At 73.1% G+C, this 56440-nt stretch carries 55 protein-coding genes (1 of these 55 running past the window's edge); 32 read left to right on the top strand and 23 right to left on the bottom strand.

Annotation, left to right across the window (positions count from 1 at the left end; translation table 11 throughout):
* On the top strand, positions 1–435 hold the end of the coding sequence (locus ACZ4W5_RS06035; protein WP_465653187.1) for a cobalamin biosynthesis protein. 924 nt of this gene lie to the left of the window's left edge; the window shows 435 of its 1359 coding nt (coding positions 925–1359); the start codon falls outside the window, past its left edge; it ends in the stop codon at positions 433–435.
* Complete coding sequence (gene cobC, locus ACZ4W5_RS06030) at positions 432–1598, top strand: Rv2231c family pyridoxal phosphate-dependent protein CobC (protein WP_465653185.1); 1167 nt, start codon at positions 432–434, stop codon at positions 1596–1598. Before ACZ4W5_RS06035 ends, cobC begins: the two co-directional genes overlap by 4 nt.
* Here cobC and ACZ4W5_RS06025 read toward each other — a convergent pair.
* The 8 genes from ACZ4W5_RS06025 to ACZ4W5_RS05990 all read right to left on the bottom strand — a co-directional run bounded on the left by ACZ4W5_RS06025 (position 1564) and on the right by ACZ4W5_RS05990 (position 9231).
* On the bottom strand, positions 1564–2403 hold the full coding sequence (locus ACZ4W5_RS06025) for an MOSC domain-containing protein (protein WP_465653183.1): 840 nt from the start codon (positions 2401–2403) through the stop codon (positions 1564–1566). The genes cobC and ACZ4W5_RS06025 overlap by 35 nt on opposite strands.
* The gene (locus ACZ4W5_RS06020) at positions 2397–2936 is read right to left on the bottom strand and encodes a hypothetical protein (RefSeq protein ID WP_360236322.1); all 540 of its coding nucleotides are present in this window, start codon (positions 2934–2936) and stop codon (positions 2397–2399) included. Before ACZ4W5_RS06020 ends, ACZ4W5_RS06025 begins: the two co-directional genes overlap by 7 nt.
* Positions 2933–3469 carry a hypothetical protein gene (locus tag ACZ4W5_RS06015; protein ID WP_402484670.1) on the bottom strand — a complete coding sequence of 179 codons (537 nt, stop codon included), beginning with the start codon at positions 3467–3469 and terminating at the stop codon, positions 2933–2935. The genes ACZ4W5_RS06020 and ACZ4W5_RS06015 overlap by 4 nt, the downstream gene beginning before the upstream one ends.
* Positions 3470–3607: 138 nt before the next feature.
* Positions 3608–4705: an LLM class flavin-dependent oxidoreductase gene (locus ACZ4W5_RS06010; protein ID WP_465653181.1), complete on the bottom strand. Its 1098-nt coding sequence runs from the start codon at positions 4703–4705 to the stop codon at positions 3608–3610.
* 271 nt (positions 4706–4976) lie between these two features.
* Positions 4977–5999: a glutamine synthetase gene (glnII, locus tag ACZ4W5_RS06005; RefSeq protein ID WP_360236313.1), complete on the bottom strand. Its 1023-nt coding sequence runs from the start codon at positions 5997–5999 to the stop codon at positions 4977–4979.
* 162 nt (positions 6000–6161) lie between these two features.
* Positions 6162–7094 carry an SCO1860 family LAETG-anchored protein gene (locus tag ACZ4W5_RS06000; RefSeq protein ID WP_465653179.1) on the bottom strand — a complete coding sequence of 311 codons (933 nt, stop codon included), beginning with the start codon at positions 7092–7094 and terminating at the stop codon, positions 6162–6164.
* A gap of 251 nt (positions 7095–7345) precedes the next feature.
* Complete coding sequence (locus ACZ4W5_RS05995; RefSeq protein ID WP_465653177.1) at positions 7346–8023, bottom strand: uracil-DNA glycosylase; 678 nt, start codon at positions 8021–8023, stop codon at positions 7346–7348.
* Positions 8024–8139: 116 nt separating this feature from the next.
* A complete protein-coding gene (locus ACZ4W5_RS05990) occupies positions 8140–9231 on the bottom strand; it encodes an amidohydrolase family protein (RefSeq protein ID WP_465653175.1) in 1092 nt (363 codons plus the stop codon).
* Positions 9232–9329: 98 nt separating this feature from the next.
* Between ACZ4W5_RS05990 and ACZ4W5_RS05985 the strand changes: the two genes are divergently transcribed.
* Positions 9330–10409: a pyridoxal-phosphate-dependent aminotransferase family protein gene (locus tag ACZ4W5_RS05985; protein WP_465653173.1), complete on the top strand. Its 1080-nt coding sequence runs from the start codon at positions 9330–9332 to the stop codon at positions 10407–10409.
* A 194-nt stretch (positions 10410–10603) separates the two neighbouring features.
* Here ACZ4W5_RS05985 and ACZ4W5_RS05980 read toward each other — a convergent pair whose 3' ends face one another.
* Positions 10604–12244 carry an APC family permease gene (locus ACZ4W5_RS05980; protein WP_465653171.1) on the bottom strand — a complete coding sequence of 547 codons (1641 nt, stop codon included), beginning with the start codon at positions 12242–12244 and terminating at the stop codon, positions 10604–10606.
* A 356-nt stretch (positions 12245–12600) separates the two neighbouring features.
* On the opposite strand from ACZ4W5_RS05980, the gene tmpA reads away from it, so the two are divergent.
* Positions 12601–14199 carry a 2-trimethylaminoethylphosphonate dioxygenase gene (gene tmpA / locus ACZ4W5_RS05975; RefSeq protein WP_465653169.1) on the top strand — a complete coding sequence of 533 codons (1599 nt, stop codon included), beginning with the start codon at positions 12601–12603 and terminating at the stop codon, positions 14197–14199.
* 45 nt (positions 14200–14244) lie between these two features.
* On the opposite strand, the gene ACZ4W5_RS05970 is transcribed toward tmpA, so the two are convergent.
* The gene (locus ACZ4W5_RS05970) at positions 14245–15024 is read right to left on the bottom strand and encodes a GntR family transcriptional regulator (RefSeq protein WP_375894522.1); all 780 of its coding nucleotides are present in this window, start codon (positions 15022–15024) and stop codon (positions 14245–14247) included.
* Positions 15025–15350: 326 nt separating this feature from the next.
* On the opposite strand from ACZ4W5_RS05970, the gene ACZ4W5_RS05965 reads away from it, so the two are divergent.
* From ACZ4W5_RS05965 to ACZ4W5_RS05935, 7 genes are all read left to right on the top strand, one after another.
* The gene (locus ACZ4W5_RS05965) at positions 15351–16520 is read left to right on the top strand and encodes an ABC transporter substrate-binding protein (RefSeq protein ID WP_360236288.1); all 1170 of its coding nucleotides are present in this window, start codon (positions 15351–15353) and stop codon (positions 16518–16520) included.
* Positions 16521–16528: 8 nt separating this feature from the next.
* A complete protein-coding gene (locus ACZ4W5_RS05960) occupies positions 16529–17542 on the top strand; it encodes an ABC transporter permease (RefSeq protein WP_465653167.1) in 1014 nt (337 codons plus the stop codon).
* A complete protein-coding gene (locus ACZ4W5_RS05955; RefSeq protein WP_402484752.1) occupies positions 17542–18351 on the top strand; it encodes an ABC transporter permease in 810 nt (269 codons plus the stop codon). The genes ACZ4W5_RS05960 and ACZ4W5_RS05955 overlap by 1 nt, the downstream gene beginning before the upstream one ends.
* A 31-nt stretch (positions 18352–18382) precedes the next feature.
* Positions 18383–19468 (top strand): ABC transporter ATP-binding protein, encoded by a 1086-nt coding sequence (locus tag ACZ4W5_RS05950; protein ID WP_465653165.1) that lies wholly within the window; start codon positions 18383–18385, stop codon positions 19466–19468.
* 64 nt (positions 19469–19532) lie between these two features.
* Positions 19533–20231: an HAD family hydrolase gene (locus tag ACZ4W5_RS05945; protein WP_465653163.1), complete on the top strand. Its 699-nt coding sequence runs from the start codon at positions 19533–19535 to the stop codon at positions 20229–20231.
* A gap of 7 nt (positions 20232–20238) precedes the next feature.
* Positions 20239–20559 (top strand): DMT family transporter, encoded by a 321-nt coding sequence (locus ACZ4W5_RS05940; RefSeq protein ID WP_350506695.1) that lies wholly within the window; start codon positions 20239–20241, stop codon positions 20557–20559.
* Between the two features lie 80 nt (positions 20560–20639).
* On the top strand, positions 20640–21266 hold the full coding sequence (locus ACZ4W5_RS05935) for a hypothetical protein (RefSeq protein ID WP_465653161.1): 627 nt from the start codon (positions 20640–20642) through the stop codon (positions 21264–21266).
* Positions 21267–21321: 55 nt separating this feature from the next.
* Here the strand turns inward: ACZ4W5_RS05935 and ACZ4W5_RS05930 are convergent, their stop codons facing one another.
* From ACZ4W5_RS05930 to ACZ4W5_RS05920, 3 genes are all read right to left on the bottom strand, one after another.
* Positions 21322–21837, bottom strand: coding sequence for a pyridoxamine 5'-phosphate oxidase family protein (locus ACZ4W5_RS05930; RefSeq protein WP_465653159.1), 516 nt, complete (start codon positions 21835–21837; stop codon positions 21322–21324).
* 153 nt (positions 21838–21990) lie between these two features.
* A complete protein-coding gene (locus ACZ4W5_RS05925; RefSeq protein ID WP_465653157.1) occupies positions 21991–22653 on the bottom strand; it encodes a phosphatase PAP2 family protein in 663 nt (220 codons plus the stop codon).
* The gene (locus ACZ4W5_RS05920; RefSeq protein ID WP_360236421.1) at positions 22653–23300 is read right to left on the bottom strand and encodes a DedA family protein; all 648 of its coding nucleotides are present in this window, start codon (positions 23298–23300) and stop codon (positions 22653–22655) included. The genes ACZ4W5_RS05925 and ACZ4W5_RS05920 overlap by 1 nt, the downstream gene beginning before the upstream one ends.
* Positions 23301–23463: 163 nt before the next feature.
* On the opposite strand from ACZ4W5_RS05920, the gene ACZ4W5_RS05915 reads away from it, so the two are divergent.
* The 3 genes from ACZ4W5_RS05915 to ACZ4W5_RS05905 all read left to right on the top strand — a co-directional run bounded on the left by ACZ4W5_RS05915 (position 23464) and on the right by ACZ4W5_RS05905 (position 26937).
* Entirely contained in the window at positions 23464–23925 is a 462-nt protein-coding gene (locus ACZ4W5_RS05915; protein ID WP_465653155.1) for a BlaI/MecI/CopY family transcriptional regulator, read from the top strand.
* Entirely contained in the window at positions 23925–25136 is a 1212-nt protein-coding gene (locus ACZ4W5_RS05910; protein ID WP_465653153.1) for a M56 family metallopeptidase, read from the top strand. The genes ACZ4W5_RS05915 and ACZ4W5_RS05910 overlap by 1 nt, the downstream gene beginning before the upstream one ends.
* 193 nt (positions 25137–25329) lie before the next feature.
* Entirely contained in the window at positions 25330–26937 is a 1608-nt protein-coding gene (locus ACZ4W5_RS05905; RefSeq protein WP_465653151.1) for a GAF domain-containing protein, read from the top strand.
* Here ACZ4W5_RS05905 and ACZ4W5_RS05900 read toward each other — a convergent pair.
* The gene (locus ACZ4W5_RS05900) at positions 26889–27389 is read right to left on the bottom strand and encodes an SsgA family sporulation/cell division regulator (RefSeq protein WP_360236258.1); all 501 of its coding nucleotides are present in this window, start codon (positions 27387–27389) and stop codon (positions 26889–26891) included. The two genes, ACZ4W5_RS05905 and ACZ4W5_RS05900, sit on opposite strands and share 49 nt — an antisense overlap.
* A 330-nt stretch (positions 27390–27719) precedes the next feature.
* Here ACZ4W5_RS05900 and ACZ4W5_RS05895 point away from each other — a divergent pair, with 330 nt between their 5' ends.
* The 4 genes from ACZ4W5_RS05895 (at position 27720) to ACZ4W5_RS05880 (ending at position 32227) form a co-directional block, all read left to right on the top strand.
* Positions 27720–29093, top strand: coding sequence for a hypothetical protein (locus tag ACZ4W5_RS05895; protein ID WP_465653149.1), 1374 nt, complete (start codon positions 27720–27722; stop codon positions 29091–29093).
* A 158-nt stretch (positions 29094–29251) separates the two neighbouring features.
* Positions 29252–30580 carry a TerD family protein gene (locus tag ACZ4W5_RS05890; protein WP_465653247.1) on the top strand — a complete coding sequence of 443 codons (1329 nt, stop codon included), beginning with the start codon at positions 29252–29254 and terminating at the stop codon, positions 30578–30580.
* Positions 30581–30723: 143 nt separating this feature from the next.
* The gene (locus ACZ4W5_RS05885; protein WP_465653147.1) at positions 30724–31692 is read left to right on the top strand and encodes an SGNH/GDSL hydrolase family protein; all 969 of its coding nucleotides are present in this window, start codon (positions 30724–30726) and stop codon (positions 31690–31692) included.
* A 46-nt stretch (positions 31693–31738) separates the two neighbouring features.
* Complete coding sequence (locus ACZ4W5_RS05880) at positions 31739–32227, top strand: GNAT family N-acetyltransferase (protein WP_465653145.1); 489 nt, start codon at positions 31739–31741, stop codon at positions 32225–32227.
* A gap of 10 nt (positions 32228–32237) precedes the next feature.
* Here ACZ4W5_RS05880 and ACZ4W5_RS05875 read toward each other — a convergent pair whose 3' ends face one another.
* A complete protein-coding gene (locus ACZ4W5_RS05875) occupies positions 32238–32930 on the bottom strand; it encodes an RraA family protein (RefSeq protein ID WP_465653143.1) in 693 nt (230 codons plus the stop codon).
* A gap of 149 nt (positions 32931–33079) precedes the next feature.
* Here ACZ4W5_RS05875 and ACZ4W5_RS05870 point away from each other — a divergent pair, with 149 nt between their 5' ends.
* Positions 33080–33679 (top strand): Uma2 family endonuclease, encoded by a 600-nt coding sequence (locus ACZ4W5_RS05870; RefSeq protein ID WP_465653141.1) that lies wholly within the window; start codon positions 33080–33082, stop codon positions 33677–33679.
* Positions 33680–33739: 60 nt separating this feature from the next.
* On the opposite strand, the gene ACZ4W5_RS05865 is transcribed toward ACZ4W5_RS05870, so the two are convergent.
* From ACZ4W5_RS05865 to ACZ4W5_RS05850, 4 genes are all read right to left on the bottom strand, one after another.
* On the bottom strand, positions 33740–34669 hold the full coding sequence (locus ACZ4W5_RS05865; RefSeq protein WP_360236243.1) for a proline dehydrogenase family protein: 930 nt from the start codon (positions 34667–34669) through the stop codon (positions 33740–33742).
* Between the two features lie 159 nt (positions 34670–34828).
* A complete protein-coding gene (gene pruA / locus ACZ4W5_RS05860) occupies positions 34829–36457 on the bottom strand; it encodes an L-glutamate gamma-semialdehyde dehydrogenase (protein ID WP_360236240.1) in 1629 nt (542 codons plus the stop codon).
* 176 nt (positions 36458–36633) lie between these two features.
* Complete coding sequence (locus ACZ4W5_RS05855; protein WP_402484621.1) at positions 36634–37902, bottom strand: FAD-dependent oxidoreductase; 1269 nt, start codon at positions 37900–37902, stop codon at positions 36634–36636.
* A complete protein-coding gene (locus ACZ4W5_RS05850) occupies positions 37899–38495 on the bottom strand; it encodes a PadR family transcriptional regulator (RefSeq protein ID WP_465653138.1) in 597 nt (198 codons plus the stop codon). The genes ACZ4W5_RS05855 and ACZ4W5_RS05850 overlap by 4 nt, the downstream gene beginning before the upstream one ends.
* A gap of 144 nt (positions 38496–38639) precedes the next feature.
* Between ACZ4W5_RS05850 and ACZ4W5_RS05845 the strand changes: the two genes are divergently transcribed.
* Positions 38640–40241 carry a PucR family transcriptional regulator gene (locus ACZ4W5_RS05845; RefSeq protein WP_360236231.1) on the top strand — a complete coding sequence of 534 codons (1602 nt, stop codon included), beginning with the start codon at positions 38640–38642 and terminating at the stop codon, positions 40239–40241.
* Between the two features lie 99 nt (positions 40242–40340).
* Here the strand turns inward: ACZ4W5_RS05845 and ACZ4W5_RS05840 are convergent, their stop codons facing one another.
* Both ACZ4W5_RS05840 and ACZ4W5_RS05835 read right to left on the bottom strand, forming a co-directional pair.
* Positions 40341–41840, bottom strand: a complete 1500-nt coding sequence (locus tag ACZ4W5_RS05840) for an alkaline phosphatase PhoX (RefSeq protein ID WP_465653135.1) — start codon at positions 41838–41840, stop codon at positions 40341–40343.
* Positions 41841–41998: 158 nt separating this feature from the next.
* On the bottom strand, positions 41999–43183 hold the full coding sequence (locus ACZ4W5_RS05835) for a hypothetical protein (protein WP_465653133.1): 1185 nt from the start codon (positions 43181–43183) through the stop codon (positions 41999–42001).
* Positions 43184–43319: 136 nt separating this feature from the next.
* Here ACZ4W5_RS05835 and ACZ4W5_RS05830 point away from each other — a divergent pair, with 136 nt between their 5' ends.
* The gene (locus ACZ4W5_RS05830; RefSeq protein WP_360236222.1) at positions 43320–43778 is read left to right on the top strand and encodes a VOC family protein; all 459 of its coding nucleotides are present in this window, start codon (positions 43320–43322) and stop codon (positions 43776–43778) included.
* Positions 43779–43851: 73 nt separating this feature from the next.
* Here ACZ4W5_RS05830 and ACZ4W5_RS05825 read toward each other — a convergent pair whose 3' ends face one another.
* Positions 43852–45489, bottom strand: a complete 1638-nt coding sequence (locus ACZ4W5_RS05825; protein ID WP_465653131.1) for a hypothetical protein — start codon at positions 45487–45489, stop codon at positions 43852–43854.
* Between the two features lie 328 nt (positions 45490–45817).
* Between ACZ4W5_RS05825 and ACZ4W5_RS05820 the strand changes: the two genes are divergently transcribed.
* On the top strand, positions 45818–47149 hold the full coding sequence (locus ACZ4W5_RS05820; RefSeq protein ID WP_402484608.1) for an MFS transporter: 1332 nt from the start codon (positions 45818–45820) through the stop codon (positions 47147–47149).
* 218 nt (positions 47150–47367) lie between these two features.
* Here the strand turns inward: ACZ4W5_RS05820 and ACZ4W5_RS05815 are convergent, their stop codons facing one another.
* Complete coding sequence (locus ACZ4W5_RS05815; RefSeq protein WP_465653128.1) at positions 47368–47781, bottom strand: NUDIX hydrolase; 414 nt, start codon at positions 47779–47781, stop codon at positions 47368–47370.
* Between the two features lie 312 nt (positions 47782–48093).
* Here ACZ4W5_RS05815 and ACZ4W5_RS05810 point away from each other — a divergent pair, with 312 nt between their 5' ends.
* The 10 genes from ACZ4W5_RS05810 (at position 48094) to ACZ4W5_RS05765 (ending at position 56154) form a co-directional block, all read left to right on the top strand.
* Positions 48094–49299: a helix-turn-helix domain-containing protein gene (locus tag ACZ4W5_RS05810; RefSeq protein WP_465653126.1), complete on the top strand. Its 1206-nt coding sequence runs from the start codon at positions 48094–48096 to the stop codon at positions 49297–49299.
* A 199-nt stretch (positions 49300–49498) separates the two neighbouring features.
* Positions 49499–49972, top strand: a complete 474-nt coding sequence (locus tag ACZ4W5_RS05805) for an ATP-binding protein (RefSeq protein ID WP_465653124.1) — start codon at positions 49499–49501, stop codon at positions 49970–49972.
* A 73-nt stretch (positions 49973–50045) separates the two neighbouring features.
* Complete coding sequence (gene amcB, locus ACZ4W5_RS05800; RefSeq protein ID WP_465653122.1) at positions 50046–51191, top strand: cyclophane-forming radical SAM peptide maturase AmcB; 1146 nt, start codon at positions 50046–50048, stop codon at positions 51189–51191.
* Complete coding sequence (amcA, locus tag ACZ4W5_RS05795; RefSeq protein ID WP_360236206.1) at positions 51188–51379, top strand: multiple cyclophane-containing RiPP AmcA; 192 nt, start codon at positions 51188–51190, stop codon at positions 51377–51379. The genes amcB and amcA overlap by 4 nt, the downstream gene beginning before the upstream one ends.
* Before the next feature lie 69 nt (positions 51380–51448).
* Positions 51449–52135 (top strand): pentapeptide repeat-containing protein, encoded by a 687-nt coding sequence (locus ACZ4W5_RS05790; RefSeq protein WP_360236203.1) that lies wholly within the window; start codon positions 51449–51451, stop codon positions 52133–52135.
* A gap of 21 nt (positions 52136–52156) precedes the next feature.
* Positions 52157–52870 carry a hypothetical protein gene (locus tag ACZ4W5_RS05785; RefSeq protein ID WP_465653119.1) on the top strand — a complete coding sequence of 238 codons (714 nt, stop codon included), beginning with the start codon at positions 52157–52159 and terminating at the stop codon, positions 52868–52870.
* Between the two features lie 348 nt (positions 52871–53218).
* A complete protein-coding gene (locus ACZ4W5_RS05780) occupies positions 53219–53650 on the top strand; it encodes an NUDIX hydrolase (RefSeq protein ID WP_360236197.1) in 432 nt (143 codons plus the stop codon).
* A 393-nt stretch (positions 53651–54043) separates the two neighbouring features.
* Entirely contained in the window at positions 54044–54451 is a 408-nt protein-coding gene (locus tag ACZ4W5_RS05775) for a DegT/DnrJ/EryC1/StrS family aminotransferase (protein WP_465653117.1), read from the top strand.
* A gap of 66 nt (positions 54452–54517) precedes the next feature.
* Complete coding sequence (locus ACZ4W5_RS05770; protein ID WP_465653115.1) at positions 54518–55132, top strand: hypothetical protein; 615 nt, start codon at positions 54518–54520, stop codon at positions 55130–55132.
* Positions 55133–55269: 137 nt separating this feature from the next.
* The gene (locus ACZ4W5_RS05765) at positions 55270–56154 is read left to right on the top strand and encodes a hypothetical protein (RefSeq protein ID WP_465653113.1); all 885 of its coding nucleotides are present in this window, start codon (positions 55270–55272) and stop codon (positions 56152–56154) included.
* Positions 56155–56440 lie beyond the last annotated feature (286 nt).

Here is a 56440-nt window from a genome sequence, read left to right as displayed (position 1 = left end):
CGGAAGTCGGCGACGGCCACGGTGGCGATCGCCCGGGCGGCGGTGCGCGGGCGGCTGGCGCTGGTCGGCCTCGGGCCGGGCGCCCACGACCTGCTGGTGCCCCGGGCGCTGACCGAACTGCGGCGCGCCTCGGTGGTGGTGGGCCGGCCGGAGGCGGTCGAGGCGGTGGCCGCCCTGCTCCGGCCGGGGACCAGGCGGGTCGCGGTGCCCGAGCAGCCCGGGCCGGGCGACTCCGGGGTGGCTGACCGGGTGCCGAGGGACGGCGCCGGGGAGGCGCTGGACCCGACCGGGGCGGCGGTCACCCTCGCCGCGCACGGGCACGCCGTCGCCCTGGTCGCCCTGGGCGACGGCGCCGGGCTCACCGTGCCGCCCGGGGCGTACGAGCTGCTGCGGGTGCCCGGCCTCCCCGCCGACACCGACGGGATCCCCGCATGACCGCCACCGACCGAACCAGCACTGACCGGGGCGACACCGACCGGGGCGGTACCGACCGAGGTGATATCGGCCGGACCAGCACTGACCGGGGCGACACCGACCGGGGCAGCGCCGTCGCCACCGGCACCGAACCCGACCTGCGCCACCACGGCGACGCCGAACTGCGCGCCGACGGCAGCGGCCTGGTCGACCTCGCCGTCAACGTCCGCACCGGCACGCCGCCGGCCTGGCTGCGCGAGCACCTGGCCGCCACCCTCGGCACCCTCGCCGCCTACCCCGACCAGGGCGCCGCCCGCGCGGCGGTGGCCGCCCGGCACGGGCGCCCGGTCGAGGAGGTGCTGCTCACCTCGGGGGCGGCGGAGGCCTTCGTGCTGATCGCCCGCGTCCTGACGGCACGTCACATCGTCGTGGTGCACCCCCAGTTCACCGAGCCGGAGGCCGCCCTGCGGGACGCCGGGCACCGGGTGCACCGGGTGCTGCTCTCCCCCGAGGACGGGTTCCGACTGGGCGCCGTCCCCGAGCAGGCGGACCTGGTCGTCCTCGGCAACCCGACCAACCCGACCTCCGTCCTGCACCCCGCCGAGGCCGTCGCCGCGCTCGCCCGCCCCGGGCGCACCCTGGTGGTGGACGAGGCGTTCATGGACACCGTGCCGGGGGAGCGCGAGTCCCTCGCCGCCGCCCGGGACCTCCCCGGCCGGGTCGTCGTCCTGCGCAGCCTCACCAAGACCTGGGGCCTGGCCGGACTGCGGATCGGCTACGCACTCGGACCGGCGCCGCTGATCGCCGCCCTCGGCGCCGCCCAGCCGCTCTGGCCGGTCTCCACCCCGGCGCTGGCCGCCGCCGAGGCCTGCAGCGGCCCGGCGGCGCTCGCCGAGGCGGACCGGGCGGCCGTCGAACTCGCGCTGTGGCGCGACTACTTGGTGAAGGGGCTGGCCGCCTTCCCGGCCGTACGGCTGCACGGCGAGCCGGCCGCCTCCTTCGTCCTGGTCCGGCTGCCGGGCGCGGCGGTGGTCCGGGCGCGGCTGCGCGAGCTCGGCTTCGCCGTCCGGCGCGGAGACACCTTCCCCGGCCTGGGCGAGGACTGGCTGCGGATCGCCGTCCGGGACGAGGAGACCACCGACCGCTTCCTCAACGCCCTGGAGACGGCGCTCCGTCCAGCCTGACCGGGTCGCCGGTGCGGATCGATCCCGGCGCCAGCACCTGGGCGTACACCCCCGCGCAGGGCAGCGCCGGCATGCCCGCCAGTGGGACCAGCCGGTTGCGTTCGGCCGGGCCCCGTAGTGCCTCCGTCCGGCGGGGCAGCGGGCCGTGCCGCAGGGTGGGGACGGCGCATCGCGGGGTGGGTGCCACGATCCGCAGCCGCAGGCTCTCCCCGACGGTCAACTCCCGCCCCACCCAGGCGTTCTCGACGAAGCCCTCGCCCTCGGTGCGGAGCACCAGGTTCGGCCGGTAGCGCTCCGCCTCGACGCCGACGGCGAGCAGGGTGGAGCTGGTGATCAGGTGCAGCGGAGCGAAGTCGAAGAACCCGCCGTCCGGCGCGGCCCGCCCCAACTCGTTGACGGTCACCGGGACTTCCGCCTCGATCCCGCGCGCCAGTACCTCCTCCGGCACGGCCCGCTCGACCTCCGCACCGGGCGGGCGCTCGGCGATCAGGGCCAGCTTGCGGCCGAAGGCCTCGGACAGCTCCGCCTCCCCCGCGGCGCGCCCGTCCGGGCCGGTCACGGCCACCCGGCCGTCCGCCGTGGCCGTCGCCGAGTAGTCGAGCAGTGCGGCCCACCGGTGGGGGTTCTTGGCGCTGGCCACCCGTCCGGTCTCCAGGTCCAGCAGGGCGCGCGCCCGGTCCCCGGCCAGGCCCCGCGTGGACACCTCGGCCGCCGGGAGGTCCTCCCCCAGCAGCGACTTGACCGGGTGGCGCCGCAACCGCTCGACCCGGCCGACCAGTTCACCCACGGACCCGCCGGTCAGCACGCCGCGTCCTCCGCCCACTCCCGCAGCGCCGCGAAGTGCAGCTCCCGCAGCCCCGCCCGGGGGTCGACCCAGAGCGGCAGCGCCTCGGCCGGATGGTGTGCCGCTATCCACTCGATGTCCTGCGGCCCGAGTTCGTCGTCCAGCCAGACGAACGGCCGGCCGGCGGCCCAGGCCACCACGTCCCTGGTCTTCCAGTGCAGCCCGTCCGGATCCTCGCCGAACAGGTTGGTCCAGCGGACGTACGGGAGTTCGGGCAGTCCGAGGCGCGGGCCGATGAAGGTGTTCGCCTCGTCCATCCAGGTGGTCGCCCACGCCAACTCGTACGGCAGCGACAGCAGTTCCGGCCCGTGTGCCGGGTTCAGCCACACCCGCAGCGGCTCGACCTGCTCCCGCGGCTGCGGCGCGTGCCGCGCGACCCAGGACTCGGGCAGCAGCCGGTGGGTGCCGTAGCCCTCGGGGCAGCGGGAGTCCGGTGCGGCGTAGGGGTTGAGCGGCCCGTCCACGTCGATCAGGAGCAACGGCGACCCGGTCATGCGGCGGCCGCCCAGTCCCGCAGGGCCGCGAAGTCGTCGGCGAGCATGCCGACCCGGGGGTTGACGTGCAGGGTGAGCGCCGGGCCCGGGTGGTGGGCCGCGATCCATTCGGCGTCCTGCGGCCCGAGTTCGTCGTCGACCCAGACGAACGGCCGACCAGCGGCCCAGGCCACCACGTCCCTGGTCTTCCAGTGCAGCCCGTCCGGATCCTCGCCGAACAGCTCCGTCCAGCGCACGTACGGGAGTTCGGGCAGTCCGAGGCGCGGGCCGATCAGGGCGTTCGCCTCGTCCATCCAGGTGGTCGCCCACACCAGCTCGTACGGCAGCGACAGCAGCTCGGGCCCGTGCGCCGGGTTCAGCCACACCCGCAGCGGTTTCGCCACGCCGTCGGCGGCCCGCCGGGTCTGCCGCTCGGCCCACCAGGTGGGCATCAGCTCGTGCGTCCGGTAGCCGTCCGGCCGCCGCAGCCTCGGCGCGGCGTAGGGGTTGAGGGGTCCGTCCACGTCGAGGAGGAGCAGCGGCTGTCGAGTCATGCCGTGAATTCTCCGGTGGTGGCACGGGATTGACCAGTGATTTGCCCCGACCCGACGGCCGCTGCAACCGATGCCGCCACGGCGGCCGCTGCGACCGTTGCCGCGACGGACGCCGCCGCTGCTGGCCGCCGCGACCGTTCACGGCCGGCGCCACAGCCCGCGGGCGGCCAGCAGCGGCAGGACCCCCTCGCCGAACCAGTAGACCTCCTCCAGGTGCGGCATGCCCGACAGCACGAACTCGTCGATCCCCAGCTCGTGGTACTCGGTGATCAGGTCGGCGACCTCCCGGTGGCTGCCCACCAGCGCGGTGCCCGCCCCGCCGCGGAGCAGCCCGATACCGGCCCACAGCCCCGGGTGCACCTCCAGCCGTTCCGCCGAGCCGCCGTGCAGCGCGAGCATCCGCCGCTGCCCCTCCGACTCGCTCTCGGCGAGGGCCCGCTGGGTCTCCCGGACGCGCTGCGGGTCCATCCCGGCGAGCAGCCGCTCGGTCTCCGCCCAGGCCTGCGCCGAGGTGTCCCGGCTGATCACGTGCAGCCGGATGCCGAACCGCACCGTCCGGCCCCGGGCGGCGGCCAGTTCGCGGATCCAGCGGAGCTTCTCCCGTACCTGGGCGGGCGGTTCGCCCCAGGTCAGGTAGACGTCGGCGGACCGGGCGGCGACATCCCCGGCCGCCGGGGAGGAGCCGCCGAAGTACACCGGCGGCACCGGGTCGGGCAGCCGGTTCAACTTCGCGCGCTCGACCCGCAGATGGGGGCCGTGGTGGTCGACGGTCTCCCCCGCCCAGAGCCGCCGGGTGATGTCCAGGAACTCCCCGGTGCGGGCGTAGCGGGCGTTCTTGTCCAGGAAGTCCCCGTAGGCCCGCTGCTCGGCGGACTCGCCGCCGGTCACCACGTTGAGCAACAGCCTTCCGCCGGACTGCCGTTGGTAGGTCGCGGCCATCTGCGCCGCCAGGGTGGGGCTGATCTGGCCGGGCCGGAACGCCACCAGGTACTTCAACCGCTCGGTCACCTGGGTCAGCATCGCGGTGGTCAGCCAGGCGTCCTCGCACCAGGCGCCGGTCGGGGTGAGCGCCCCCTCGAAGCCCAACTGCTCGGCGCTGCGGGCGATCTGGCCCAGGTACGCGATGCTCGGCGGCCGGTCGGACCCGGCCGTCCCGGGCGTCGAGCCGTGCCCGCCGCCGACGATCTGCCGGCTGTCGCCGTTGGTGGGGAGGAACCAGTGGAAGGTGAGAGCCATGGAACGGACACACTCCTGCGGCCGGTGTGCTGTCGGGGGTCGGTCGGTCCTACTTCGGACCCGCTTCGGACCTGCTGCTGGGAACTCACCGACGACGACAGCCGGCCGCCCACACCCGCGCCAGGTCCACGTGCAGACGGCGCACGAGGCAGGGGCGGGTCGGAGCGGTCATGCGCCCGATTATGCCCGACACACCACAACGCCCGCAGGCCCTCCCCCGGGTGGGGAAGGGCCTGCGGGCGTTGCGTACCTTGCGTACGTCAGGCGGGGATCAGACCTGGCCGGCCTTCTCCAGGGCCGCGCAGCAGGTGTTGATCAGCAGGCGGGTGACGACGTACGGGTCGACGTTGGCGTTCGGGCGACGGTCCTCGATGTAGCCCTTCTGCTCCACCTCGACCTGCCACGGGATGCGGACGGACGCGCCGCGGTTGGAGACGCCGTAGCTGTAGACGTTCCACGGGGCGGTCTCGTGCTTGCCGGTCAGGCGGGACTCGATGTCGGCGCCGTACTGGGTGACGTGCTCCAGCACCTTCTCCTGGGAGGCGCCGAGCGACTCGCAGGCGGTGATGATGGCGTCGTAGCCCTCGCGCATCGCCTTGGTGGAGAAGTTGGTGTGGGCGCCCGCGCCGTTCCAGTCGCCCCGGGCCGGCTTGGCGTCCAGGGTGGCGTCGATGCCGAACTCCTCGGCGGTGCGGTAGAGCAGGTAGCGGGCGATCCACAGGTCGTCCGAGACGGTCAGGGCGTCGACCGGGCCGATCTGGAACTCCCACTGGCCGGGCATGACCTCGGCGTTGATGCCGCAGATCGCCAGGCCGGCGTCGATGCAGCGGTCCAGGTGCAGCTCGACGATCTCGCGGCCGAAGACCTCCTCGGCGCCGACGCCGCAGTAGTAGCCGCCCTGCGGGGCCGGAAAGCCGCCCTCGGGGAAGCCCAGCGGGCGGGAGCCCTTGAAGAAGGTGTACTCCTGCTCGATGCCGAAGATCGACTCCTGCGCGGTGTACTTCTCCTCGACCTCGCGCAGCAGGGCGCGGGTGTTGGACTCGTGCGGGGTGCCGTCCGTCTCCAGGACCTCGCACAGGACGAGGATGTTGTCGCCACCGCGGATCGGGTCCTTGACAACCTTCACCGGCTCCAGCACGCGGTCCGAGGCGTGGCCCTCGGCCTGGTTGGTCGAGGAACCGTCGAAGCCCCAGGTCGGGATCTTGTCGGCGTTGGGCAGGACGCGAGTCTTGGAACGGAGCTTCGCGGTCGGCTTGGTGCCGTCGATCCAGATGTACTCGGCCTTGATTGCCACGGCGTGTCCCTCTATTGCTGGGTGGTGGATGCCCGCGTAGCGTCGCAAGCCGCCGTTTCCCGGTTGTTCCTCTCGTGTAACGCGCATGTGAACCAACCGTCCGCATCGGCACGGTCACGGTGCGGGAGTGCCGGGCGTGGCACCCCGCACCGCTGCGGGTGCTCAGCCGCGACGGGCGTGCGCGGCACGGCGGCGCCGGGTGGCCCACAGCGCGGCCGCACCGCCCGCGACCAGGGCGGCGGCCCCGGCGGCCAGCGGGCCGGTGGCGCTGCTGCCGCCGGTGGTGGCGAGCCGCTCGGGCTTCTCCACCGCGGCCTGCGGCACGGCGGCGCGCGAGGTGGTGGCGTCCGCGACCGGCTGGGCGGCGGGCGGGGACGTCGGCACGGTGCTCGGAGTGGCGGTGGCGGTGGGGCCGGACGGCTTCTCGCAGCTCACCGAGGCGACGGTGACCTTCCCGGTGACCTTGGCGACGTTCAGGTTGAGCGGGTTCACCTCCACCTGCACCTCCAGGGCCGAGGCGGCGGCGGTGGTCGTGGTGGTGCTCTTCTTGGAGAACTCCACCGACACGCTGCCGACCAGCGGCACGTCCACCTTGGTCGGGCCGTACAGCCCGACGGTGACGGGCTTGCCCAGCACGGTCAGCCTGGCGGGCGCGACCACGTTCGCGGTCGGCTGCCCGTCGACCGGACAGGTGGCCTCGGCGCTCATCGCCTCCAGGCCGAGCAGCGCGGTGGCGGGCAGGCCGGGGGCGTGCACGTCGGCGTTGACCAGCTTGACGGAGGCGGTGGCGCCCTTGGCGTCGACCCGGGTGACGGACCTGCCGAGGTCGGCCTTGACCAGTTCGACCGGGGCGGTCTGGTCGACGCCCGCGACCTTGGCGGTCAGCACGGAGCCCTCACGCTGCTCCGGTGTCTCCACCTTGTTGAGCGCGATGTCCACCGGGACGTCCACCGCCTTGTTCAGGAAACTGACGTCCAGGGCGACTTCGGCGGTGACGGCACGGGCCTTGCCCGGCGAGGGAGTGGTCGCCGGGGCCGCCGGAGCGGCCGGGGCGGCCTGGACGGGCCCGGCGGTGAGCAGCGTGCTCACCACCACGGCGGCGGATGCGGAAACGATTCGGCGAGACGGCCGGGACGACCGGGACGGCCGAGACCGCTGGAAGGATCGGGAAGACCGGGAAGACCGGGAAGACCGGGAAGACATGGCGGGACCCCCACACAGGTGAAACGATGAGCCGCCAGTCTTCTCAAACGATCCGTCACATGAGCCTCACGGAGCGTCATTTCACTCGTTGGAGTGAGATTGACGTCCGGCACTGACCTGGATCTGCTACGGGAGCAACTCCCTTACGGCAGCCGCCAGTCCACCGGCTGCGCCCCCTGCCGCACCAGCAGCTCGTTCGCCCGGCTGAACGGCCGCGAGCCGAAGAAGCCCCGGTCGGCCGACATCGGGCTCGGGTGCACCGACTCCACCGTCGGGATGTCGCCCAGCAGCGGGCGCAGGTTACGGGCGTCGCTGCCCCACAGGATCGCCACCATCGGGCCGCCGCGCGCCACCAGCGCCCGGATCGCCTGCTCGGTGACCGCCTCCCAGCCCTTGCCCTTGTGGGCCCGGGGGTTGCGCGGCTGGGTGGTCAGCGCCCGGTTCAGCAGCAGGACGCCCTGCTGCGTCCAGGGCGTGAGGTCGCCGTTGGACGGCTGCGGCAGGCCGAGGTCGGTGCCGTACTCCCGGAAGATGTTGACCAGGCTCGGCGGGATCGGCCGGACGTCCGGCGCCACCGAGAAGCTCAGGCCGACGGCGTGGCCGGGCGTCGGGTACGGGTCCTGCCCGACGATCAGTACCTTGACGTCGGCGATCGGCTGCTGGAACGCCCGCAGCACGTTCGGCCCGGACGGCAGGTAGGTGCGGCCGGCCGCGATCTCGGCGCGGAGGAAGTCCCCCATCGCGGCGATCTGCCCGGCGACGGGCTCCAGGGCGGTGGCCCAACCGGGCTCGACGATCTCATTCAGTGGACGCGGTGCCATGGTCGTCACCCTATCGGCCGATACCGACAGGGCGTCACGACGGACGGCCACCCTGAACGATCACCTCGGACGACCGCCTCGAAACGATCGCCGGGCTCCCCACCGCCCTCGCACGGTCACCCGACCGGCCGCCCCCGCAGCACCACCGTGCGCGGGTCCGCGAGCACCCGGACGTCCGCCCGCGGGTCCTCCTGGTACACCACGAAGTCCGCCGGAGCGCCCTCCTCCAGCCCCGGCCGCCCGAGCCACTCCCGGGCACCCCAGCTCGCCGCCGACAGCGCCTCGGCCGGGCTCAGCCCCGCCTTCACCAGCTCCGCCACCTCGTCCGCGACCAGCCCGTGGGCGAGCGAGCCGCCCGCGTCGGTGCCGACGAACACCGGGATGCCCGCGTCGTGCGCGGCGCCCACGGTGTCGTAGCGGCGCTCGTGCAGCCGCCGCATGTGCGCCGACCAGGCCGGGAACTTGGCCTCCCCGCCGGCCGCCAGCTGCGGGAAGGTGGCGATGTTGACCAGGGTCGGCACGATGGCCACCCCGCGCTCGGCGAAGGCCGGGATCAGCTCCTCGGTCAGCCCGGTGGCGTGCTCGACGCAGTCGATCCCGGCCGCCAGCAGGTCCGGCAGCGACTCGGCCGCGAAGCAGTGCGCGGTGACCCGGGCGCCCTCCTCGTGCGCCGCCGCGATCGCCTCGGCCAGCGCGTCGCCGGGCCAGCAGGCGGCGAGGTCGCCGCGCTCGCGGTCGATCCAGTCGCCGACCAGCTTCACCCAGCCGTCGCCGCGCCGGGCCTCGGCCCGCACGTAGGCGGCGAGGTCCCCGGGCTCGATCTCGTGGGCGTAGTTGCGGATGTAGCGGCGGGTACGGGCGATGTGCCGACCGGCCCGGATGATCCGGGGCAGGTCCTCGCGCTCGTCGATCCAGCGGGTGTCGGCGGCCGAGCCGGCGTCGCGGATCAGCAGGGTGCCCGCGTCGCGGTCGGTGAGCGCCTGCTTCTCGCTGGTCTCGGCGTCCACGGCGCCGTGCGCGTCCAGGCCGACGTGGCAGTGCGCGTCCACCAGACCGGGCAGCACCCAGCCCGTCACCGTCCGGACGTCCCCGGCGGTCGGCGGGCGGGTGAAGCTCACCCGGCCGTCCACCACCCAGAGTTCGTCCCGTACCTCCTCCGGGCCGACCAGCACCCGGCCCCGGACGTGCAGCACCGCACCTTCGCTCATGGCCGCACTCTACCGACGGGCGGGTTCCGTGCCATCGCCGCGCATGGGGCAGACTCGTTGCCGCACCCACCACCCGCCCCGCGAAAGGCCGTGAAGCCGTGAGCCCCTTCCTCGACCTCCCCCCGCTCAGCGCCGCCGGGTTCGCCGCGATCGAGGACCAGGTCGCCGCGCTGCTGCACACCGAGGCCGACGTCATCGTGACCCAGGGCGAGGCCCTGCTGCCGCTGGAGGCCGCGATCCGCGGCGCCGCGCACCCCGGCTCCACCGCGCTCAACATCGTCACCGGCCCGTACGGCCAGACCTTCGGCAACTGGCTGCGCTCCTGCGGCGCGACGGTCGTCGACCTCGCGGTGCCCTTCGACAGCGCGGTCAGCGCCGAGCAGGTCGCCGAGGCGCTCGACGGCCGCCCGGAGATCGACTTCGTCTCCCTGGTGCACGCCGAGGCCGCCACCGGCAACACCAACCCGGTCGCCGGGATCGCCGCCGTGGTCCGCGAGCACGGCGCGCTGCTGATGCTCGACGCGGTCGCCTCGGTCGCCGCCGAGCCGCTGCTCACCGACGAGTGGGGCATCGACCTGTGCGTGATCGGCGGCCAGAAGGCGATGGGCGGCCCGGCCGGGGTCTCCGCCGTCTCCGTCTCCGAGCGCGCCTGGGAGCGGATCGCCGCCAACCCGGCCGCCCCGCGCCGCTCCTACCTCTCCCTGCTGGACTGGAAGGAGCGCTGGACGGACGCCGGCCGCACCGTACTGCCGCACGCCCCGGCCCAGTTGGAGATGCTCGCGCTCGGCGCCTGCCTGGACCGGATCGCCGCCGACGGCCTGCCCGCCGTGATCGCCCGGCACCGTGCCGCCTCCGCCGCCACCCGGGCCGGGGCCCGCGCCCTCGGCACGCTCAGCCCGTACGTCCACCAGGACGCCGCCGCGGCCCCGGTCGCCACCACCCTGTGCACCCCGCCCGGGGTGCACGCCGCCGAACTCGCCGCCGCCCTCGACCCGGCACTGCCCGTCCAGCCCGGCGGCGGGGCGCTGGCGGCCTCCATGCTCCGCGTCAACCACTACGGCCTGGCGGCCTCGCTGGACACCGTCACGGCCTGCCTGACCGCCCTCGCCAAGGCCACCGGGGGCGACGCCGACGCGGCGCTGACCGCCGCCGGGGCGGCCTGGGACGCGGCCGTCTGAGACGGACGTTCGTCCTGGACGGGCGTCCGAGACAAACGTCCGAGACGGCTGTCTGATACGTCCGTCTCAGACGTCCACGCTGGACACCCGTCCGAGACGCACGTCCGTCCCACCCGCCCCCCGGGCAGCGCCCGAACACCGAGCGGCCCCGGTCCTCCGACCGGGGCCGCCGCCGTCCGTCCGTCCGGGAAGGCTCAGTGCCCGCCCGCGTCCAGCACCTCCACACCGCGGATGTTCCGCTCGATCTCCTCCGCCGGGAGCGCCACCGCCAGCGCCCAGTAGTAGATGACCAGTGCGAACACCACCACGACCCCGATGTCCCACCACAGCGGCAGGTTCCCCTGGGCGCCCACCCCGAAGGTGCCCTGCCAGGAGACGATCCCCATCCCGACCAGGTAGACCGGCAGCCACTGCCCGGCCTTGAAGTCCATCCGCGGCGCGTTCGGCACCCCCTTCGAGGCGGCGTACATCGAGTACCCGCCGAGCAGCAGGTAGCCGATCAGGATCGCCAGCCCGAGGCGCCACAGGGTGTCCCAGCCGGACCAGTAGATGACCAGGCTCGCCACCGCGAACGCGGCCGGCGAGATGATCGTGCCGCCGGGCAGGTGGTACGACCGCTCCATCCCCGGCAGCCGCTTGCGCAGCACCCCGAAGGCCAGCGGCGCGCCCGCGTACATCAGCACCACGGCAGAGGTGATGAAGCCGACCAGCTTCTGCCAGCTCGGGAACGGCAGGAAGCAGACCACCCCGGCGACCCAGGCGATCAGCAGGCCGAGCCAGGGCACCGAGTTGCGGTCGGTGTACTGGAGGGCCTGCGGCGCGTAGCCGTTGCGGCTGAGGCCGTAGGTGACCCGGGAGCTGGAGGTGATGTAGACCAGCCCGGTGCCGGCGGGCGAGATCACCGCGTCGATGAACAGGACGGTGGCCAGCCAGCCCAGGCCGATCAGGGTCGCGAGGCCCGCGAACGGGCCGCTGATCCCGGGGTAGTCGAGCTTGGCCCACCCGCCCGCGAAGGTCTCCGGCGGCAGGGCGCCGATGAACACCACCTGGAGCATCACGTAGATCACGGTGCCGATCACCACCGAGCCGAGGACGGCCCGGGGGATGTCCCGGCGCGGGTTGCGGCTCTCCCCCGCCCACTGGATGGCCTGCTCGAAGCCGAGCAGCGCGAAGATCACCCCGCTGGTGCTGATGGCCGCCAGCACGCCCTTGGAGCCGTCCGGCGCGAAGCCGTGCGAGGTGAAGTTGGAGCCGTGGAAGTCCTGGATCCCGAAGGCGAAGATGGTCAGGATCGGGATGGCGACCTTCCACACGGTCGCCGCGCTGTTGGTGTGCGCGAGCAGCCGGACGCCGAGGAAGTTGATCGCGACGAACACCCCGAGCAGCACGGCCGCGACCACGAAGCCCGTGCCGGTCAGCGTCAGGTCCTTGTTGAGGAAGCCGTCCGCCCAGGTCCAGTGCCGGGCGTAGTTGATCATCGCCTGGACCTCGATCGGCGCGATGGTCGCGGCCTGGAGCCAGGTGAACCAGCCGAAGGACATCCCGGCGAACCCGCCGAAGGCGTAGTGGGGGTACCGCGCCGTCCCGCCCGCGACCGGGAACAGCCCGCCCAGCTCGGCGTGGATCAGCGCCAGCAGGATGATCGCCAACGCCCCGATCCCCCAGGACAGCAACGCGGCGGGCCCGGCCGCCACCGCCGCCTTCTGCGCCCCGAACAGCCACCCGGACCCGATGATCGCCCCGACCGAGGCCCACAGCAGCCCGGCCACGCCGACCTCCCGCTTGAGCCCGCCGTGCCCCGTCGGGGGCGATGTCGTCGTATTGGAATGGGCCATGGCGCCACGCCTCTCACCTCGGGGAATCCCCCCGACAGTGCCGCAGCCCCGAGCCCTCCCCCACCCTCGAAACACCCTCCGACGTGCACCCTCACCCGAACGGCCGGAGCGCGGGTCCGTCAGTCGGGCGGCGGCACCGGCCGACGGTGCCGGCCCGGGCGGTATCCGACCGCCGCCCGGATCGCACCACCCCACCCCGCGCCTCCCCGCTCAACCGCTTTCGGCCACACCCCCCGCGACAGTTCCCGCACCGTTCACCTACCCGGCACGCGGATCTCACCGCGAACCGGCAAGCTCTCGCACGGAGCGAAGTTGGCTGTACAACTTTGCCCGGGAGCCGTCGAGGAGGAACCCCCGTGACCGAGCGACCGCCGTTGACCGAGCTGCCGCCGTACTGGCTGCGCGACAACTGCCCCTGCGTCGAGTGCCGGGACCCGCGCAACGGGCAGAAGCTGTTCCAGATCGACGACCTGCCGGCGGGCCTCGCGATCGCCGCGAGCACGGAGCTCGACGGCCGTCTGGAGGTGCTCTGGTCGGACGGGCACCGCTCCCGCTATCCGCTCGCCTGGCTCGACGAAGCGGAGGAGGGCGACGGGCGCACCGAGCAGGGCAAGCGGCTCTGGGCGGCCGCCGACTTCGCGCGCGGCATTCCCGAGGCCGACTGGGAGGCCTACCTCGCCGACCCCGCCGAGCAGGCCGCCGTCCTGGCCGCCGTACGGCGCAGCGGCTTCGCGGTGCTGCGCGGGGTGCCCGCCGTGGAGGGGCAGGTGCTGCGGGTGGCCGAGAGCTTCGGGTACGTCCGGGTCACCAACTACGGGGAGTTGTTCGACGTCCGGGTCGAGCCTGATCCGAACAACCTCGCGTTCACCGACAAGGCGATCGCCCCGCACACCGACAACCCGTACCGCGACCCGGTGCCCACCCTCCAACTGCTGCACTGCCTGGAGAACTCCGCGACCGGCGGCGACTCCGGCCTGGTGGACGGCTTCAAGGCGGCGGCGATCCTCCGGGACGAGGCCCCCGAGGACTTCGCGACACTCACCCGCACCCCCGTCCCCTTCGTCTTCCGTGACCGCCGCACCGAACTGCGCGCCGACCGCCCGCTGATCGACGTGGACCCGCTGGGCCGGATCCGCGAGGTCCGGTTCAACAACCGCTCGATCGGCACCCTGCGCGCCGGCGCGGACGGCCTGACGGCCTTCTACGCCGCCTACCGCCGCTTCGCCGCGATCACCCTGCGCCCCGAGCTCCAGCTGACCTTCCGGCTCGGCCCCGGCGACTGCCTGGTCTTCGACAACACCCGTCTGCTGCACGCCCGTACGGCCTTCCGGCAGGACGGCCGCCGGCACCTCCAGGGGTGCTACGCGGACCTCGACTCGCTCGCCTCAACCCTCGCCGTGCTGCACCGCCGCACCGCCGCCCTGGACGAACTGGCCGAACTGTTCGCGGGCGAGGGCGCCGGGGAGTACCTGGGCGAGGCGGTCACCATGGCCGAGCACATGCTCCAGGCCGCGGCCGCCGCCGAGGCCGCCGGGGCCCCCGACCACCTGGTCGCCGCCGCCCTGCTGCACGACCTCGGCCACTTCCACGGCGCCTTGCACGGAAGGGATCTGATGCAAGGTCAGGACAACCGGCACAGCCACACCGGCGCCGACCGGCTGGCCGCCTGGTTCGGCCCGGAGGTCACCGAGCCGGTCCGGCTGCACGTGGCGGCCAAGCGCTACCTGTGCGCGGTCGAGCCCGGATACCGGGCCCGGCTCTCCGAGGCCTCCGAGTACACCCTCACCGTCCAGGGCGGCCCGATGGGCGCCGAGGAGGCCGCCGCCTTCGCCCAACTCCCGGGCGCCGTCGACGCGGTGGCCGTGCGCCGGTGGGACGAGCAGGCGAAGGAGCCCGGCCTGGAGACGCCGGACTTCGAGCACTACCGCCCGCTGCTCGCCTCACTCATGCGCTGACCGCCCCCGCCGCGAGGCCCCGAAGCGGCGCGGCCGTCCGGGAGCTCAGTCCAGCTCCCGGGCGTGCCGCGAAAGCGCCGACGTGGCCAGCGAGTTGTGCACGCTGAACGCCACCGTGCCGGGCAGGTAGCGGTCCTGGGACCACTCCACCGGCGTGCCGGTCGGGTCGGTGGTGCGCCGCCGCTCGCGCAGCAGCGGGCCGCCCCGGCGGCAGCCGAGCAGCCGGGCGTCCTCGGCGTTGGCCGCGACGATGTCGATGGTGTGGTCGGCATCCGTGAACAGGATGCCGTGCTCGCGCAGCACCTCGGTGTGCGAGACCACGTCCGGCGGCAGCTCGGCGACGATCTCGCCGACCCGCGGCGGGTAGATCGTCCGCTCGACCATCACCGGGGTGCCGGACAGCGTCCGCAGCCGGACCGTCACGTACACCTCCGCGCCGGGCTCCAGCCGCAGTTGCTCGCGCTCGGCCGCGTCCGCCGGGCGGCGCACCAGGGAGTCCAGGATGCCGCCGGGCTCCTCGCCCATCGAGTACGCCCAGTGCGTGAAGCTGAGCAGTTCGGAGAAGCTCTGCACCCGGGCGCCGCCGAGCACCACCCGTCGGGTGCCGCGGCGGGAGGTGACCAGCCCGTCGGAGCGCAGCACGGCGAGCGCCTGGCGGACGGTGCCGCGGGAGACCCCGTACTGCTCGGCCAGCGCGCCCTCGGCGGGCAGCCGGCCGGCCTCGCCGTACGCGCCGGTGGTGATGGCCTCGCGCAGATCGGCGGCCACCTTGCGGTACAGGGCTCCGGCCGTGCGCTCGACGGGGCGCCCGGGCTCTACTGCCACGTCACTCAATTGTCCCTCCAGGGGCGGTGTCCAGCGCAGCCGTACCGGCACGGACAGCCCGACCTTATCCCGCTGCGCCGTTCGAGCATCGCACCGAACGGATCACGCACCGATGGCCGGATTCCACCGTTCCCGCAGCCGACCCCGGTTCTGGGCCGTCCGTTCACCTTCCCGTCACCGAACTTCGGGTTACTTACCTCCGTCAGCGAAGTTGGCTAGTCAACTCGGACGCCGTCGAACTCACCCCGGACGGCTCCGGACCGCCACTCGCAGATCCCCCGATCCAGACACCCGCTTGCAGTTCCCCCTTCTCAGGAGACTGACCCGTGTCCGTGCACCGTGCCCGCTCCGCCGCCTTCGCGGCCGTCCTGACCGCCGCCGCGCTGTCCCTCACCGCCTGCGGTTCCGCCGGCTCCTCCTCCGCGAAGTCCGGCAGCGACGCCGCGGGCGGCAAGAGCGCCAAGACCGCCACCTCGGTCGCCGACTTCGGCGGCATGGACGCCCTGGTCGCCGCCGCCAAGAAGGAGGGCAAGCTGCACGTCATCACGCTGCCGCGCGACTGGGCGAACTACGGCAAGCTGATGGACGGCTTCAAGGCGAAGTACGGCATCGACATCGAGGACGAGAACCCGGACGGCTCCAGCCAGGACGAGATCAACGCGATCACCTCCCGCAAGGGCCAGGACCGCGCCCCCGACGTGGTCGACCTGGGTGCCGCGTTCGCCACCTCCGGCGGCAAGCAGGGCCTGTTCGCCCCCTACAAGGTCGCCGACTTCGACAAGATCCCGGCCGCCATGAAGGACGCCAACGGTCTGAGCTACAACGACTACGGCGGCTACATCTCGATCGCCTGCGACGCCAAGAAGGTGTCGGCCTGCCCGAAGACCTTCGCCGACCTGCTCAAGCCCGAGTACAAGGGCATGGTCGCGCTCAACGGCAACCCGACCAAGGCGAACGCCGCGTACAGCGCCGTCATGGCCGCCGCCCTGGCCAACAGCGGTTCGCTGGACAACATCCAGCCCGGCATCGACTTCTTCGGCAAGTTGAAGCAGGCCGGCAACTTCAATCCGGTCGAGGTCACCCCGGCGACCATCGAGAAGGGCGAGACCCCGATCACCATCGACTGGTCCTACCTGAACGCCGGCTACGCCGACAAGTTCAAGGACAAGGGCATCGACTGGCAGGTCAGCATCCCGTCCGACGGCGTCTACGCCAACTTCTACAACCAGGCCATCAACAAGGACGCGCCGCACCCGGCCGCCGCCCGCCTGTGGGAGGAGTACCTCTACAGCGCGGAGGGCCAGAACGGCTTCCTGGGCGGCTACGCCACCCCGGCCCTGTTCGACGCCATGAAGGCCGCAGGCACCCTGGACACCGCCACCGCCGCCAAGCTCCCGGCCGTCGAGAAGCCCTTCACCACCTTCCCGACCGACGACCAGACCACCGCGGCCAAGAAGGTCGTGACGGAGAACTGGGCCAAGGCGATCTCGGGCTGATCTGACTGATGACTACGGCTCCCACCCCGGTGCCGGCCAGCGCCTCCGCCGCCCAGAGCGGCGGGGGCGCCCCCGGCCCCGCGTCCCCCGCCCCCGCCCCGGCCACCGCCACGGCCCCGGCCACCGCCACGGCCACCACGGTGCACACCGAGGCCCCCCTCCCGGCCGCGCGCCGGGCCCGCGGCAGCCGCGCCTGGCTCGCCGCCCTCCCCCTGATCCTCTTCTTCGCGATCGGCTTCGGCCTGCCCGCCGTCGCGATCGTCATCGGCGCCTTCACCACCTCCTCGGACGCCCCCGACGGCGGCGGCACCTTCACCCTCGACAACCTCACCGGCTCGCTCCAGGGCGCCTACTGGACGGCCCTGTGGGGCAGCGTGAAGCTCTCCCTGCTGACCGCGCTGATCGCCACCGTGGTCGGCCTGCCGCTGGCCCAGGCCGTGGCGACCTCCCGGTTCCGCGCCTTCCGCGAGGCCGTGATGTCCGCCTCCGGCGTGCTCGCCAACTTCGGCGGCGTCCCGCTGGCCTTCATGTTCGTCGCCACCCTCGGCAACTCCGGCGAGGTCACCAAGAAGCTCGGCCTGACCAAGCACGGCTGGAACCTCTACACCTTCTCCGGCCTGTCCGTGGTCTACCTATACTTCCTGGTGCCGCTGATGGTCATCACCATCACCCCGGCCCTGGAGGGCCTCAAGGTCCAGTGGCGCGAGGCCGCGTACAACAACGGCGCCACCGGCGTGCAGTACTGGCGGCACGTGGCGCTGCCCGTCCTGCTGCCCTCGCTGCTCGGCGGCTTCGTGCTGCTGTTCGGCGCCTCCTTCGCCGCGTACGCCACCGCCGAGGCCATGGTGGGCAGTTCGGTGCCGCTGATCTCGATGCAGATCGGCGACGCGCTGTCCGGCAACGTCCTGGTCGGCCAGGGCAACCTCGCCCTCGCGCTCGGCCTCGACATGATCGTGGTCGCCTGCCTGGTGATGGCCGTGTACCTGCCCCTTCAGCGCCGGAGTGCCAAGTGGCTCGCCTGATCAATCGCATCCGTTTCGGCCGCGGCCTGGTCCTGCTGCTCTGCGGGATCTACTTCGCGGTGCCGATGGCCGCCTCGCTGTGGTTCAGCGTCGACGACAACAAGGGCGGCACCACCTTCCGCGCCTACACCGAGCTGCTGAACGCCCCCGGCTTCACCGACAGCCTGGTGCTCAGCCTCGAACTGGCCGCCGTCACCGTGGCGGTGCTGCTGCTCCTGCTCGTCCCCGCGGTGCTCGCCGCCCGGCTCGGCGCGCCGAAGCTGCGCCCGGTCATCGAGGTCATGTGCTCGATGCCGCTGGTCGTCCCGGTGGTGGCCCTCACCACCGGCATCATCGGTGTGCTGCGCTGGGGCCCGGACTACCTCCAGGACACCCCGTTCTTCCAGACCATCGTGGCCATCCAGGACCCGGCCTTCCCGATCGTCCTGGTCATCGCCTACGTGCTGATGGCCCTGCCGTTCGCCTACCGGGCGATCGACGCCGGACTGCGCGGCGTGGACGTGGTCACCCTGGTCGAGGCCGCCCGCAACTGCGGCGCCGGCTGGCTGCGCGCGGTGTTCACCGTCGTCCTGCCGAACCTGCGCAGCGCGCTGCTGAACGGCGCCGTGCTCACCGTCGCCCTGGTGCTCGGCGAGTTCACCACCGCCTCCATCCTCGGCTTCGGCCCCTTCTCGGTGTGGATCAACTCCAACGGCAAGAGCGACGGCCAGATGTCCGTCGCGGTGTCGATGCTCAGCCTGCTGATCGTCTGGCTCGTCCTGCTGCTGATGTCCGCCGTCGGCCGCGGCCGCAAGGCCGCCCGGTCCTGAACCACCCCCCGTTCTCCAGGAGTTACCAGCCATGACCACGGCCACCGCCACCGCCTCCCGGGCCGCGACCGCCGCCGGCGGCGCCACCGTCGAGTTCCGCTCGCTGCGCCGCGCGTTCGGCGCCACCACCGCCCTCGACGGTCTGGACCTGACCGTCCGGCCCGGTGAACTGCTCGCCCTGCTCGGCCCGTCCGGCTGCGGCAAGACCACCGCGCTGCGCATCCTGGCCGGCTTCGAGCAGCACGACTCCGGCGAGGTGCTGGTCGACGGGCAGGACATCACCGCGATCCCCGCCCACAAGCGCGACGCGGGCATGGTGTTCCAGTCGTACAGCCTCTTCCCGCACCTGACCGCGCTGGACAACGTCGCCTTCGGGCTGCGGATGCGCGGCACCGGCAAGGCCGAGCGCCGCAGGCGCGCCCAGGAACTGCTGGAGCTGGTCGGCCTGCCGCACCGCGCCGAGCACTACCCGCACCAGATGTCCGGCGGTCAGCAGCAGCGCATCGCGCTCGCCCGTGCGCTCGCCCTCCAGCCGCGCGTGCTGCTGCTGGACGAGCCGCTGTCCGCGCTGGACGCCAAGGTCCGCCTCCAGCTGCGCGAGGAGATCCGCCGCCTCCAGCAGGAGCTGGGCATCACCACCCTGTTCGTCACCCACGACCAGGAGGAGGCGCTGTCCATGGCCGACCGGGTCGCGGTGCTGCGGGCCGGGCGGCTGGAGCAGTGCGCCACCCCGTCCGAGCTGTACGGCCGGCCGGCCACCGCCTTCGTCGCCGAGTTCGTCGGCACCATGAGCCGCATCCCGTGCACCCGCACCTCGGACGGCGTCGAGGTGCTCGGCCGCCGGCACGCGGTCGACGGCACCGCGCCGGCCGACGGCGAACTCCAGGTGCTGGTCCGCCCGGAGAACGTCGTCCTCAGCCCGTCCGCGACCGGCCCGGCCCAGGTGGTCACCGCATCCTTCCTGGGCGCCGTCACCCGGCTCACCGTCCGCCTGGACGACGGCACCGAGGTCAAGGCCGACCTGCCCACCGAGGCCGCCGCCGCCCTGCCGGCCGGCGCGCGCGCCGAGCTCACCCTGCCGGACCGCCCGGTACTGGTGGACCGGCGAACCGCCTGAGCGGCCCGTCTGGGATCCTCGTTACCGCCTCTGCACCCTCAGAAGAACCACCGAAGGTACCGCCATGCCTGAAACCGTCGTTCCTGATTCCGCCCCCGTCCCCCTGCCCGCCGCCGTCCTCTTCGACATGGACGGCACCCTGGTCGACACCGAGCAGCTGTGGTGGAAGGCCGCCGCCGAACTCGCCGAGGAGCTGGACCACCCGCTCACCGACCAGGACGCCCCCGAGGTGCTCGGCCAGGCCGTCGAGCACACCGCCGCCCACCTGCACAAGGTCAGCGGCACCAGCCGCCCCGAAGCCGAACTCGCCGCCGTCCTGGGCGAGTCCTTCGCCGCCAAGGTCGCCGCCGAGACGGTGCCCCGCCCCGGCGCGCTCGACCTGCTGGCCGCCCTGCGCGAGGCCCGGGTGCCCACCGCGCTGGTCTCCGCCTCCCCGCGCCTGGTGGTGGACCTCGTCCTGTCGTCCATCGGCCGCGACTGGTTCGCCGTCACCATGGCCGCCGAGGACACCCCCCGCACCAAGCCCGCGCCGGACCCGTACCTGGCCGCCGCCGAGCGGCTCGGCCTCGACCCGGCCGCCTGCGTCGCCGTCGAGGACACCCCCACCGGGGTCGCCTCCGCCGCCGCGGCCGGCTGCGCGGTGCTCGCGGTGCCCTCCACCGCCGTCCCGATACCCGACGGCCGGCGGATCACCCTGCTGGACAGCCTGGAGCGCGCCGACCTGGCGCTGCTGGGGAAGCTCTCCGCCGCCCCGGCCGTGTGACCGCGACATGCCCTACGTCCTGCTCACCCTCGCCATCCTGAGCGAGGTCTGCGCCACCAGCTGCCTCAAGCTCACCGAGGGGTTCACCCGCCTCTGGCCCAGCCTCGGAGTGGGAGTCGGCTACGCGCTCTCCTTCTACCTGCTCGGCCGCGCGCTCAAGCACATCCCGGTCTCGGTCGCCTACGCCGTCTGGTCCGGCGCCGGAACGGCGGCGGTCGCCGGCATCGGCGTGGTCGCCTTCGGCGAGTCACTGGGCAAGCTGCAGATCCTCGGCATCGCCCTGATCATCGTCGGCGTCGTCGTCCTCAACCTCAAGGGCGGCCACTGACCGCCCGCCACCCCGGCCCGGAGGGCGTCAGGGTCCGGGCGTAGCGTTCCACCCCGACATCGTGAGGAGCGGGGGAAGCAGTGGCGGGAACGAGGACGAGACGCGGGACCGTCGCCCTGGCGGCCGCGCTGGTGGCGGCGGTGCCGGCCGGGACGTTCGGGCTGGTGGCGGTGAGCACGTACGTGGGGTTCGGGGCGGCGGTGCTGCTCGGCCTGGTGCTCGGGGTCGGGTGGATCGTGGGGGTGGTGCGGCTGCTCGGGGCGGCGGCGGGCTGCTGGATGGCCGCGTTCGGGGCGCTGCTGTGGCTCCTCGCGCTGGCCTCGGTGGCCTCGGCCCGGGACTCGCTGATCCTCAGCACCTCGGGGGAGACCGTCACCGCCCGGGTCACGGCCGCGCACGACCGCCCGCAGGGCAAGCGGCCGAGCTCCTCGTACGACGTCGTCGACGGCGACGGCGTGCCGATCCCGAACGGCACGGTGGCCGCGGGCCTGCACGCGCACGCGGTCGGTGACCTGCTCACCGTCCGGTACGACCCGAGGGGCGTCGCGGAGGCGCGCCTGCCGGAGAACGTCGACCTGCTGCGGGACGGCGCCGCCGCCCTCGGCGTCAACGCCGCCCTGATGGCGGGCACCGCCGGTCTGGGCGTGGCGGTGGTCCGCAACGGCCGCCCGCGCCGGGTCCCGTGGCGCCGGGGGAGCGCCCTCTGAGCCACGCCCCGCGGCGCGGCCGCGCGGCGGCGGTGAACCCGCCCGGGCCGACGGGCTACTCCCGCACCACCCGCGCCCGCAGGTAGTTGCGCCGTCCGAAGTTGGGCTCGTCGACCGCCGTGAGCTCCTCGACCTGGAACCGGTACAGCGCCGCCGCCCCGCCCCCGGTGAGGTACTGCCGCCGGACCTCCTGGTCCTGGGCGAAGACCGGGTACCGCCCCTGGTAGGCCGCCAGCGCGGCCTCCGCCTGGTGCCCCCAGGCCTCGCTCGCGCTGCCGGTCAGCTGGAGTCCGCGCAGCTGCTCGCCGAACGCGGGCGGCGGCAGGAAGACGGTGGCGGCGGCCCGGGCCTCCTCGGCGAGGTGGTGGCTGTGCCGGGTGGAGCGCTCGCTGACGAAGTACAGGACGAGGTCCTCGTCGTAGGCGAAGAAGGCGAGGTTGGCGTACGGTCCGTGTTCGTGGCCGGCGGTGGCGAGGGTGAGCACCATGGCCTCGGCGAGCAGCCCTTCGACGCCCTTGTGCAGCAGGTCGCCCGGCCAGTCCCCCTGCGTGATGTCGAGTCGGTACGGCATTCGGCACTCCCTCCGCTGGCACGCCCGGTGCCTTCGCGCCCCGAGCACGACTGAGCCGGGCGGCCGCCCCCGCTCGGGGGCCGCACGCCCGGCTCACATGCTCCACCCGCCGTCCGAAACCGGACAAGGGGCGGGCCACTCACGAAATGGCTACTACCGCGCCCGGTGCGAGGCGTACTCGCGGCTCACCACCGGCACCGTGCCGGGGCCGAGGAGCGGGCGCAGCGCGCCCGACCGCATCCGGTCCACCAGCGGCCCGCAGCGCCCGGCCAGCGGGGCCAGCACCAGGGCGACCAGGGTGCCGACGAGGGCGCCGACCGCCACGTCGTGCGGATAGTGCACGCCGACCCAGACCCGGGAGGCGGCCATCAGGGCCGCGAAGACGGTGGCGACGACGCCGAGCCGGCGGCTGACGAACCAGAGCGAGACCGCGGCGGCGAAGGCGATCACCGAGTGGTTGCTGGGGAAGGACCAGTCACCGGCGGCGGGGCAGGTCTCCAGCGAGACGCTGCCCTTGATCTGCGCGCACGGCCGGAGTTCCTCGACCATGCCCTTGAGCACGGAGTTGATGCCGTACGCGACGACCACGATCACCGGGGAGGCGAGCACCTTGGCCATCACCGCGGAGTCGGCGCCGCGCGCCCGCCACCAGGCGTACAGCATGAACAGGGCGAACAGCCCGAGGCCGATCGCGGACCAGACCTTGATCACGTCGTCCAGCCAGGTCGGGGCGGACTGCGCCCACTTGTTCACCTGGGTGTAGAGGCTGCCGTCGATGCCACTGCCGTCGTACACGGCGAGAGCCCGAGAGGACATCACACGTCACCTCCGTGACGGCGCGCCTTACGGGCGCGGAACAGTTCGAGAACAATGGGGAGCACGGAGACAACTACTACCAGACCGATGATCGGCAGCAGATACTGGTCGATCCCGGGAATCGACGACCCGAGCCCGTACCCGGCCAGCACCACGCCGACGGTCCACACCGCACCGCCCGTCACCTGCCAGAAGGTGAACGAGCGGACCGGCACTTCGAGTACGCCGCAGAGCGGATTCAGCACCGTACGGACCACCGGGATGAACCGGGCCAGCACGATCGCCTTGCCGTGGCCGTACTTGGCCAGCAGTTCCTCGGCCCGCGCCACGCCCTCCAGCAGGCTCTTGCGCTTGGTCCGGCTCAGCAGCGCCCGGCCGCCGCGCCGGCCGATCAGGTAGCCCACCTGGGCCCCGGCCAGCGCCCCGATCAGGGCGGCGGGGAGCACCTGCCACAGGTGCAGCTGCGGGCCCTTGGTGGCGCCGGGCACGCAGAGCAGGCCCGCGGTGAACAGCAGCGAGTCGCCGGGCAGGAAGAAGCCCACCAGCAGGCCGGTCTCGGCGAACAGCACCACGGCGATGCCGAACGCCCCGAAGGCGGCGAGCAGCGAGGAGGCGTCCAGCGGGTTCACGGCGAGGTGGGTGCCCATCGCGAGGTGAACGGCCGGATCGGCGGGGAACTGGAGCAAGGCTGGCGGACCTCCCGTACGTTGGGGGGCGGTCGCCGCGACGCGCGGCGGACCCGCCCGGGACCGTCTACAGTGACGTAGACGGTCTACATGACTGTAGACGAAAGCTGGAGGAAGCGCCGCCATGTCCGACGTACCGTCCGCCCGCCGGCCTGCCGGGGAGCTGGAGTCCGAGGTGCTGGCCGCCCTGTGGTCGGCCCGGCAGCCGATGACGCCGCAGGACGTCCAGACGGCGCTCGGCGGCGACCTCGCCCGCACCACCATCGCGACGATCCTGGCCCGGCTGCACGACAAGGGGACGGTCGAACGCACCCGGACCGGCCGCGCCTACGCCTACACCCCGACCGTCCAGGACACGGCGGGCCTCGCCGCCCGCCGGATGCACACCGAACTCGGCCGCGAGGCCGACCGCTCCACCGTGCTCGCCCGCTTCGTCTCCGACCTCTCCGCCGAGGACGAGCAGCTGCTGCGCGCCCTGCTCGGCGGCGACGGCGACGGCGCCGTCGACGGCACCAACCGCGTCGGCGGCACCAAAAGCGGCGGCTCCCGAGCGACGGGCGGCCCCGGATCGGCGGGCGCCCCGTGATGATCGCCGTCTGGGCGCCGCTGCTGCTGCCCTTCCTGACCGTCCCGCTGGCCCGCCGGCTCGCCGAGGCGCTGCCGCCCCGGGCCGCCGCCTGGCTGCTGGCCGGCACCGCCAGCGTGCTGGCCGGCGGCACCCTCTGCTCGCTCGGACTGCTCGCCGCCGCCGGACTGCTCCAGCTGCCCCCGGTCGCGGCCCTCGGCCACCTCTCGCTGCCCTGGCTCACCGCCGCCGCGCCCAGCGCCCCGCTCGCCGCCGCCCTGGCCGGCCTCGCCCTGGCCGCGCTCGCCGCACTGGCCGTGCGGACCACCCGCCGCCGGTGCCTGGAACTGCGCACCGCCCGGGCCGCGCTGCCCGCCCCGCGCGCCTCCTGCGGCGCCGAGGCGGGAGCCGAGCCGGGCGCCGCAACGGGCACCGCAGCAAGCGCCGCACCGCGCGCCCAGACCGACGCCGACCAGCATCCGGACACGCGCCCCCGCCACGCCCCGATGCGCCGGGCGCGCGCCGAGCGCGGGCCGCAGGACCCCGCCGGGCGCCCCACCCTGCGCCCCACCCCCCGCCCCGCCCGGGCGGCCTGGCGGCAGGCCCTGGCCCGGCTCCGGCACCCCGCCGACCACCCGCTCACCGTGCTGGACGACGAGCGCGCCGACGCCTTCGCCCTCCCCGGCCGCCTGCGCCGCCCCGGCCGGCCCGGCGAGCCCGGCCGGATCGTGGTCACCTCCGGGATGCTGCGCGCCCTCAGCGGGCCCGAGCGCTCCGCCCTGCTCGCCCACGAGCGCGCCCACCTGACCGGCCGGCACCACGTCTTCCTGGCCCTCGCCGAGCACGCCGCCGACATCCACCCGGCGCTCCGCCCGCTGCGCGCGCCCCTCGGGTACCACCTGGAGCGCTGGGCCGACGAGGTGGCCGCCGCCCGGATCGGCGACCGCGCCGTGACGGCCCGCGCGGTCGGCCGGGCCGCCCTCGCCGCGAGCCGCTCGCCCTGGCCGGCCCGGCCCCGTCTGGTCGCCGCCGCCCACTCCGGCCCGGTCCCGCGCCGGGTCGCGGCCCTCCTCCAGCCCCGCCCCTCCACCGCCCCGGCCACCCGGCTGCGGGCCGTCGCGCTGGCCCTGGCCGCCTGCCTGGCCCTGACCACCGGCGCCGCCCTGGAGGCCACCGCCGACCTCCACCACACCGTCGAGACCGCCCAGCACGAACCCGGTACGGAGCGCTAGCCGACCCGGGCCGGACGCCGCACGGACCCCGGCCGGACGCCGAACGAACCCCGGCCGGGCGCCCCGCGCCGTTTCCGTACCGACCGGTATGCGGACTTGGCAGACCCCGTCCCCACGCGCCCATCGCACCCGTACGCTTTCGTCAGCGCGTCGACCCCGGCGCGTCCTCGAACGGCGGCGAGGAGCAACCCGAGTGCGGCAGACCGGACGGCAGTCCCGACGACCAGAGCGCCGCACCCCGCCGACCGCGGCGGAGCTGGCCAGGGTCCACGAACGCACCCTCGCCGACGCCGCCGCCCGCGAACTCGTCCTCCCCGAGAGCACCGGGCCCGGTACGCCCGGCCGGCTCGAACCCCGCCCCGAGATCGGCGACTCCTGGGCCCGGCTGCGCCGCCTCGGCCTCGACCCCGACACCGGCGCCTCCACCGTCCTGCTCGGCCCCGCCGAGCTGGAGCAGCGCCGCCGGGCCAGCGGCCTCGACAACGTCATGCCGGTGCTGCGCGAGACCCTGCTGGAGCCGGTGAGCCAGGCACCGCTGATCCTCGCCATCGCCGACGCCGAGGGCCACGTGCTCTGGCAGGAGGGCGAACGCGGCCTGCGCCGCAGCGCCGACCGGATCGGTTTCGTCACCGGCGCCCGCTGGACCGAGGAGACCGTCGGCACCAACGGCATCGGCGTCGCGCTGCGCGCCCAGCGCCCGATGCACGTCCACTCCGCGGAGCACTACCTGCGCAGCCACCACACCTGGACCTGCGTGGCCGCCCCCGTGCACGACCCGGCCACCGGGCGGCTGGTCGGCGCCATCAACCTCAGCGGCCCGGCCCACAACGTCCGCCCGTACCTGCTCCAGCTCACCGCCACCGCCGCCCGGCTCGCCGAGACCGAGCTGCGCGCCCGCCGCCTGGAGGCGCTGAACCAGCTGCGCACCCTGGCCGCCCCGCTGCTCGCCCGGGTCGGCGGACCGGCCCTGGTGGTGGACGCGGCCGGCTGGACCGCCGCCTCGGCCGGGCTGCCGCCGCAGAGCCGGCTGCGCGTCCCCAGCGAGGGCTGGGACCCGGCCGCCGTGCACTGGGTGCCGGGGCTGGGCGAGTGCGTGCTGGAGCCGCTCGCGGACGGCTGGCTGGTGCGGCCCGTCCGGCCGACCGGGGCGGACGGCTCCGGCACGGTGACCGCCGAACGCGCCGAGGGCGCCCGGCTCCGGCTCGACCTGCGCCGACCGGACCGCCCCGAACTGTCCGTCCGGAGCGCTGCCGACAGCTGGTCGCACCCGGTCAGCCCGCGCCACGCCGAGCTCCTGCTGCTGCTCGCCACCGCCCGCGAGGGCAGCACCGCGGCCCAGCTGGCCGAGGCGCTGTTCGGCGACGCGGGGCGGACGGTCACGGTGCGCGCCGAGCTGTCCCGACTGCGCCGCTACCTGGGCGGCCTGCTGGCCCACCGGCCGTACCGCTTCGCCGACTCGGCACTGGTCACGGTGGAGGGGCCGGCCGATCCGCTCGACCTGCTGCCCTCCTCCACGGCCCCCGCGGTACGACGGCTGCGGGCGGAGCTGGTGGCGGGCCTGGTCCGGCTGCCCGGGGCCGCGGCACCCGTGCCGCCCCCGCGCCACGGCGGGGGCCCGCCGGTCCCGGACGACGACCCGGCCGCGCAGTGCGCACCGGCGAACGGCACCCCCACGAACGGCGCGTCCGCCCACAGCGCTGTCACCGACAGCACTGCCGCCAACACCCCACCCGCGAGGGGAGGTTGCGCTCCTCAGCCGCCCGCGAGCAGCGCGGCCAGCTGGGCGTCGGTGGGCCCGTAGTCGCGCTCGGCCTCGGCCGAGACCAGCGCGTAGGTGCGGTCCAGCCAGGCCTGCACCCGGGGCCTGGAGGCCTCCAGCAGGGCGCTGCCGTGCGGGGATTCGAGCGCCAGGTGCAGCGTCGAGCCGTGGCAGGGGCAGTACGCCGGCCACAGCTTGACGTCGCCCTGGCCGCTGATCCCCTGCAGTCCGTCGCGCAGCAGGTCGCGGGAGAACACCCAGTCCGCCTCGTCCGGACGCCCCAGGTGGAAGGTCAGCAGCACCTCGTAGGGCCGTGCGGTGTCGAAGCGGAACCGGGTGCACACCTCGCCGACCACTTCGTCGCCCAGTGAGATCCGCAGCGTCAGCACCTCCTCCACCGACGCCGGAGCGGCGGCGGAGCCACCCCCATCGCCGCCCGTGGGGGTGGCGGCGAGGGGGGCACTGGAGGCTGCGGACAGCGGGTCGGGCGGCATGACGGTCTCTCCGGGAACGGCGCGGGATGCCATCAGCCTGCGTCACCGGCGACCGGGCGGGCAAGGGTTGCAAGGGGGTTGCAACAACCCCCGCCCGGGCCCGCCGATCCCTACCAGGAATACCAGACGGACCGTCAACTTCCGCTCATCGAACGGATGTCCGGAAAATGGAGGGATACTGTCCGTCGTCCGGCCACCCGCTGGTACGCTCTCCCCCTCCCGGCGCGGGCCCGCCCGCGAGGCCGGCCCGGAACGGCCGGACCGCTGCCCGGCGGTGGTGCATGGGAGAATACGGCGACGCGACGGCGGCTTCGGGGAGGGAGGGGTCCGGTGGCTGTGCGTGGGGAGACCACGCGGGACGTGCAGCACGAACCCGCACGACAGGGCCGGCACGGTCGGCCCCGCCCGTTCGGCGGCCGCTTCCGGCTGCCCACCCTGCGCTTCTCCGGTGCCGCGATGGCGATGTCCACCGTCGTGGGCATCAGCATCGCCACCACCCTCCTGCTGAACGAGCAGCAGGGCATCGGCCGCCGGGCCGGCGTCGCCCGGGTCGGCACCACCCCGCCGCCCAGTCCGAGCGGTACGGACCAGGCCGAGGCGGCCTCCGAGCGGACCACGGACACCCCTCCCCCGCCCTCCGGCCGCCCGCACGCCCCGAAGGCCTCCGGCCGTCCCTCCACGCACCCGTCCGGCCCGGCCAATGCCGCCGCCACGCCGCCGTCGGGGCTGCGGGCCGGAACGGCCGTACCGGTCACGCCGTCGACCGGCGGGCAGGCCTCCGCCGGGCACGACCCGCGCCCCTCGGCCGACACCCCGGCCGACGGCGTCTCCCCCTCCGCCCAGCCGCCCACGGCCGCCGACCCGTCCACCCCGGCGCCCGGGCAGGCGGGTACAGGGCAGGCGGGTACCGGACGACCCGGCGTCGGAGCAGCCGGCACGGGCGAATCCCCGCGCCCGCCCGCGCTCCAGCCGGCCAAGCCCGGCCGCCCGGGCGCCGCCCTCCCCGGCCCGGGCCGCCCGCTCCCGCCGCCACCGGCCGGCGCCGTCCCCGGAAACACCGCCGGCACCGAGGGCACCGCCGGCACCGGTGCCACCAACGGCACCGACAGCACCAGCAGCACCGAGGACGCCGGGGCCGCCGACGGCGCCACCGACGGCACCACCCCGGACGCCGACCAGGCCCTGACCGGCACCGGACTGACCACCGCCCTCGGCCGCGACGGCCTCCGGCACGCGCTGGACCTCACCGTGACCGAACCGGTCACCGCACTCCAGGCCGAATTCCGGCTCACCGCAGGCGAGTTGGCCCCCGGCACCGGCACCGTCTGGACCGACCTGCCGGGCGCCGTGGTGACCACCCAGCAGGAACGCGGCAGCCTGGTCTACCGCTTCACCACCCCGCCCGGCACCGACGTCGAGCCCGGCCGCTACTGCTTCGTCGTGCGCGGCAGCCGCCCGGCCGAGCAGGTCGGCCCGGTACGCAGGTCGGGCGCGCAGGAGAGCTGGAACGCCGCGGCCTTCGGCATCGACCACCCCCGGGCGGTCGCCGCGCTCGGCGGCTTCGGCCCGACGGCGCCGCAGCCCACCCAGCAGCCCACCCAGCCGCAGCCCACCCAGCAGACCGCGCCGCAGCGGGCGCCCCAGCAGCCCGTACCCCAGCCCGCGCCGCAGGCCGCCCGGCAGCCGGCGGGCCAGGTCCGCTGACCCCCCTCGGCCGATCCGATCGTCCGATGATCGGCCAGCTCACCGGGCTCATCCCCGCACCCCCGTTCGTTACTGTGTGCAGCACCCGGCCCGACGCCCCCAGCGGCCCCGGCCCGGGCCGTCGTTCCGCACCCGAGGAGGAGTCCTTGTCCACCGTCCTGACCCAAGGCGGCAACGCACCGCTGACCGCCGCGCGGGTGACCGTCGAGGTCACCGCGCCCAAGGCGCTGGACGTCTCCGGCCTGCTGCTGACCGACGCCGGCAAGGTCCGCTCGGACGCCGACTTCGTCTTCTTCAACGCCCCGCACGGCCCGGGCGTGAGCCTGCGCCCGGCCGCCGCCGAAGCACCTGACGCGATCACCGTCGACACCCCGGCCGTCCCGGCCGACATCAGCAAGGTCGTGGTCACCGCCAGCCCGGCCGACCAGTCCGCCACCTTCGCCGGGATCGAGCCCACCGCCACCGTCCGGGACGCCGACACCGGCGCCGTCCTGGTCACCTTCACCCCGCCCCGGCTGGGCCTGGAGACCGCGCTCATCGTGGTCGAGATCTACCGGCGCAACGGGGTCTGGAAGGTGCGCGCGGTCGGCCAGGGGTACGCGGACGGCCTGGCGGGCATCGCCACCGACTTCGGCGTCACCGTCGACGACGCCCCGACCCCGTCGAGCGCACCGAGCGCACCGAGCGCACCCACCCCGCCCCCGGCCCCGACCCCGCAGCCGACCGTCCAGCTGCACTCCCCGGCCGACCTCCCGCTGCCGCCCGTCCCGCCGGTGCCCCCGGCCCCGCCCGTCCCCCCGGCGCCGCCGGCTCCCGCGGTCGACCCCCGGATCGCCCTGGCCACCGTCCCGGCCATGCCCGCCGCACCCCCGGAGCCCCCGGCCCCCGCAGCCACCCCCGCCGAGCGCCCCAAGGTCACCCTGGACAAGGGCCGGGTCAGCCTGGTCAAGGGCAGCTCCGTCTCCCTGGTGAAGAACGGCCGCCCCTTCCTCTCCTCGGTCCGGATGGCCCTCGGCTGGGAGTCCGCCGCCCGCGGCCGCGACATCGACCTGGACGCCTCCTGCCTCGCCTTCGATGCCCAGCACAAGCGCCTGGAGACGGCGTGGTTCATGAAGCTGAGCATCTTCAACGGCGCGATCGCCCACTCCGGCGACAACCTGGTCGGCGGTGACGGCGGCGACGACGAGGCGATCACCGTCCACCTGGAGGGCCTGCCGACCGAGGTCCACGCGCTGGTGTTCGTGGTCAACTCCTTCTCCGGCCAGAAGTTCACCGAGCTGCGGAACGCCTACTGCCGCCTGGTGGACGTCCGCACCGAGGAGGAGCTGGTCCGCTTCGACCTGACCCACTCCGAGCCGCGCACCGGCGTGGTGATGTGCAAGCTGGTCCGCCGCCCGACCGGTGAGTGGGAGATGACGGCGCTCGGCGAGTTCGTCGACGGCAAGACCGCCCGGGCGATGATCGAACCCTCCGCCGCCCTCCTCTGATCCCGATCCCGACCGCATCCACTCAACGTCAAAGCCACGCCACCGATTTCACCCCCCAGGGGCATCAAGTCGTCCACGGATCGACTCGATTGACTCTCCGGGGGGTGATTCGCGCTCTCCCCTGCATCCAAGGAGGAGAGACCGTGCCGCACATCCCGTCCCGCCTCGTCGTCGCCGGCACCGCCGTCGCCCTGGCCGTCGGCCTGATCACCCCCACCACCGCCGAGGCCGCCGCCAAGCCCGTCACCCGCGCCGCCGGGCTGGAGTGGGTGGCCCTCGGCGACTCGTACACCGCCGGGATGATCCAGGCCACCGGCGACGAGTTCGAGGCCCCGCGCGACGGCTGTGCCCGCACCACCGGCTCCTACCCGGAGGTCATCCGCCGCGACCTCGGCCCGCTGGTCGACCTGCGCAACGTCAGTTGCAGCGGCGCCACCACCGGGAACGTCTACGCGACCGAGCTGTCCCCGCTCGGCCGCCCGCTCCCGCCGTACGGCACCGACCCGGACGCGCCGTTCCCGCCGGTCCCGCCGCAGATCGACGCCGTCAGCCAGAGCACCGACCTGATCACCGTCGGGATCGGCGGCAACGACCTCGGCTTCGCCCAGATCCTCGAGGACTGCGTCACACTCGGCGCCGGTACCGGAAACACCGGTACGCCCTGCAAGGACAAGTACGACACCCAGCTGCCCGGCCGCCTCAACCAACTCCGTTCCGGCTACGACCAGATGCTCACCGCACTGCACGCCAAGGCCCCGTCCGCCAAGGTCGTCACCGTCGGCTACCCGCACCTCGTCCCCGAGGACGCCAACCGCTGCCGGTACGGCGACCCGCTGCAGTTCGCCACCTTCACCACCGGAGACCTCGCCTGGGCGCGGGCCGCCATCCTGGAGCCGCTCAACGCGGTCATCCAGCAGGAGACCGCCGCCCACCGGGACACCTTCGTGGACCTCTACCCGGCCAGCGCCGGACACAGCGTCTGCGACGACGACCGCTGGCTGGACGGCCTGCTGACCAGCATCCTGCCCCTCGAGTACGCCCTGGTGCACCCCAACGCCAAGGGCCAGGCCTTCGCCGCCGCCCAGGTCGAGACAGTCATCCTCGGCGACTGAGGGAAAACCGGTGGCGCGGCCCACCGTCGGGGATCATCCTGATCCGATGATCATCCGCGAAGCCACCCCCGAGGACTGGTCGGCCATCTGGCCGTTCTTCCGCGACATCGTCGCCGCCGGCGAGACCTTCCCCTACCCCCTGGACATGCCCTCCGAGCTGGGCCGGGAGTGGTGGATGAAGACCGCCCCCGACCGCACCGTGGTCGCCGTCGACGAGGACGGCACGGTCCTCGGCACCGCCAACATGAACCGCAACCGCCCCGGCAACGGCGGGCACGTGGCCAGCGCCAGCTACATGGTCGACCCGGCCCACCACGGCAAGGGCATCGGGCGGGCCCTGGTCGAGTACACCCTCGACTGGGCCCGCGGGGCGGGCTTCCGCGCCATGCAGTTCAACGCGGTGGTCGCCAACAACGACCACGCCGTCAAGCTCTACCGCTCGCTGGGCTTCGAGGTGGTCGGCACCGTCCCCGAGGCCTTCCACCACCCGGTCGACGGCTACGTCGGCCTGCACGTCATGTACCGCCCGCTGTAACCACGGGGCCCTACTCCTCGATCGCCCCGCCGACCCGCCGCAGGTGCTGCCGGAAGCTGTACGACGGGTCGGCGGCGCGCCGCTCCAGGAACTCCTCGAAGCGGGTCTGCCTCCGCAGGGTGTCCCCGGCCGTGATCCGCCCGGCCTGCGCCCGTTCGGTGGCGGCGATCCCGGCGGCCGTCTCCAGCACCTCCCCGGCCCGGTCGGCCGGCACGAACAGCACGCCGTCGGCGTCCGCGAACACCGCGTCCCCGGTGGTCACCAGGTGCGGCCCGAACCGCGCCGACTCCAGCGCCTCCGGCTCCCGCCCGTCCAGCCGCAGCGGCCCCACCGGCAGCGCGCCGTAGCTGAACACCGGCAGCCCGATCTCCACCAGCTCGGGGGTGTCCCGGTGCAGCCCCCACACCACGATCCCGGCCACCCCGGCGGCCCGCGCCTCCAGCACCGCGAGGTCCCCGATGCAGGCCTCGTCGGTCCGCCCGCCGTTGTCGATCACCAGCACGTCCCCGTCCAGCGCGCCCCCGTACGCCTCCAGGAACACGTCCACGCTCCCGTAGTGCCGCACCGGCAGCACCCGCCCCGCCACCCGGCCCCCGGCCACCACCGCCCCCACCCCCACCGGCGCCGCCCGCACCCCCACCCCGAGCCGCACACACGCATCCGCCACCAACGGCGTCGACAGCCCCTCGAACTGCTTCAACATCCCCAACTCCTCCCACCAAAAGCCCAGTTGACCAGCACCGGGATGCTATTCCAAGCCTCAAACTCACACCATCGAGTGAAAGTCCGCCGTGTACTGCACAACCAGACCCGGCCGCCAATAGCGTGACGCCCATCTGAAGGAGGGGCATCATGAGTGCTGTGGCGCATGAGCAACCGATCACGGGCGACCCATCGCAGGCCGACATCCTGCTGGAGAGCTTCCTGAGCCTGCACTCCCCCGAAGGCTTCCGAGCTGAGCTGATCGAGGGAGAGATCATCGTGGCACCACCGCCGGACGGCAGGCACGAGTACTACTTCGACCTGCTGATCGACGAGGTGAAAGCCAAGTCGGCAGTCCGCATGCAGGGGTCCGGCAACAAGGGGCTTCGGTTGGCCAGGGGCGGTCTCTGCCCCAAGAACTACGTCATCCCCGACCTGACCTTCGCACCGAGAGAGCTCGACATCCTGTGGGACGCCCCGCCCTGGATGGATCCGGACGGGGTCGCGATGGTCGCTGAGATCACCTCCAGCAAGCCTGACCAGGACCGCATCACCAAGCGGCACTGCTACGCCCGGGCGGGCATCCCGCTGTACCTCCTCATCGACCGCGAGAAGTCGCAGGTCAGTCTGTTCAGCAAGCCGCACCGCGAGGAGTACACCGAGGTCCACCTCGCCGCCTTCGGCGAGCCCCTCACTCTCCCCGCCCCCTTCGACTTCGATCTGGACACCAAGTACTTCCTTCGGCCGTGAACGCACAAAACGGCCCGCACCCCCCGTCAGGGGTGCGGGCCGTTCATCCTGCCGCCAGGGTCAGCTACGGGTGGCCATGGCGCGCAGGAAGAAGGTGAGGTTGGCCGGGCGCTCGGCGAGGCGGCGCATGAAGTAGCCGTACCATTCCTGGCCGTACGGGAGGTAGACCCGCATGGTGTTGCCCTCCTCCGCGAGGCGCAGCTGCTCCTCGGGGCGGATGCCGAACAGCATCTGGTACTCGAAGGAGTCCCGGGTGCGGTTGTTCCACTGGGCCAGCTGGCCGGCGATCTTGATCATGTTGGGGTCGTGCGAGGCGATCATCGGGTAGCCCTCGCCGGCCATCAGGATCTTGAGCGCGCGGACGTACGCGAGGTCGACCTCGTGCTTGCCCTGGAAGGCGACCGACTCGGGCTCCTTGTAGGCGCCCTTGCACAGGCGCACCCGGGAGCCGGGGCCGGAGAACTCACGGCAGTCGGCCTCGGTGCGGCGCAGGTAGGCCTGGAGGACGACGCCCAGCCAGGGGAAGTCCGCCCGCAGCTCGCGCGCGATGGCGAGGGTGGAGTCGGTGGTGGTGTGGTCCTCCATGTCGAGGGTCACCGTGGTGCCCGCGTCGGCGGCGGCCTCGCAGATGCGGCGGGCGTTCTCCAGCGCGATCTTCTCGCCGTCCACCGGCAGGAACTGGCCGACGGCCGACAGCTTGACGGACACCTCGGCGGCGGCGGCGAGGCCGGTCTCCTTGAGGGCCTTGAGCAGGTGCTCGTAGGCCTCGGCGGTGCCGGCGGCCTGGGCGGCGTCCTTGGTGTCCTCGCCGAGGTGGTCGAGGGTGACCTTGCGGCCGGTGGCGACCAGGTCGTCGGTCGCGGTGACGGCGTCGTCGAGGACGTCACCGGCGACGAAGCGCTCGACTATCGCGTGGGTCGGGGGGAACTTCTCGACCACGGTGCGGACCTGGGGGGACCGTGAGGCCGCGAGAAGGGCGGAACGGAGCATCGGGACTCCTGGAGCTGGTGTTTCCAAGGGTGGCAGAAAAGGGCCGGGGCGGCGGTACGGGGGTGGGCCGCCGCCCCGGCGGGGCGACACCCGGCTGCGGGGCCGGACGTCGCGGGTGACCGATGGCCTCTACAGCGGATCGATCGGCGACAGGGCTGGTCAGCCCATGTGCGGGTAGCGGTAGTCGGTCGGCGGGACGAAGGTCTCCTTGACCGAGCGGGTCGACGTCCAGCGGGCCAGGTTCTGCTTGGCGCCGGCCTTGTCGTTGGTGCCGGAGGCGCGGCCGCCGCCGAAGGGCTGCTGGCCGACGACGGCGCCGGTGGGCTTGTCGTTGATGTAGAAGTTGCCGGCGGCGAAGCGCAGCTTGTGCATCGCGTCCTGGGCCGCGGCGCGGTCCTGGGAGATGATCGAGCCGGTCAGGCCGTAGGGCGACACGGACTCCATCTGGGCCAGCATCTCCTCGTACTTCTCGTCCTCGTAGACGTACACGGCGAGGATCGGGCCGAAGTACTCGTCGCGGAAGTACTCCGAGGCCGGGTCCTGGCAGACCAGGACGGTCGGGCGGACGAAGTAGCCGACCGAGTCGTCGTAGGTGCCGCCCGCGATGACCTCGACGGAGGCGTCGGCGTGGGCGCGGTCGATGGCGGCCTTGTTCTTGGCGAAGGCGCGCTCGTCGATGACGGCCGACATGAAGTTGGACAGGTCGCTGACGTCGCCCATGGTGAGGCCGTCGACCTCGGCGGCGAACTCGTCCTTGAGGCCGGCCCAGATCGAGGCGGGGACGTAGGCGCGGGAGAGCGCCGAGCACTTCTGGCCCTGGAACTCGAAGGCACCGCGGGTCATCGCGGTCTTCAGCACGGCCGGGTCGGCGGACGGGTGGGCGACCAGGAAGTCCTTGCCGCCGGTCTCGCCGACGATCCGCGGGTAGGTGCGGTAGCCGGCGATGTTGTTGCCGACCTCGCGCCACAGGTGCTGGAAGGTGGCGGTGGAGCCGGTGAAGTGGATGCCGGCCAGCGCGGGGTGCTTGAGCGCGACGGCGGAGACGTCCAGGCCGTCGCCGGTCACCATGTTGATGACGCCCTTGGGCAGGCCGGCCTCCTCCAGCAGCTGCATCAGCAGGTGCGCGGAGTACTGCTGGGTGGGGGACGGCTTCCACAGCACCACGTTGCCCATCAGCGCGGGCGCGGTCGGCAGGTTGCCGGCGATCGCGGTGAAGTTGAACGGGGTGATCGCGTAGACGAAGCCCTCCAGCGGGCGGTGGTCGCTGCGGTTCCACACGCCGTCCGAGGAGATCGGCTGCTCGGCCATGATCTGGCGGGCGAAGTGCACGTTGAAGCGCAGGAAGTCGACCAGCTCGCAGGGGGTGTCGATCTCGGCCTGCTGGGCGGTCTTGGACTGGCCGAGCATGGTGGCGGCGGCCAGGGTCTCGCGCCAGGGGCCGGCCAGCAGGTCGGCGGCCTTGAGGAAGATCGCGGCGCGCGAGTCGAAGGAGAGCGCCTGCCAGGCCGGGGCAGCGGCCAGGGCAGTGTCGATGGCTTCCTGCGCGTCCGCCTGGGTGGCGTTGCGCAGGGTGCCGAGCCGAGCCGCGTGGTTGTGCGGCTGGACGACGTGGATCTCGGTGCCGCCGCCCATCCGGCGCTCACCGTTGATCGTCATGGTCAGCTGGACCGGCTCCTGGCCGCCCAGCTCCTTCAGCTTGGCCTCCAGGCGAGCCCGTTCGGGGCTGCCGGGGGCGTAGCTGTGGACCGGCTCGTTCACCGGCGCGGGGACCTGGGTCACAGCATCCATGAGGCGCACGCTCTCCTTCGTTCAATGCGGGGGAAGGCCTGCACGGGTCACGCGCAGGCCACAGCACGAACGCTATTCCTGCCCGCCGGGCCACTTGATTGGCCGGGCGGCTAAATTCCCCCGTACGGCGTTGTCCGGCCCGACGAAGGCGGTCACGCCGCGGTCACGACCGCCCGTCAGGCGGCCCGGTCCGAACGCCCCTCCCGCCCCAGCTGTCCCGCAGGCACCACCCGCCGCTCCCAGTCGATCCGGTACCCGTGCACCGGCCGGAGCAGCTTCTCCGGGCTCATCACGGTCCGCGCCATGATCGGCGCGACCAGCCGGAAGACCAGCCGCCCGACCGCCCCGGAGGCCTTCTGGTTGTTGGTGCGCTCGGCCGCGGCGGCTATCCGCTCCACCCGGGGCCGGCGCAGCGCCTCGTACGCGGCGAAGGCCTCGGTGTGGTCGGGCAGGTCGCGCAGGCAGCGGGCGAGTTCGACGGCGCTCTCGACGGCGAGCGAGACGCCCTGGCCGGAGCTGTTGGACGGCGCGTGCACCGAGTCGCCGACCAGCACCATCCGGCCGCGGTACCAGTGCGGGACGGACGGCATGATCTCCAGCCGGGGGAAGGTCTCGACCGTCCCGGCGTCGGCGACCGCCAGCACCTCGCGGGCGGGGCGGTCGTCGGCGTGCAGCTCGCGGCAGCGGCGCAGCCACTCCTCCCGGCCGACCGCGCGGACCTGCTCGGTGGTCAGCTGCTCGGGCTGCGGGATGTTGCTGAACCAGGCGGTGCCGCGGCCCTCGGGCAGGCCCCAGTAGCCGAAGAAGGCCCGGGCGCCGTTGGCGAAGTGCATGGTCTCGCCGCGTCCGGCCCGGCCGGGCAGCCGGTACGGGCTGTAGCCGCCGACGCCGAGCAGGCCGGTGTACCTGGCGGCGGGCGCGTCCGGGTCGATCAGGGTGCGAACGGTGGAGCCGGTGCCGTCGGCGCCGATCAGCAGGTCGCCGGTGGCGCTGGTGCCGTCGGCGAACCGTGCGGTGATCCCGTCGGCGCCCTCCTCGGCGCCCACCAGCCTTTTGCCGTACCGGACTTGGATCCCGGCCCCGGCCAGCCGCCGCTGCAGCACCCGGTACAGCTCGGCGCGGCGCATCACCCGCCCGCGCGGCAGGTCGGTGAGGCCGGCGAACTCGGCCAGCACGCCGCCCCTGCCGTCCTCGATCAGCATCGGCCCGATCGGCTGGCCGACCTGCCCGACCTCCTCCTCCAGCCCGACCACGGCGAGGGCGCCGAGGCCGTTGGGGGCGATCATGAACGTGCCGCCGATGCCCTCGGCGGAGGCCTCGTAGGCCTCGAAGACCTCGGCCTCGAGGCCGGCCCTGCGCAGCGCCAGTGCCGTCACCGGGCCGGCGATGCCGCCGCCGATGACCAGGGCCTTCTTCGCGGTGCGGACGGTTCGCGGTGCACTCATTGCAGACTCCCGAAGTACTCCTGCCAGGTCCGGACGAAGTCCGGCTCCTGGAGCTGGGCGATGAGGCGCTCGACGAAGGCGATCTCGGTCTCCAGGCCGCCGACCCGGTACTCCTCCTCGATCAGGAAGAGCCAGCCGACACCCTCCTCGGTGGCCTTGCGCAGGGCCTCCCGGATCCCCGCCGCCTCGGCGGTCAGGGCGGTCAGCCGCCGCCCCAGGAGCTCCACCGACTCGGCCGGCGGGAGCACCATGAGCAGCGACAGCGAGACCCCGAACGCGGGGTACTCGTGCCGCGGTTCGGCGACGAGTTCGCGCATCCAGTCGAAGAGCTCCGCCCGCCCCTCCTCGGTGAGGGCGTAGACGGTGCGCTCCGGCCGCTGGGTGTCGCGGACGGTCTCCTGCTCGGCGACGAACCCGGCCTTCCGCAGCTGCTCCACGACCATGTAGAGCGAGCTGCGGTTGTACTTGATGTTGCGGTCCTTGGCGTGCTCCTTGAGCCGACGGCCCATCTCGTACGGGTGCATCGGCTCGGCCATGAGTTCGGCCAGGACCGCGAGCGCCAGCGGGTTCGACACCTTGCGTCGCTTCGCCACGAGACATCCTCATCTCTTGGTCAGCACTGACTATCCACTCCTGAATAGTCAGAGTCAACTATTTTCGAGAGACGAACCGCGATGCTGTCCGCCCGGCTAAAATCAACCACACACCGTTGTCCGAGCGGATGAAGGAGGTCCGGAGTGACCACCCCCGGCCTCCCGCTCCGCCAGCTGCTGATGTCCCTGGGCGAACCCCTGGTCGAACTCCAGGCCGCCCCCCAGGGCCTGGACGTCCCCGTCCGCGACGTCGCGATCCTCGACCCGGAGGACCCTCCCACCGCCTCCCCCGGCGAACTCGTCCTCGCCATCGGTGCCCGCGGCCGCGCCGCCCTCCCCGCCCTGCGCGCGGCCGGCCGGGCCGGCGCCGCCGCCGTCGCGGTCAAGCTGGACGCCCCCGGCCAGGCCGACGCCCTGCGCGAGGCCGCCACCGACGCGGGCGTCGCCCTGCTGTCGGTGCGCCGGGAGACCCGCTGGGAGCACCTGGACTCGCTGGCCCGGGCGATCATCGCCGGCCCCGACGCCCCGGACTCCCCCGGCCCCCCCGAACCCAACGCGGGCGACCTCTTCTCCCTCGCCCAGACCGTCGCCGTGCTCACCAACGGCATCGTCTCGATCGAGGACACCTCCAGCCGGGTCCTCGCCTACTCCCGCTCCTCCGACTCCGACGAGGTCGACGACCTGCGCCGGCTCTCCATCCTGGGCTGGCAAGGCCCGGAGCCGTACCTCTCCAAGCTCCGCGAGTGGGGCATCTTCCAGCACCTGCGCAGCTCGGACACCCCGATCGCGGTCGAGCCGCACCCCGAGCTCGGCCTGCGCCGCCGCCTGGCGGTCGGCATCCGGGCCGGCGCGCAGCCGCTCGGCACCATCTGGGTCCAGGAGGGCGCCCAGCCGCTGGCCGCCCACGCCGAGCAGGCCCTGGTCGGCGCCGCCCGGGTCGCGGCCGCCCAACTGGTGCGCCGCCGACGCGAGTTGTCCGCCGACGTCCGGCTCACCCAGACCCTGCTGACCGGACTGCTGGAAGGCTCCACCGGCCCCCAGTCGCTGGCCACCCACCTCGGCCTGGACCTGCGCCGCCCGGCCACCGTGCTCGCGTACGGCGCCCACACCACCGAGGCGCTGCACCGCTCCGACGTCACCGGCCTGATCTCGGTGCACACCGCCGCCCGGCACCGCGCCGCGCTGCTCGCCCCGATCGAGTCCCGGGTCTACGTGCTGCTGCCCGAACTCCCGCCCGGGCTGCCGATGACCACCGTGCGCGGCTGGGCGGCCGAGGTGGTCACCGCCGCCCGGGAGCACCTCGGCGTCCCGCTGCGCGCCGCGATCGGCTCGACCGTCGACGGCCTGTCCCAGGTGCCGGACTCCCGCGCCCAGGCCGACCGCATCCTGGACGCGATGGGCCGCGGCGGGGTCGACCTCGACGTCGCGGCGCTGATCGACGTCCAGGCCGAGGTGCTGGTCAGCGAGGTGCTCGCACTGCTCCAGGACCGCACCGGCCTGCGCGACCCGCGGCTCACCGCGCTCGCCGAGTACGACCGCCGCCACCACACCCGGCTCGCCGAGTCGGTGCTCGCCTGGCTGGACGCGCTCGGCGAGGTCCGGGTCGCCGCCGACGCCCTGCACATCCACCCCAACACCCTGCGCTACCGGGTGCGCCGCGCCGAGCAGTTGACCGGCATCGACCTCGCCCAGCCGCAGCAGCGGCTGCTGGCGATGCTGCAACTGCGGCTGCCCGCGGACGAGTAGTCCACGGGCAGCCGGTCACGCTCCGGAGCTCGGGCGCCGGGGGTCAGACGCCGAGGGGCGGGCGCCGGGGGTCACGCTCCGGAGGTCAGGCGGGAGGGGTCAGGCGCCGTACCCCTGGCCGCGCCTGTGCTCGTTCAGCCGGCGCCACGGCCCGCTGATCGCCAGCTGGATGCCCGGCTCCTGGATGTTGGCGAAGAGGGTCCGGCCGTCGTCCGAGAAGGTCACCCCGGTGAACTCGCTGAACTCGGGCTTCTCGGCGCTGCCGATGTTCAGCTCGTTGCGCGCGATCGGGTAGACCAGCCCGTCCTCGGTGGCGCCGAACAGGTGCGAGATCCCGTTGCCGTCCTCGGCGATCACGATGCCGCCGTACGGCGAGACGGTGATGTTGTCCGGGCCGTCGTAGTTGTCGTGGTCGCCCAGGACGTCGTCGTTGACGCCCAGCAGCACCTTGAGGGTGATGGTGCGACGCGCCGGGTTGTAGAACCACACCTGGCCGTCGTGCTGCACCGGGCTCTCCGAACGGGCGTAGCTGGAGACGAAGTAGAAGCCGCCGTCGCCCCACCACATGCCCTCCAGCTTGCGGGCCCGGGTGACCTCGCCCTCCTTGAACTGCTTGCGCACCGAGACGGTCCGGGCGTCGCGGTCCTGCACCTTGACCCAGTCGGCGCCGTAGACGGTGCCGACCTTGGTGGCCCGGGAGAGGTCGTCGACGAACCGGCCCTGGGCGTCGAAGACCTTGAAGGCCTCCAGCACGCCGGCGTCGGCGGCGAGCCTGCGCAGCTGGTGGCGGCCGTGCCGGAAGCCGGCCGGCGGGGTCCAGCGGAACAGCAGGCCGTTCGGGTTGGAGGCGTCCTCGGTGAGGTAGACGTGGCCGCGCTCGGGGTCCACCACCACGGCCTCGTGGGCGTACCGGCCGAAGGCCTTCACCGGCTGCGGGTCGCGGTTGTAGTCGTCGTCGAAGGGGTCGACCTCGAAGACGTAGCCGTGGTCCTTGGTGAAGCCGTTCTTGCCGGCCCTGTCCTCGGTCTCCTCGCCGGACAGCCAGGTGCCCCACGGGGTCACCCCGCCCGCGCAGTTGGTGGCGGTGCCGGCGATGCCGACCCACTGCTCGACCGAGCCGTCCCGCTTGGCGTGCACGATGGTGCAGCCGCCGGCCGCGCCCGGGTCGTAGACGTGCCCCTCGGTCAGCGGCACCGGGTACGGCCAGTTGGCCCGGGCGCCGGACAGCTCGTGGTTGACCACCATCAGGTTGCCGCCGCGCTCGTCCTCGAAGGCGGACGTGCCGTCGTGGTTGCTCGGGGTGAACTCGCCGGTGCGCAGCCGGGTCTGCCCGGCCCGGTTGAGCACCTTGTACGAGAAGCCCTTGGGCAGCGAGAGCAGCCCGGCCGGGTCCGGTACCAGCGGGCCGTAGCCGATCGCGGCGCCGCCCGCCGCGTTGGTCCCGGCGGCACCGGCCGCGGCGGCGACCGGGGCCTCGCCGCCGACCGGCGCGGCGATCGCACCGGGGGCGCTGGCCAGCGCCTCTGCGCTGCCGGCGATCAGCACGCCGGCCCCGACGAGGGTGGAACGGTTGACGAAGTCCCGGCGGGACAGCGACATGGCAGCAACTCCTGGGGGTTGTACGGGCGTCGAGGCAGGTCGTCGACGCCCAGCAGACTCCGCCGCAGGGATGAACCCGGCATGACGCCCACCGCACGACGAGGCGTCCATTTGCCAACCGATGACCGACACATGACCTGGGCTTTACCGAGCGCGGGTCAGCCCCGCCCCTCCCGCCACTGCTCCCAGGCCGACAGCCACAGCTGCTCCACCAGCCGGTGCTCCTCCGGGGTGCCCGACCCGGCCGTCCCCGGGCGCTCCCGCCACAGCTGCTCCCAGGCCCGCTGCGCCGGCAGGCTGGCCACCTCGCTGGCGAACACGGTGTACCGCACCACCTCCTCGACCGCCGCCTCCCCCTCCGGCGTGCCGATCAGCCAGTGCGTCTGCTGGGACAGCCGGTTGAGGTGGTTGACCATCGAGGTCACCGCCGCCGCGGCCTCCTCCCGGGTCTCGGTGGCGAGCCGCATCTGCTGGCGCACCGCCGCCTCCCAGCGCACCGCGCAGACGTCCCCGCGCAGCCCGCGCGGCAGTCGCGGCGTCCGCCCGACCCGCACGTGCGCCTCGATCGCGGCGGCCTCCGCGATGCTCTGGGCGATCAGCTCCCGGTGCGCCTCCAGCCCTGCGGCGGGCGGCAGTTCACGCTCCTCGACCGGTACGTAGCGGGCCCGCCGGGAGGCCAGGTCGCGCAGCAGCTCGGTGCGCCCGCGCAGGTAGCAGTCGAAGTCCCCGATCCCGGCCAGCTCCACCCCGCCGGGGGGCAGCCCGCGCCCGCACACCGTGACGGCCTGCCCGTCGACCCGCAACCGGCCGGCCCACACCGGCCCGGCGGCCTCCGGGCCACCGGCCGCGCTGACCGCGCCGCCGGGCAGCGGCAGGTCCTCGTGCACCTCCACCGGGTAGGGCTCGCCGTCCACGGTGATCCACTCCCGCAGCGTCCGCACCCGGCCCGGCCCGTCGCCCTCGTCCACGCCCAACTGCTCGTAGACGCGGTCCCGTTCGTCCTCGACCACGTCCTCCAGCTCGGGCAGCACCTCACAGCCGTCGGCCCCCGGCCGGTACGTCCGCACGGTCACGTACGGCCCGGCCGCGGTGGTCCAGTCGCCGCACTGCACCTCGACCCAGCGCAGCTCACCGCCACAGGTCTCGAAGGCCGCGAGCGCCTCGCCCCGGCCGGGCGGCCCGACCACGCCGTACACCGGGAAGTCCACCGCGGCGAGGGTCCGGCGGGAGAACTCCTCCTGGCCGGCGAAACGCTCCTGCCCGCCCGGCCGCTCCGGCCCCGACCGCTCGACGTTCCACTCCTGGGGCCTTCCGCCGCTCTCCCGCACCATCCTCTGCCGCACCCCCGAGTCCTCGCGCTCGCACCGCTGACGCCACCTTACGTGCCGGGAGCTGCCGGGTCATCAGCTCCGCTGCCGTACGGGGGCGGCGGCCGTGTCCGTCGGCCACGATGTCAGCCGCCCTCCCTACGCTGGCGGCATGACAGCACAGAACGACGCAGCCCAGCCCGCCTTCCCCGCCCGGATCAGCATCGTCACCCTCGGCGTCTCCGACCTCGACCGGAGCGCCCGCTTCTACCAGGACCTCGGCTGGCGGCGCTCCTCCGCCTCCAGTCCGGAGATCGTCTGGTTCCGCACCGCCGACTCGGTGCTGGGCCTCTTCCCCACCGAGGAGCTGGCCGCCGACGCGGGCGTGCCCGCGACCGGCGAACCCTCCTTCCGCGGCGTCACCCTGGCGGTGAACCTGGAGTCCCCCGCCCTGGTGGACGCCGCGCTGCGCACCGCGGTCGAGGCCGGCGCCGTGGTGGTCAAGCCGCCGGTCCCGACCAGCTGGGGCGGCTACTCCGGCTACTTCGAGGACCCGGACGGGCACCTGTGGGAGCTGGCCCACAACCCGTTCTTCCCCTTCACCGAGGACGGCTCGCTGGACCTCCCGTAGCCGCCGTCGGCCCCTCGCCGGCCCTTCGTCAGCCCCTTCGCCGACCCCGCGCCAGCCCCTCGCCGACCCTTCCTCAGCCCTTCGACCGGGCCTTGAAGGCCGCCTTGCGCGCCTCCTTGGCCAGCGCCCGGTCCGTGTGCAGCTCGCCGATCGCCTCCAGGACGTCCGCCGTGTACGGGTGGTCGACCCGCCACAGCTCACCGAACCACGACGCCGGGTCGCCCTTCACCGGCAGGTCGGTGATCAGCTCGCGCAGCAGCGCCGCGTCGCCGCCGCTGTCCAGCAGCTGGGCGGCGAAGGTGTCGACCACCGTCCACAGCGCCATCGTCCGCTCCGGCACCGGCACGTCCGTCGCACCCTGCGCCGACAGCCAGGCCCGGGCCGCACCGCCGAGCTCCGGGTCGTCCAGCACCTCCCGGACGGCGGGCTCGGCGCCCGCCCCCAGCAGGTTCAGCGCCGAGACGCACAGCATCCGGCGCAGCGGACCGTACGCGTCGTCGCCGCGCGCCGCCGCCAGCAGCTCGCGCGCCGCCGGCTCCGGCTCCCGGCCGGCCACCCAGACCCGCAGCTCCTCCTCCGGCAGCACATTGGCCGCCTCGCACACCCCGCGCAGCAGTTCGGCGGCGTCCCCCTGGGCCAGCTCGCCGACCAGCGGGGCGTCGTAGCCGTCCTCCAGCAGCCACTGCCGGATGCCGTACTGGCCGAGCGGGGTGAGCCGGACGAGTCCGAAGCGGGCCGACTCCTCGTCGTCCAGCGGCGCCTCGCCGACGACGGCGGGCTCCTCGCCCTCCTCCTCGTCGAACAGCTCCGGGTCGATCGGCCGGTACTCCAGCAGGCCCAGCTCGGCGAGGTCGGCCAGCATCGGGTCCAGGGCGACCATCACATCGGTGATGTCGCCGAGCAGCTCCTCGCTCGGCTCCTCGCCGTCCGGCACCACCAGCAGCGCGGCCAGCACGCCCAGCGGCACCGTCTCGTTGCCCGGCTCGGCGAAGGCGGTGGTCTCGTACAGCACCTGCAGCGCCTCGTCGAGCAGCTCGGCGGCGGCGTCCCGGGCCTCCTCGACCTCGCTCAGGGCGTCCTCGTCCTCCTCGTCCTCCCCGGCCGACGCGGTCGCCGCGTCGGCCCGCTCCGCGCCCTCGTCCTCCTCCGGCAGCGAGTCCGCCTCCACCGCCAGCTCCCGGACGATCCCGGCGGCGGTCAGCCACAGCTCCAGGACGGTCTCCGCGTCCCCCTGCTCGGCGGGCTCCAGGTCCGGGCCCGGGACGGCGACGTGCTCGCCCTCCTTGGTCGTGCCCAGCTCCACCAGGTCCAGGTCGCAGGCCAGCGACCAGGCCCGCAGCGCCTCGACCTCGGCCTCCTCCGGCACCTCGCCCTCGGCCGGGGCCAGCCCGAGCAGCCGGGCGACCGGCGCCCGGTCCTCCTCGACCAGGTCCCCGAACTCGTCCACCACCCGGTGCGGGGACGCCCAGCGGGCCAGCGCCAGCGCGTAGCCGAACATCGGCACGGCCTTCGCCTGCTCGGCCAGCTCCTGCTCCGCGGGCAGCTTCACCGGCGGTACCAGGACCGCCGCGTCGTCCAGGTCCTCGTCGTCCAGACCGTGCGCGGCGAACGCCCCGTAGAGGTCCTGGAGCTCCAGGTCCGCGGGCAGGACCGCCTCGGCGGCACCCTCTCCGGCCGAAGCCCCCGCGTTCTTCCGACGTCGTCCGGCCATCGTCGTGTGCTCTCCCTCAGCCAGCGGTCAGCTCGAACAGCTCCGCGTGTCGATCTACCACCTCAGCGTATAGGCCGGGCACCCCCGATGCCCGGCCTCACAGGGCGCGCAAAGGGGCGCGCGCCGCTTCCGTGCGCCCACCCCTTATCCTTCGCATTGGCACCGCGCACAACCCCGCGCGCGCCACCGGGCAACGAAGCCCCCTTCTCTCAGCTCACCCGCTCCACCAGGGAGCCCCGCACCGCGGCCACCACCACAGCGCCTCAGGACGGGCGCGCCGGCACACCCAGCCGACCCCGGTGGCGCCCGGCCACAGGAGACCCCTGCCATGGCGGACCTCTCCCCCGCCGGCTCCGCGCTGCGCACCGCGCAGTACGACGGACGCCGACTGTCGGAGGCCCTGCTCCCCCTGGAGCTCGCTCCCCGCGCCCAGCTCCAGCTCGCCGCGATCAGCCGCTGGAACGCGCTGCGCGGCATACGCGTCGGCCTGGTCGCCGCCGCCCTGCTGTTCATGCTGATCGGTGCCAACCTGGCGACGCCGATCTACCCGATGATCCAGCAGCGCCTCGGCCTCGGCCCGCTCGACACCACGATCCTCTTCACGATCTACGTCTTCGCGCTGGTCCCGGTCCTGGCCGTGGTCGGCCACTGGTCCGACCACCTCGGCCGCCGCGCCCTGATCCTGCCCGCCGTGGTCCTGGCCGCCGCCGGGGACCTCGTCTTCGCCACCTCCGACAGCTTCTGGCAGCTCGCCCTCGGCCGGGCCGTCCAGGGCATCGCCGTCGGCCTGTCCACCGGCGCGGCCGGGGCCGCCCTCGGCGACCTGCTGCCCGACCGTCCGACCCTGGCCGCCAAGCTCACCCTGGCCTGCTCGGCGGGTGGCGTCGCACTCGGCCCGGTCGTCGGCGCCCTGCTGGCGAACGGCTCCGACCCGCTGCTGACGCCCTTCCTGCTGCACGCCGTCGCCCTGCTCGCGCTCTGCGTGCCGCTGGCGGTCGTCCACCCCCGGATGCCCGGCCGCAACCGCCCGCCCGCGTCGCCGCCCCGCATCACCACCCCGGCCCACCTGCGGCCGCAGCGCCTGCGACTGCCGGTCACCGGCCGCCGCGAGTTCCTGCTCGCCGCCTCGGCCGGCTTCATCTCCTACGCGGTCTTCGGCGTCTACCTCAGCCTGGCTCCGGCCTTCTCCGCCAAGCTGCTGCACACCGACTCGCACCTGACCGGCGCGATCGTGGCCGCCCTGCTGCTCGGCTCCTCGGCCGCCGCCCAGCTGATCGTCCCGCCCACCGCCGACCGCACGGTCGTCGCCCTCGGCATGACCGGCCTGGCCACCGGCCTCGCCCTGGTCGTCGCCGCCGGGTACACCGGCACCCCCGCGCTGCTGTTCATCGGCAGCGTCCTCGGCGGCGCCTGCCAGGGCGTGGCCTTCCGCTCCCTGTTCACCACCGCCGTCGCCGCGATGAACCCGGAACGCCGGGGCTCCGAGATGAGCTCCCTGTGGGTCATCGTCTACCTCGGCAGCTCCCTCCCCATCGTCATCGTCGGCGCCCTGGTCAAGAGCTACGGCCTCCTCCCCGCCATCAGCGGCTTCGCCACCGTCGCCGCCCTCCTCTGCGCGGCCCTGGCCCTCGCCGTCGCCCGCAAGCCCAAGGCCGCCTGACCCCGTCACACAGCAAGCGCCGCTGCCCGGGACTTCCCCTTCGGAAGTCCCGGGCAGCGGCGCTTCCCCCACCGGCTGAACACCCGCGCATCATCCGCTTCGTCGAGCAGCTCTCCCACCGTTCCCCACCATCCACCCCCCACCCGCCTCCCGGCGGGTGCCCACCCCGGGCCTCGCCGTGTGCCGCCCGGGGCGGGCGGCACACGGCGACGTACCTGTCAGGCAGTGAGCGCGATGTCCAGGTACGCCTGCACCGGCTCGAACAACCCGTACGGCACGTACTCGGAGATCTCACCGAGAGCTACCCAAGCGAGCTGGTCCAGCTCCTCCGTGTCGACCACCGCAGCAGTTCCGCTCACGACCTCGCAGGCCACGTACGACATCAGCCGACCGGTCTTCGGATGCACCCGCTCGCCCAGGAGCTTGACGACCGCCACACCCAGCCCGGTCTCCTCCGCCGTCTCCCGAACGGCCGCCTCCTCCGGCGACTCACCTGCCTCGATCTCACCGGCCGGAAACTGCCAGGAGAGCTGCCCCTCACTCACCCGCCGCCGGACCATCAGCACGCGGCCCTCATGGACCACGATCGCGGCGGCAATGCCCGGACGTTCCTCTGCAGTCTGCTGTGTCACGTCTGCTCCTCGTCGCGGCATGACTGTTCATCAAGTTCACCATGACCCCACAGCGCATAAGGCGATTCAGGCAAGACCGACCGCCCAGACGCAACGACAGACGACATGTTCCCCAACCTGGCCACGCGCCGGCAGACGTGCCACCTCTGCACGATTCCTTCCCCCGAACGAGAGGTCTGCGTGCCAGCAGGTTGACGCTCAACGTCCCTCAGACGTTGAAGCCGAGCGCAGAGCGCGGAGCCGAAGCGTGTCCGCCCGCCCATGGGAGCGGGTACCTTCCGAGTACGGCCGTGCACCCGGAAGGGAACCACCATGACCCAGTGGACGGACTACACCACGGGCGAGCGCATCAAGCTGCTACGCGGACCGGACATGACGCAGGAACAACTCGCCGAAGCGTCGGGCCTGTCCGTGGCAACGATCCGCAAGGCCGAACGCAATCTCGGCGGCAGCCTCCAGACGCTGCTGCGCATCTCGGCCGCTCTGCACACCGACGTGTCGGTGATCCTCGGCCAGCAGGCTCCTCGCCGCGCTATGCACAGCGCCGACCGGGCGATGATGCGCGAGCTCTCCCGCACCGTCCACGACACCGCCGCCGGCGTCGGCGTCGACGTACAGCCCCCGGCCCCGGCCGAACTCGCGGCCGGACTCGCCGCCGCGTGGGAGGCCTACCGCTCCGGCGACTACGTGGGCGCGGGAGTGCGCGTCGCCCCAGCGCTGCGCGAAGCCGCGGCCACGTTGGAAGCCGCCCCGATCGACCAGAGGAGTACGGCGGCGGGCATCCTCGCGGATGCCTACCGCCTCGCCGCCTACGTGGCCAACCAGTTCGGCGCCCGAGATCTCGCGTACGCCGGAATCGGGCACGCGCAGCACCAGGCCGACCGAGCCGGCGACACCCTCCGCTCGGCCATGGTCGCATCCGGTCGGTCGTGGATCTACGTACGGGATGCCCGGCTGGACCAGGCGGAGGAGACCGCCCGCATGTCCTACGAGTCCATCGAGCCCAGGTACGGGGATCGGGACCCAGGGATGCTCGCCACCTACGGATGGCATGTGACCTTCGCGGCCGTCGTCGCTGCCCGCCAGGGGGATGCGGACGGCGCCGACGACCTGCTCTCGCAGGGGCTCGCGGTAGCAGCCCGGATGGGCAGGGACGTCATGGTGAACGGCACAGCGTTCGGGCCGGCAACGGTCATCGCACAGGCGATCGGAATCTCCGTCTCAACCGGTCGGCCGGGCAAGGCGCTCAACCTGTTCCAGTCGATCGGCGACACGGGCGCACTCACCCCGTCCGCGCGCAACCGGATGCTGTTGGACGTGGCGCTCGCCCAAGCCGAGACCCGGCAGGCCGACACCGCCCTGGACACCCTGCTCGAGGTGTGCTCGACCGCGCCTGCTTGGGCTCGGCATCAGGGACTGCCCGCGGTGATCGCACAGAAGGCGAGCGCAGGCAGCGCCACCACTGCCAAGCTGCGCAAGCTCTCGTCCATCCTCGGAACATCCGTGGTCATCACCTGAGGAGTGATACGAGGCATGTCACTCGGCGCCGGTACGACTTCCGGAACTGACACATCCCATCTGTTCACGGACGGTAATATCTCCGCGACATTGGGCGCATGCTGACGCCCCATCATCAGCGTCCGACGCTCACCCGCGTTCCGGTCGCCCCCTACGTCTCAGCGACGGACCCTGTCACCTGCCAGCCCCGGGGGCTTCGGTGACGACGGCTCTCGAACATCCCCTTCTGCTGCCCGAACTCTCGACGAGCCCGGCCACCCTCCGGCTGCCTTACGTCCCCGTGTCAGTCCGCGCCGCCCGCCACATGGTCCGCGCCAAGCTCACCGAGTGGAACCTGCCCCACCTGATCGACGACGCCGAGTTGGTCGTGTCCGAGCTGGTGGGCAATGCGGCGAAGACTGGCTGCCAGACCTCCATGATGGTCGGTGTCCGACGTACAACCAGCAGCACCGTACGACTGCTCGTCTCGGACGGCTCCGCATCCCTGCCCGTGCTGATCGACGCCGGACCGCGCGCCGAATCCGGTCGAGGGCTCGCCCTGGTCGACCAGCTCACTCGCCAGCGGTGGGGCGTGACCGTATGGCCGCACGGCAAGGTCGTCCACGCCGACCTTGCCGTTTCCCCGCCAACGCGCGCCGATGCCGGCGAAGGCTCCACCCGCACATCCCAGTAGCCACACCGACGGACGGACCGACGTCGGCCGCGCGACCCCGCGCTGGCCCAGTCCCCGCCCTTGGAGGAGCAACATGATGCACTCCCCGGCCCGATATCGGCGCCGCATCGCCCGTCGCCCCAAGACGGTCGTTGCCCAGACGGACTCCTTCTGCAACCTGGACTGCACCTACTGCTACCTGCCCCACCGCAAGCGGCGGGCCCCGATGTCGGTCGCGGTCGCCGAGGCGGTGGCCCGTTCCGTCGCCGAGTTCGCCGATACCGCATCGCCGGAGCCAGTCGAGGTGGTTTGGCACGCCGGCGAGCCGCTGGCCGTCGGCCGAACGCGACTCGCCGAGTTGCTGGCCCCATTCGAACCGTTGCGGCAGGCCGGGTTGGTCACTCACTCGATGCAGACCAACGCCGTACTGATCACCCCGGCCTGGTGCGACTTCCTCACCGCGTACGGCTTCCGCGTCGGGGTGAGCGTCGACGGCCCTTCCGACCTCAACCAGCGGCGCGTGGACTGGTCCGGACGCCCGACCTTCGACCGGATCATGAAGGGCGTCGAGTGCCTGCGCAACTACGGCGTACGGTTCTCGGCGATCGCGGTCGTCAGTGCGGAGAGCATCGGTGATCCCGAGGGCCTGCTCGACTTCATGGCCGACCTCGGCTGCCACACGGTGGGTCTGAACATGGAGGAAAGGGAAGGCGTCAACACCGACCGGGCAGTTCCCACCCCCGAGCAGGCCCGCGCGTTCTGGCGCCGCACCATCGCCTGGTCACGCCGCAACCGCGACCTGACCATCCGCGAGATCGACCGGCTCGGCGGCTACCTGCGGGATGTCCGCGCCGGACACCAGGCCGCCTGGGGCCACGTGTTGATCGACCCGATCCCGACCATCGCCTCCAACGGCGACGTCGTCCTGCTTTCGCCCGAACTCGCTGGGATCACCGACCCGGCCTACGGGGACTTCCGGGCCGGGAACGTCCTGGAGCAGAGCATCGGCTCGATGTTGGACCAGGCTCACCGCCTGCGCTACGTACGTGAGTTCCTGACCGGGCTGGACGCCTGCGAAGCCACCTGCGATCTCTTCGACTTCTGCCGAGGGGCCCAGGCCGGCAATCGCTACTTCGAGAACGGCCGCCTGGACACCACGGAGACGAACTACTGCCGCGTGTCCCGGCAGGCCCTGGTCACCGCCCTGTCCGACAGCGTCCAAGAGGAGAAAGTCGCATGACCCTGCTCGAACTGCTGGCCGCCAGCAACACCGCCGTCGTCGCCGACCTCACGGGCCTCACCGACCTCACCGTGACCGACCCCACCGCCGGGCCGTTCGACAATCGACCCACCTGGGACAACAACGGGCCGAAGTTCGACAACCGGCCCACTTGGGACAACTGGTCGAACAAGAACAAGGGCAAGTAACGCCACCCGGACCCACCCGGGCCCGCACCAGCCGGTGCGGGCCCGTCCCTCGAGAGACCGGAGCCCCTCATGGACAGCATCACCTTCGGCCGCGTCACCGTGACCCTGCCCCACCTGAACGAGCCCGGCCTGTACCTGTCCAACGTCACCACCCTGGACTCCGCCCGGGGCATCGTCCAGGACTTCCAGTACGGCGACGCCGACCTGCGGGCCCTGGACCTCGCCGAGACCCGCCTCGTCACCGGCCGTGTCTCCAACCTGCGGGCCGACCGCGTGCAGCTGGACCAAGTCCGCCTCGACTCCGTCGAATTCGACACCTGCGACCTCGCCGCCACTCGCATCACCGACAGCAAGCTCTCCCGGGTCGTCTTCCGCAACTGCAAGATCATGGGCGCCGGGCTCAACGGCGTGACTCTGGACAACGTCCTCTTCGACAACTGCAAGCTCGACTACACGACCTTCGAGCAGATCCGCGCTGCGGGCGCGGTCGTCTTCTCCAAGTGCGGGCTCACCGAGGCGTCGTTCGCCGGCTGCGACCTCGGCGGCGTGGTCCTCCACACCTGCACCCTACGGCTGACCGAGTTCGGCCGGGGCAAGTACCAGGGCCTTGACCTGCGGGGCAACGACCTGACCACGCTGAGAGGCGTCGCCAACCTTGGCAAGGTCCTCATCGACCGCACCCAGCAGGCCGAACTCGCCGAAGCCCTGGTCGCCGAGCTGGACGTGACCTTCGCCGACACCCTCGACGACCGGTGAACCACACCTGGAAGGAACCACGTGACTCTCGCCATCGCCCACACCGATCCCGCGGCCCTCATCGCCAGGTGTGACAGCACCGGCGTCCGCACCGCACGCGACGAGCCCGAGTACGAGAACGGGGCCGTCCTCCCGGTCGGACCCTGGCGGCCCCTCACTGTCCAGCTGGCGGCAGAGCTCCGCCCGACCGAGCAGAGCGACAGCACGCTGGTGGAACTGGTGAAGCTGCCCGACGGCCCGCCGCCGGCCACCCTTGCCACCCTCGCCGACCAACTCGGCGACCCCGACGCCGTCCACCTCGGCCAAGCCACGAGCCCGGCCAGGGCCCTCACCACCACCCCGAATTACCAGGACGGCCGCCGGATCGGCCTGCACATCGACAACTGGGACAGGCTCCGCTGCCAGGCCAAGCACACCGGTCGCCGACGCCTGTGCTTCAACCTCGGCCCGGGAACCCGCTACCTCCTGCTCGGTGGCCTCGACATCCGCGCTGTCTGTCGCGGTCTCCACAGCGACACCGAGATCCACTATCCGCACACCGACGAGCTGCGGGCCTACACCGCCCTCGGGCTGCCCCTGCGCGTCTTCCGGCTGCGCCTCGACCCCGGCGAGGGCTACATCGCCCCCACCGAACTACTGCCCCACGACGGCTCCACCGAGGATCAGCCCCAACCCTCCACCGCCGCGTTCTGGCTCGGCCACTGGCCACCCGGCGTCCTGGCCTCGCTGATCTGACACCGGCCCGTACGGGTTGTTCCAGTGCCCGTGATGGCGGCAGCGCCGCGTCCGCCCCATTCACGCTGTGCGCGCTCGTACTCGACACCGCACCCCCGCTGTTCGCCGTCGTCCAGGTCTGGGGCGAAGGCCTCCCGGACGTCGACGGGCGACCGCGGATCGCCACGCGACTGGTCTGGCTCGAAACGTCGAGTGCAGCCGCAATGGAGCAGAACGATGCCGCCTGACCAACCACGGCCGCCCTCCCGCCGGGCCCAGTACGTCCTTCATCATCGGCCAGTCGTTACACATCTTTGGCAGCTGGATTCCCCACTGACCGGCATCCCACCGAACAAAAGGCAGATCACCATGCAGCACCGCGTCCGCGCCGTCCTCCTCACCCCGAGCAACACCATGCTGCTGATCAAGCGCATCCGCCCCGGCATCGACCCGTACTGGGTGATCGTCGGCGGCAAGATCGAACCGACCGACGCCAGCCCCGAGGACGCCCTCCGCCGCGAGGTCCGCGAGGAGATCGCAGGCGAAGCCGAGATCGTCAGCCTCCTCCACACCATCGAGACCGACGGCGAGCGCCAGGACTTCTACCTCGCCACCGTCGAGAAGTGGAGCTTCGAGGACCGCAGCGGGCCGGAGTTCAGCCAGGAAGGCCGAGGTGAGTACATCCTCGAAGAAGTCCCCCTGACCACCGACGCCCTCGACGCGGTCAACCTTCTGCCTCGGGACTTCGCCGCCGTCCTGCGTGCGGTCATCGAGCGCGGGGAAATTCTCGCGGCCAAGTAATCACGGGAACGGCAGGGCAACTCGGCCGTCCGATCATCCGCGCGCAAACCACGACACCAATTACACACGGGCTCGCCAGAAAACGACCGTGTGGCCACCGCAGGTGCCGCCCGAGTCCGAACTGCCCTGCGCTCCGCGATGACCGGCAGTCGACCTGCACAGATCGCAGCCTGAGACGTGTTCCCTCACGGCCGGACGGCGCCCGACGAGGCCCGGGGCGGGCACCCGCCGACAGGCGGGTGGGGGGTGGATGGTGGGGAACGGCGGTGGACCTACCCCCAACCACCAGATCACGCGCGGGTGTTCACCCCGCGACAGACGAAGCGCAGACGCAGAAGCGCCGCTGCCCAGAGTCCCGGGCAGCGGCGTTCGGTACCGCGAAGGCCTCAGACGTTGAAGCCCAGCGCCCGCACCCGGAAGGCCATCCGCTCGCGCGGTACGCGGTCACCGGGGCCGGCCTCAAGCTTCCGCATCCACCCCCTCGCCGCCGCCATCGCCCACGACCAGCTCGCCCGCCTCGAGGGCTACCTCGCCGGACGGGCCGAGATCGCCCGCTACCTCACCGGCCGACTCGCCCGGATCCCCGGCCTGGAGGTCACCGAGATGCCCGACGGGGTGATCCCGTCCTGGTACGGGTTGACGCTCACCTACAAACCGGATGAACTCGAGGGCCTTCCGGTCGAGCGCTTCCACCAGGCGCTGATCGCCGAGGGCGCCACCGAGTTCGACCGCCCCGGCTCCACCTGCCCCATGAACCAGCTCCCGCTGTACCAGCAGCCCGGACTGTGGACGGTCACGTAATTCCTCAAGGGCTGTGGTCAGGTAATTCCCCAGGTCCTCGCTGTGTGAGGGGCTAGGTTGGCGAGCATGGAGACCCGGGGGCGGACGTACCGGTATGTGGGCCCGGCCGAGTTGAAGGATCTCGTCCGGGCGGGTGGCGAGGGCCGGAGCATGCGCTCGGCGGTCGACTTCGGCGTGTGGGCCTCCGAGCTGACCCCGGATGAGCTGGCCGAGCCATTCACGTTCGTCGTCGATGTCGGCGGGATGTTGCGACTGGCTCCGCGCCGCAGTGAGCACGTGGTGTGTGCCGGCGGCGAAGAGGTGCTGAGCGCCGGTGAGATGAGCTTCCATGAGGAGTCCGGGCGGTGGGCGGTCGAGGAGGTCAGCAACCAGTCGACCGGCTACTGCCCGGACGTCATCTCATGGCCGGCCGTGGCCGAGGCCCTGGACCGGATCGGGGTCCAGCGCCCGTCCGGCTTCACGCATGAGGTGGCCTTCCGCCGCTGCCGCTCCTGCCGGGAACTGAACATCGTGCGGGAGGAGGACTTCGTCTGCGTCTTCTGCGGCGAAGACCTGCCTCGGGAGTGGAACGTCGCCGAGCCCGCGGGCTTGAAGTTGCAGGGCGACTCGGCCGCCCGATCATCCGCGCGCAAACCACGACACCAATTACACACGGGCTCGCCAGAAAACGACTGCGCCTGATTGTCGATCAGATTTGCTTTGGCGGAGGCGGATTGACCATCTGGGCGTTGTGGTACGTTCCGTAGTCCAACCGAAAATAGGCGACCCCGGCGGTGCTACCAACACCCCGGGGTCCGGCACCAGGAGCAGACCTCCCGATGCGCATCCATCGTAGCGCCCACGTGCGCAACTTCACCGTGCTACCCAACGCCGTTCTCCAGTACCGGCGGTTGAGCTACACCGCCCGCGGCCTGCTCGCGGACCTCCTCTCCCGGCCCGACGGCTGGCGCGAGGACGGACGGCACATGGCCGACAGCAGCCCCCAGGGGCGCGGAGCCGTCCGCAAGGCGTTGAAGGAGCTGACCGAGGCCGGGTACTACCGGGTCGAGAAGATCCGCATGCCGGACGGCACGATCATCACCGAAACCCACGTCTACGACACCCCGCAGCTCGCGTGCCCGGGTGCCACCCGTCCGGCGCCCGGTGCAGCGGCAACCGGCCGTGCTGGCAGCCCTGTTGTAAAGGACCGGCACCAAGAATCCTCCCTCCCCCCGAGCCCGGCAGACGAAAGCGACCGGGGAGGCGAGGAGGAACCACCCGAGATCCGCGAAGCGGTGGCTACGCTGTTCCGGGTGATCCGCCCCGAGCCCCGGCTGCGCCTGGGCGAGGCCGAAGCCGCCGAACTCGCGCCCCTCGTCGCCCAGTGGCTGCAACGCGGCGCCGCCCACGCCGACCTCACGAACGCCCTGCTGCCGGGCCTGCCCACCCCGGTGCACTCGGCTGCGGCCGTGCTCCGCTACCGCCTGGTGCACAAGATGCCGCCCGCCCGGCCCGCTGCACGGCCACCGGCCCGCTACGCCGAGTGCGCCAAGTGCCACGACCCCGTGCCACGACCGGGCATCTGCCGCCCGTGCGCCGGGCTCACCGCCCGAACCCCCACGGCCCACCAGGGCGTGGACGTGGCCACCGCAGGTGCCGCCCGAGTCCGAACTGCCCTGCGCTCCGCGATGACCGGCGGTCGGCCTGCGCAGATCGCAGCCTGAGACGTGTTCCACCATGGCGGGACAGCGCCCGGCGAGGGCCGGGGTGGGCACCCGCCGACAGGCGGGTGGGGGGTGGATGGTGGGGAACGGCGGCGAACCTGCCCAACGAAGCAGATCACGCGCGCGTGTTCACCCGGCGACGGGCGACATGGGGCCCGAATACACCGCTGGCGGGGGGGGGGGGGGGGTGGGTGTTGGGGGGGGGGGGGGGGGGGGGGGAAACCACAAATTGGGGAACAAAAACCCTCCCTGGTTGTTGGGGTTCCCGTTGGGTTTTTTCTTTTTC

It is taken from the genome of Kitasatospora sp. NPDC029367 (assembly GCF_055569135.1).
This window is presented reverse-complemented; position numbering and strand designations above follow the sequence as displayed.

Coding starts and splice junctions, on each gene's coding strand:
- ACZ4W5_RS05990 (WP_465653175.1), bottom strand. CDS start 9,231: ATGAGCGAAGGTGCGGTGCTGCACGTCCGGGGCCGGGTGCTGGTCGGC.
- ACZ4W5_RS05825 (WP_465653131.1), bottom strand. CDS start 45,489: ATGGCCGGACGACGTCGGAAGAACGCGGGGGCTTCGGCCGGAGAGGGT.
- amcB (WP_465653122.1), top strand. CDS start 50,046: ATGATGCACTCCCCGGCCCGATATCGGCGCCGCATCGCCCGTCGCCCC.
- ACZ4W5_RS05875 (WP_465653143.1), bottom strand. CDS start 32,930: ATGTTGAAGCAGTTCGAGGGGCTGTCGACGCCGTTGGTGGCGGATGCG.
- ACZ4W5_RS05765 (WP_465653113.1), top strand. CDS start 55,270: ATGCGCATCCATCGTAGCGCCCACGTGCGCAACTTCACCGTGCTACCC.
- ACZ4W5_RS05920 (WP_360236421.1), bottom strand. CDS start 23,300: ATGGGCACCCACCTCGCCGTGAACCCGCTGGACGCCTCCTCGCTGCTC.
- pruA (WP_360236240.1), bottom strand. CDS start 36,457: ATGGATGCTGTGACCCAGGTCCCCGCGCCGGTGAACGAGCCGGTCCAC.
- ACZ4W5_RS05900 (WP_360236258.1), bottom strand. CDS start 27,389: ATGCCGCCCGACCCGCTGTCCGCAGCCTCCAGTGCCCCCCTCGCCGCC.
- ACZ4W5_RS05960 (WP_465653167.1), top strand. CDS start 16,529: ATGACTACGGCTCCCACCCCGGTGCCGGCCAGCGCCTCCGCCGCCCAG.
- ACZ4W5_RS05910 (WP_465653153.1), top strand. CDS start 23,925: ATGATCGCCGTCTGGGCGCCGCTGCTGCTGCCCTTCCTGACCGTCCCG.
- ACZ4W5_RS05780 (WP_360236197.1), top strand. CDS start 53,219: ATGCAGCACCGCGTCCGCGCCGTCCTCCTCACCCCGAGCAACACCATG.
- ACZ4W5_RS06015 (WP_402484670.1), bottom strand. CDS start 3,469: ATGACTCGACAGCCGCTGCTCCTCCTCGACGTGGACGGACCCCTCAAC.
- ACZ4W5_RS05790 (WP_360236203.1), top strand. CDS start 51,449: ATGGACAGCATCACCTTCGGCCGCGTCACCGTGACCCTGCCCCACCTG.
- ACZ4W5_RS05830 (WP_360236222.1), top strand. CDS start 43,320: ATGACAGCACAGAACGACGCAGCCCAGCCCGCCTTCCCCGCCCGGATC.
- ACZ4W5_RS05870 (WP_465653141.1), top strand. CDS start 33,080: ATGAGTGCTGTGGCGCATGAGCAACCGATCACGGGCGACCCATCGCAG.
- ACZ4W5_RS05810 (WP_465653126.1), top strand. CDS start 48,094: ATGACCCAGTGGACGGACTACACCACGGGCGAGCGCATCAAGCTGCTA.
- ACZ4W5_RS05940 (WP_350506695.1), top strand. CDS start 20,239: ATGCCCTACGTCCTGCTCACCCTCGCCATCCTGAGCGAGGTCTGCGCC.
- ACZ4W5_RS05880 (WP_465653145.1), top strand. CDS start 31,739: ATGATCATCCGCGAAGCCACCCCCGAGGACTGGTCGGCCATCTGGCCG.
- ACZ4W5_RS05770 (WP_465653115.1), top strand. CDS start 54,518: ATGGAGACCCGGGGGCGGACGTACCGGTATGTGGGCCCGGCCGAGTTG.
- ACZ4W5_RS05945 (WP_465653163.1), top strand. CDS start 19,533: ATGCCTGAAACCGTCGTTCCTGATTCCGCCCCCGTCCCCCTGCCCGCC.
- ACZ4W5_RS05950 (WP_465653165.1), top strand. CDS start 18,383: ATGACCACGGCCACCGCCACCGCCTCCCGGGCCGCGACCGCCGCCGGC.
- ACZ4W5_RS05820 (WP_402484608.1), top strand. CDS start 45,818: ATGGCGGACCTCTCCCCCGCCGGCTCCGCGCTGCGCACCGCGCAGTAC.
- ACZ4W5_RS05995 (WP_465653177.1), bottom strand. CDS start 8,023: ATGGCACCGCGTCCACTGAATGAGATCGTCGAGCCCGGTTGGGCCACC.
- ACZ4W5_RS05840 (WP_465653135.1), bottom strand. CDS start 41,840: ATGTCGCTGTCCCGCCGGGACTTCGTCAACCGTTCCACCCTCGTCGGG.
- ACZ4W5_RS06020 (WP_360236322.1), bottom strand. CDS start 2,936: ATGACCGGGTCGCCGTTGCTCCTGATCGACGTGGACGGGCCGCTCAAC.
- ACZ4W5_RS06010 (WP_465653181.1), bottom strand. CDS start 4,705: ATGGCTCTCACCTTCCACTGGTTCCTCCCCACCAACGGCGACAGCCGG.
- amcA (WP_360236206.1), top strand. CDS start 51,188: ATGACCCTGCTCGAACTGCTGGCCGCCAGCAACACCGCCGTCGTCGCC.
- ACZ4W5_RS05930 (WP_465653159.1), bottom strand. CDS start 21,837: ATGCCGTACCGACTCGACATCACGCAGGGGGACTGGCCGGGCGACCTG.
- ACZ4W5_RS05915 (WP_465653155.1), top strand. CDS start 23,464: ATGTCCGACGTACCGTCCGCCCGCCGGCCTGCCGGGGAGCTGGAGTCC.
- ACZ4W5_RS05980 (WP_465653171.1), bottom strand. CDS start 12,244: ATGGCCCATTCCAATACGACGACATCGCCCCCGACGGGGCACGGCGGG.
- ACZ4W5_RS05925 (WP_465653157.1), bottom strand. CDS start 22,653: ATGTCCTCTCGGGCTCTCGCCGTGTACGACGGCAGTGGCATCGACGGC.
- ACZ4W5_RS05855 (WP_402484621.1), bottom strand. CDS start 37,902: ATGAGTGCACCGCGAACCGTCCGCACCGCGAAGAAGGCCCTGGTCATC.
- cobC (WP_465653185.1), top strand. CDS start 432: ATGACCGCCACCGACCGAACCAGCACTGACCGGGGCGACACCGACCGG.
- ACZ4W5_RS05865 (WP_360236243.1), bottom strand. CDS start 34,669: ATGCTCCGTTCCGCCCTTCTCGCGGCCTCACGGTCCCCCCAGGTCCGC.